The organism is Clostridium sp. (assembly GCF_021372645.1).
Taxonomy (GTDB): domain Bacteria; phylum Bacillota; class Clostridia; order Clostridiales; family Clostridiaceae; genus Clostridium.
This window is the reverse complement of record NZ_JAJFUC010000061.1, coordinates 1-43,901: the sequence shown is the minus strand read 5'-3', so window position 1 is coordinate 43,901 and position 43,901 is coordinate 1. Positions and strand designations below refer to the sequence as shown.

General features: G+C 26.9%; 35 protein-coding genes and 1 other annotated feature. Of the genes, 2 read left to right on the top strand and 33 right to left on the bottom strand.

Annotated elements, in window-relative coordinates; translation table 11 throughout:
* Positions 1 to 310 precede the first annotated feature (310 nt).
* The 9 genes from LLF98_RS10355 to LLF98_RS10315 form a co-directional block, all read right to left on the bottom strand.
* A complete protein-coding gene (locus LLF98_RS10355; RefSeq protein ID WP_291703228.1) occupies positions 311 to 472 on the bottom strand; it encodes an Hsp20 family protein in 162 nt (53 codons plus the stop codon).
* A gap of 87 nt (positions 473 to 559) precedes the next feature.
* Positions 560 to 1,747: a class I SAM-dependent rRNA methyltransferase gene (locus LLF98_RS10350; protein ID WP_291703223.1), complete on the bottom strand. Its 1,188-nt coding sequence runs from the start codon at positions 1,745 to 1,747 to the stop codon at positions 560 to 562.
* Between the two features lie 130 nt (positions 1,748 to 1,877).
* Entirely contained in the window at positions 1,878 to 3,068 is a 1,191-nt protein-coding gene (locus LLF98_RS10345) for a DegT/DnrJ/EryC1/StrS family aminotransferase (RefSeq protein ID WP_291703222.1), read from the bottom strand.
* A 65-nt stretch (positions 3,069 to 3,133) separates the two neighbouring features.
* Entirely contained in the window at positions 3,134 to 4,294 is a 1,161-nt protein-coding gene (locus tag LLF98_RS10340) for a methyltransferase domain-containing protein (protein ID WP_291703220.1), read from the bottom strand.
* A gap of 187 nt (positions 4,295 to 4,481) precedes the next feature.
* Positions 4,482 to 5,267 carry a hypothetical protein gene (locus LLF98_RS10335; protein WP_291703219.1) on the bottom strand — a complete coding sequence of 262 codons (786 nt, stop codon included), beginning with the start codon at positions 5,265 to 5,267 and terminating at the stop codon, positions 4,482 to 4,484.
* A 4-nt stretch (positions 5,268 to 5,271) separates the two neighbouring features.
* Complete coding sequence (locus LLF98_RS10330; protein ID WP_291703217.1) at positions 5,272 to 6,237, bottom strand: hypothetical protein; 966 nt, start codon at positions 6,235 to 6,237, stop codon at positions 5,272 to 5,274.
* Positions 6,194 to 7,414, bottom strand: coding sequence for a DUF262 domain-containing protein (locus LLF98_RS10325; protein ID WP_291703215.1), 1,221 nt, complete (start codon positions 7,412 to 7,414; stop codon positions 6,194 to 6,196). The genes LLF98_RS10330 and LLF98_RS10325 overlap by 44 nt, the downstream gene beginning before the upstream one ends.
* A 175-nt stretch (positions 7,415 to 7,589) precedes the next feature.
* A complete protein-coding gene (locus LLF98_RS10320) occupies positions 7,590 to 8,765 on the bottom strand; it encodes a DegT/DnrJ/EryC1/StrS aminotransferase family protein (RefSeq protein WP_291703213.1) in 1,176 nt (391 codons plus the stop codon).
* 334 nt (positions 8,766 to 9,099) lie between these two features.
* Complete coding sequence (locus tag LLF98_RS10315) at positions 9,100 to 10,806, bottom strand: ribonuclease J (protein WP_291703211.1); 1,707 nt, start codon at positions 10,804 to 10,806, stop codon at positions 9,100 to 9,102.
* Positions 10,807 to 11,184: 378 nt separating this feature from the next.
* Between LLF98_RS10315 and LLF98_RS10310 the strand changes: the two genes are divergently transcribed.
* Positions 11,185 to 13,587, top strand: coding sequence for an MASE3 domain-containing protein (locus LLF98_RS10310; RefSeq protein ID WP_291703209.1), 2,403 nt, complete (start codon positions 11,185 to 11,187; stop codon positions 13,585 to 13,587).
* Positions 13,588 to 13,879: 292 nt separating this feature from the next.
* Here LLF98_RS10310 and LLF98_RS10305 read toward each other — a convergent pair whose 3' ends face one another.
* The 3 genes from LLF98_RS10305 to LLF98_RS10295 form a co-directional block, all read right to left on the bottom strand.
* A complete protein-coding gene (locus LLF98_RS10305; protein WP_291703208.1) occupies positions 13,880 to 14,650 on the bottom strand; it encodes a DUF4931 domain-containing protein in 771 nt (256 codons plus the stop codon).
* A gap of 28 nt (positions 14,651 to 14,678) precedes the next feature.
* Positions 14,679 to 16,652, bottom strand: coding sequence for a type I pullulanase (pulA, locus tag LLF98_RS10300; RefSeq protein ID WP_291703206.1), 1,974 nt, complete (start codon positions 16,650 to 16,652; stop codon positions 14,679 to 14,681).
* Positions 16,653 to 16,725: 73 nt separating this feature from the next.
* Positions 16,726 to 18,066, bottom strand: coding sequence for an alpha-amylase family glycosyl hydrolase (locus LLF98_RS10295; RefSeq protein WP_291703204.1), 1,341 nt, complete (start codon positions 18,064 to 18,066; stop codon positions 16,726 to 16,728).
* Positions 18,067 to 18,594: 528 nt separating this feature from the next.
* Between LLF98_RS10295 and LLF98_RS10290 the strand changes: the two genes are divergently transcribed.
* Positions 18,595 to 19,101, top strand: coding sequence for a hypothetical protein (locus tag LLF98_RS10290; RefSeq protein WP_291703202.1), 507 nt, complete (start codon positions 18,595 to 18,597; stop codon positions 19,099 to 19,101).
* Positions 19,102 to 19,284: 183 nt separating this feature from the next.
* Here LLF98_RS10290 and LLF98_RS10285 read toward each other — a convergent pair whose 3' ends face one another.
* The 21 genes from LLF98_RS10285 to LLF98_RS10185 form a co-directional block, all read right to left on the bottom strand.
* Positions 19,285 to 20,313 carry an alpha/beta hydrolase gene (locus tag LLF98_RS10285; protein ID WP_291703200.1) on the bottom strand — a complete coding sequence of 343 codons (1,029 nt, stop codon included), beginning with the start codon at positions 20,311 to 20,313 and terminating at the stop codon, positions 19,285 to 19,287.
* A gap of 743 nt (positions 20,314 to 21,056) precedes the next feature.
* Positions 21,057 to 21,215, bottom strand: coding sequence for a hypothetical protein (locus tag LLF98_RS10280; RefSeq protein ID WP_291703198.1), 159 nt, complete (start codon positions 21,213 to 21,215; stop codon positions 21,057 to 21,059).
* A 116-nt stretch (positions 21,216 to 21,331) separates the two neighbouring features.
* Entirely contained in the window at positions 21,332 to 21,685 is a 354-nt protein-coding gene (locus tag LLF98_RS10275; protein ID WP_291703196.1) for an arsenate reductase family protein, read from the bottom strand.
* Between the two features lie 219 nt (positions 21,686 to 21,904).
* Positions 21,905 to 22,618 (bottom strand): purine-nucleoside phosphorylase, encoded by a 714-nt coding sequence (gene deoD, locus LLF98_RS10270; protein WP_291703195.1) that lies wholly within the window; start codon positions 22,616 to 22,618, stop codon positions 21,905 to 21,907.
* Between the two features lie 74 nt (positions 22,619 to 22,692).
* The gene (deoC, locus tag LLF98_RS10265) at positions 22,693 to 23,343 is read right to left on the bottom strand and encodes a deoxyribose-phosphate aldolase (protein ID WP_291703194.1); all 651 of its coding nucleotides are present in this window, start codon (positions 23,341 to 23,343) and stop codon (positions 22,693 to 22,695) included.
* A gap of 281 nt (positions 23,344 to 23,624) precedes the next feature.
* On the bottom strand, positions 23,625 to 24,791 hold the full coding sequence (locus tag LLF98_RS10260) for an aminotransferase class I/II-fold pyridoxal phosphate-dependent enzyme (protein WP_291703193.1): 1,167 nt from the start codon (positions 24,789 to 24,791) through the stop codon (positions 23,625 to 23,627).
* A complete protein-coding gene (locus tag LLF98_RS10255) occupies positions 24,788 to 25,267 on the bottom strand; it encodes an Lrp/AsnC family transcriptional regulator (protein ID WP_291703191.1) in 480 nt (159 codons plus the stop codon). The genes LLF98_RS10260 and LLF98_RS10255 overlap by 4 nt, the downstream gene beginning before the upstream one ends.
* A gap of 47 nt (positions 25,268 to 25,314) precedes the next feature.
* Positions 25,315 to 25,620, bottom strand: a binding site (T-box leader).
* Between the two features lie 322 nt (positions 25,621 to 25,942).
* The gene (locus LLF98_RS10250) at positions 25,943 to 26,098 is read right to left on the bottom strand and encodes a zinc-ribbon domain-containing protein (RefSeq protein ID WP_291703189.1); all 156 of its coding nucleotides are present in this window, start codon (positions 26,096 to 26,098) and stop codon (positions 25,943 to 25,945) included.
* Between the two features lie 153 nt (positions 26,099 to 26,251).
* A complete protein-coding gene (gene clpA / locus LLF98_RS10245; protein WP_291703187.1) occupies positions 26,252 to 28,531 on the bottom strand; it encodes an ATP-dependent Clp protease ATP-binding subunit ClpA in 2,280 nt (759 codons plus the stop codon).
* 3 nt (positions 28,532 to 28,534) lie between these two features.
* On the bottom strand, positions 28,535 to 28,834 hold the full coding sequence (locus tag LLF98_RS10240; RefSeq protein ID WP_291703185.1) for an ATP-dependent Clp protease adaptor ClpS: 300 nt from the start codon (positions 28,832 to 28,834) through the stop codon (positions 28,535 to 28,537).
* A 180-nt stretch (positions 28,835 to 29,014) separates the two neighbouring features.
* Positions 29,015 to 30,481: a decarboxylase gene (locus LLF98_RS10235; protein WP_291703226.1), complete on the bottom strand. Its 1,467-nt coding sequence runs from the start codon at positions 30,479 to 30,481 to the stop codon at positions 29,015 to 29,017.
* 145 nt (positions 30,482 to 30,626) lie between these two features.
* The gene (locus LLF98_RS10230) at positions 30,627 to 31,862 is read right to left on the bottom strand and encodes a pitrilysin family protein (protein ID WP_291703183.1); all 1,236 of its coding nucleotides are present in this window, start codon (positions 31,860 to 31,862) and stop codon (positions 30,627 to 30,629) included.
* Positions 31,863 to 32,110: 248 nt separating this feature from the next.
* Positions 32,111 to 33,472 (bottom strand): thioether cross-link-forming SCIFF peptide maturase, encoded by a 1,362-nt coding sequence (gene scfB, locus LLF98_RS10225; protein ID WP_291703181.1) that lies wholly within the window; start codon positions 33,470 to 33,472, stop codon positions 32,111 to 32,113.
* A gap of 67 nt (positions 33,473 to 33,539) precedes the next feature.
* Positions 33,540 to 33,677 carry a six-cysteine ranthipeptide SCIFF gene (gene scfA / locus LLF98_RS10220; RefSeq protein WP_009172015.1) on the bottom strand — a complete coding sequence of 46 codons (138 nt, stop codon included), beginning with the start codon at positions 33,675 to 33,677 and terminating at the stop codon, positions 33,540 to 33,542.
* 113 nt (positions 33,678 to 33,790) lie between these two features.
* Positions 33,791 to 35,902 (bottom strand): cellulose biosynthesis cyclic di-GMP-binding regulatory protein BcsB, encoded by a 2,112-nt coding sequence (locus tag LLF98_RS10215; protein WP_291703171.1) that lies wholly within the window; start codon positions 35,900 to 35,902, stop codon positions 33,791 to 33,793.
* 13 nt (positions 35,903 to 35,915) lie between these two features.
* A complete protein-coding gene (locus tag LLF98_RS10210) occupies positions 35,916 to 37,166 on the bottom strand; it encodes a glycosyltransferase (RefSeq protein WP_291703169.1) in 1,251 nt (416 codons plus the stop codon).
* Positions 37,167 to 37,171: 5 nt separating this feature from the next.
* Positions 37,172 to 38,194 carry a DUF2334 domain-containing protein gene (locus tag LLF98_RS10205; RefSeq protein ID WP_291703167.1) on the bottom strand — a complete coding sequence of 341 codons (1,023 nt, stop codon included), beginning with the start codon at positions 38,192 to 38,194 and terminating at the stop codon, positions 37,172 to 37,174.
* On the bottom strand, positions 38,178 to 39,032 hold the full coding sequence (locus tag LLF98_RS10200) for a diguanylate cyclase (protein ID WP_291703165.1): 855 nt from the start codon (positions 39,030 to 39,032) through the stop codon (positions 38,178 to 38,180). The genes LLF98_RS10205 and LLF98_RS10200 overlap by 17 nt, the downstream gene beginning before the upstream one ends.
* Entirely contained in the window at positions 39,019 to 40,536 is a 1,518-nt protein-coding gene (locus LLF98_RS10195) for a hypothetical protein (RefSeq protein WP_291703163.1), read from the bottom strand. Before LLF98_RS10195 ends, LLF98_RS10200 begins: the two co-directional genes overlap by 14 nt.
* 307 nt (positions 40,537 to 40,843) lie before the next feature.
* Positions 40,844 to 42,781, bottom strand: coding sequence for a molecular chaperone HtpG (gene htpG, locus LLF98_RS10190; RefSeq protein ID WP_291703161.1), 1,938 nt, complete (start codon positions 42,779 to 42,781; stop codon positions 40,844 to 40,846).
* 160 nt (positions 42,782 to 42,941) lie between these two features.
* Complete coding sequence (locus tag LLF98_RS10185) at positions 42,942 to 43,754, bottom strand: purine-nucleoside phosphorylase (RefSeq protein ID WP_291703159.1); 813 nt, start codon at positions 43,752 to 43,754, stop codon at positions 42,942 to 42,944.
* Positions 43,755 to 43,901: the final 147 nt, after the last annotated feature.

Here is a 43,901-nt window from a genome sequence, read left to right as displayed (position 1 = left end):
AATTAAATTTATTGATGCATTCTTCCCAACTGGCATTATCTAATTTTCTAGACATATTAGTCCTCCCATTAATAATTATTTAATTTAACTTTATCAATGAGAGGACAGGCTATCTAGATACTTAATTTTTTACGCTTACATTCATATTAACATAAATATTATATAAAAAATAGATTTTTTAAGCATATAAATGAGATAGCTAAGAATTTATTTTCTGCAACATTCTTAACTATCTCAAAAATATATTATTCAATTATATATATTACTTAAACTTCATCTTAAAAAACTAATTAAATCATTTAAATCTTATTTATTCAATTGGAATTTTACTACTTTGACTAATAGTTTGGACTAATTTAGGTAAAGTAATTTGCAATTCTCCATTTTTAAATTTTGCTGAAATCTTTTCTCTATCAACATTTTCTACATGGAAGACTCTTGAAATTTGTCCATAAGATCTTTCTCTTCTAATATAATTATCCTTTTCTTCATTTCTAATTGCAGAAATAATTAATGTATTGTCCTTATATATTCAAGATTGATGTCTTCCTTTTTCACACTAATAAACTCTTACAAACACAACCTTCAAATAATTTCCTTCTGGAAACTTTTCTGTAACTGCAAAATCTCCTGGAAGACTATGCTCTTCTAAAATTTCATATTTCTTATTAGATTCTTTAAATGCTTCATCTATAAACTTCTTAAACTTATCCATATTAAAGGTAGCACAATTCGTAGAAGCTACAATTACGCCTTCATCCTCTGTTATCTCTATAGCTGATTTCATCAAATCTTTATAGTCTTTTGCTGCACTAAATCTATTATCTTTAGATGTTGCAAAGCTTGGTGGATCAAGAATAACCACATCAAATTTTAATTCTTCTTTTTTTGCGCGTTTGAAATAAAGAAAAACATCTTCAACAATTATATCATGCTTCGTAGAATCAATATTATTTATAGTAAAATTTTCAGTTGTTTTTTCTAAACTTCTACTTGCTAAGTCAACACTTGTAGTAATAGCTCCACCTTTTGCTGCTGCCATAGAAAAAGCTCCTGTATAAGAGAAAGTATTTAACACCCTTTTTCCTCTAGAATATTTATCTCTAATAGATTTTCTTACTTCCTTTTGATCTAAAAATACTCCAACCATTGCCCCATCATTTAAATAAATTGCAAAATTAACTCCATTTTCTTTTACCACAAGAGGTTCTGGAGCTTTTCTTCCACATAAATAACTGTCTTCATCCACAACCATACCATTCTCTTCAAATCTCTTTTTTTCATATATTCCATCAAAAGACACTAAGGCTTTTATAGCTTTAAGTATGTTATCTTTGAACTCATACATTCCTTTACTATACCAAGTAATAAGATAATATTCATCAAAATAATCAATAGTAAGACCGCCTATTCCATCACCTTCACCATTAAATACTCTAAATGCAGTAGTATCTTTTGAATGATAAAGCTTTATTCTTTTAGAAAATGCATTTCTAATTTTATCATAAAAGAATTTATAATCTAAATTGCTATTCTTGCTGTTACTTAAAATCCAGCCACAGCCTTTATTTTGTTTTCCATAATATCCTTTTCCTAAAAAAGCTTTTTTATCATCTATAAGAGTTATAATTTGACCTTCTTCTTTTAAAACTTTTGCATTTTCCAATACTTCTTCAAGAATTAATGGATATCCCTTTTTATATTTATTAACAAACTCTTTTTTTACTGTAAGTATTATCTCTTTCATATAAGTACCTTCCTAAACAAATTATTGTATTAAATTCTAAATAATTATATCATACATCTAAGATTGTAAATTAAAAATTTGTAGAGATGATTTAAATACTTATAGATACCAGTAGTGAAAACTGAACTTATTAGCAATTTACAGCTCTTATTATTTCAACAATATACTCTTTTTGTTCTATACTTAACTCTGGGAAGATCGGTATTGCAAATGTCCTATGTGATAAATACTCAGCTACAGGCATATCCCCTTCTTTATATCCAAGACCTTTATATACCTTCTGCAGGTGCATTGGAACTGGATAATAAACTCCTGTGCTTATATTTTTTTCTTTTAGCTTATTAAGCATTTCCTCTCTATTTTCAGATTGTACTACATACATATTATATACGGATTTACTTTCAGCTATTGTTATAGGCAATGTCAAAGCTGTATCTTTTAATTTTTTATCATACATTTTAGCATTTTCTCTTCTTTTTTCATTCCAATTATCTATATTCGTTAGCTTAATTCTTAAAATTGCAGCTTGAATTGTATCTAACCTTGTATTAAATCCAATCAAATAATTATAATATTTTAATGGATTATATATTGTATCATCATGTCCTTCTGAAGTTTTAACTTCTTCATTTATTTTATTTAATAAATTATAAGCTCTTTGACCATTTTCTCCACTGCCATGAGTTCTTAGTGCTCTTGCAATAGTTGCTATATTATCATCAGATGTTGTTATAATTCCACCATCCCCTGCACAGCCAAGATTTTTAGTTGGGAAAAATGAGAAACATCCTACATCTCCTATTGCGCCAACTTTCTTTTCTCTATATTCAGCACCAACAGCTTGTGCTGCATCTTCTATAACCTTTAAGTTATACTTTTTAGCAATTGCCATTATTTCATCCATCTTTGCTGATTGACCAAATATATGAACTGGCATAATTGCTTTTGTTTTTTTAGTAATCTTTTCTTCTATCTTTAATGGATCTATATTGTAAGTATCCTTTTCTACATCCACAAAAACAGGAATCGCACCTACAAATGAAATACTTTCTGCTGTAGCAAAAAACGTAAATGGTGTAGTTATAACTTCATCACCTTCTCCAATACCACAAGCCATAAGTGCTACAACTAAAGCATCTGTACCATTACCAACAGATATAGCGTGTTTAACTCCTATATATTCTGCAAATTCCTTTTCAAATTCTGTTACATCCTTCCCCATAATATAGCTTGCAGATGAAAGTACTTCACATACAGCCTTTACTGCTTTTTCCTCAACTATTTTGTATTGAGCTTTTAAATCAACTAATGGAATATTCATTTTTTCTATCTCCTTAATTTTACCTCGTGGTTGTTTTACCATTAGGTTATTTTCTTTCATATGCATTATTTCATTGCTTTAAACATACAAGTTTTTGTAGTTATTGATATATCCCCATTCTTTTTAATATAATCTTCTAAGTACTTTGTGAATTCTTTTTTCTTTTCTCCAACAAGTATTGAACTACCTTGAATCGTTGAAGCTTTATAAGAAACCACAGGTTTTGCATCATCTACTATGATTTTTCCTTCTAATATTTCTACATCAACTTTATTAAAATATTTTTTAAGAACTGCATCTCCATTTTCTAATTCAAACCTAGATGAATATCCGTTATTATCAATTCCAAGACTTGAATCAAATTTTTCTACAAGTTTATTTAATTCTGCCATAGTTTCACATGAATTCGCACTTACATAAAGCATGCCTCCACAAGTTAAAACTCTCTTTATTTCAGATAAAGCTTTTTCTATATCTGATGCAAAATAAATCATATGTTCTGCAATAACAATGTCAAAACTTTCATCTTCATATGGAATGTTTTCCACGTTGATTTCTTCATACTTAAAGTCATAATCTATGTCTTTTAATTTATCCTTTGCAATCTTTAACATACTTTTTGAAAAATCTGATAAAGTAATATCTAAATTTTTATAAATGCTTTCTTTATTCTTAAACCAAAGCTTTCCTGTGCCACATCCAATTTCTAATATTCTTGCATTCTTCGGAAAATTTATTTGATTAAAACACCATTTATCAAAGTCTACTTTATTTATGTTATAGCTATGGAGATTACTCCTAATGTTAAGGTTCTTATCACTTTTATATTGCTCTCTAACCCTGCTTTCCATATTAGTTATCTTTATAATATCGATTAAATTGTTAGCATCTAAAAATCCATTTTTCTTTGCTGTATTTTTAGCTTTATTAAAAACATCTATAACTGCATCAATATGTTTTTTCTTTTCTTCTAAAGCCTTCTTTTGAATGCTTATCATACTCTCCAGATTTTCTCCGCTTTCATATAAAATATGATTTATTTCATTTAATGGTAAGCCTATGAATTTTAAGGTTGTAATTTGTTGAAGCTTTAAAAAATCCTCTTCACAATAAATTCTATATCCTGCATCTGTTTTGTGTGATGGCTTAAGAAGTCCTATTTTATCATAATGAAGCAATGTTTTTACAGTTACTCCTGATTTTTTAGCAAATTCACCTATCTTCAAAATTATCACTCCCATTAAATCAATTGTAATCCCTTCCCTTAGGGCAGGGTCAACACTTATTTTTAAAAATTCTCTTGAAATAATAAAATAAACTTTATGTAATTAAATATTTTAATTACATAAAGTTTATTTTCACACCTATATATATAGATATTACTATCTTTATTCTTAAATGAATCTTATTTAATTAATTCTTATTTTTTATTATAGCTTGTTCATAAATTATTACACATAGCTTTATAGCTTTATCTAACTCAACTTTTTCTAATTTCTCTATTAGTAAATCAGCAATTAAATTTTCATACCTTTCTACTTTAGGAAGTTTTTCAAAATTTATTACATCTTCACAAAGTTTTATAATAGATTTAGTTCTATATGTAGTATCATTTAAATTAAATCTTTTTATATGCTTTTTTATAAATTCTTTTTCATTATCGTTATATTTATAATCATTGCTTGGTATAAATTCTTGATTAAGTACATCATACTGAATTCTTAATTCAATATTAGTATTAGAGTTTTTAACGCCAAAAGGCTGCAATATTATTTCAGAACCAACTCTACTTATATATTGTTTTCTTAATGTATTGTATTCATCACAAATATTTATACATGATTTTTCACAGCTTACCATTTTATTAAATTTACTAATTGTTCTTTTACTCAGTTTTCTATCTTTTTCACCAACTCGTTTAAAAGATAGATTACACTTAGAACACGTTATTGAAATATTACTAATACATTCTTTCAATAAATCAGAATTAGCCTTTTCAATTGAATGTTCTAAATGACCAGAATTTTTTTCATCAATTAAAATTCTACTATAACAATACATACAATAACCTTTTGAAGTATCTATAAGTAATTTTTTCAAATTTATACTTCCACGTTTATCCTCATATGCATAATGAACTTTACTATCATACTTTGGATTAAAATTAGGAATATCCAATAAAAGTATATTTTCACGCATAAAATCACCAACTTTTTATTTGCGTTAATAATAACTTTTGTGCATTAGATAATCTATTTTCATTAATTAACTTCAACTTATGTTCTTCTATATCTGTCCATGCATTGCTAATTTTAAGATTAAGTAAGTTTCTTAATGTAAACTCAATATGATCAGCTTTATCATCATCTTTTATATCATATATTTCTGCAAATATTTCACGTACATCCGTTACACTTCTATAGTCATTACCATCTAAGCATTGATAATTATTACTCTTCAATGCTATTATATTAAATTCCTCTGAACTTGCTATTATGTCTGGAGAGTGTGTTGTAACTATAAAATTCATCTGTTTAAAATTTTTCTTTAAAAATGGTAACATCTTTTCCTCATTCTTTGATGATAAAAATTCATTAACTTCATCAATAACTACAAATGGATTTTTTATATCTTTTTCTAAAGAATCTTCAAAATAACATATTTCTAAAAGAATTCTTATTATTGCTTGAAATCCGCTTGATAATTTTTCAAATTCATTTCCAATTTTCAATAATGGTTTTTTACCTATAATAAGATTATCCTTAATTTCAATATTAAAATCTATATTAAGTAATTCCTTAAACAACGATTTTACTCTTTTATCATAATTAAAATAAACTTGTTCAATAGATCCATTACCATCCCCGAATACATCAAAACTATCCTCTAAGTTAAAATTCTTTACATCATCTACTCTTCGTTCAACAACTTTTTTATAACTTCCTAATTCTAATCCTTTTAAAGAACTTACTTTAGTAAAATCAAAACTTCTATTTACAGAATCTATAAAATAATATCCTTCTTTTTTATACTCAAATAGAGATTTTAATACTTCTGATTTACCACTACTATTGTCTCCTATTATTATTGTATTTTTATATTTAAGTTTATTATTAAGAATCTTATTACTTATTTCCTTCAACATATTTTGATAATTCTCTGTAGACATAGTTAAACCTCTCTTTTACATTTACTTTACTTGCTGAATAACTTAAAGCTCCATCTTTAAACTCGTCACTCTTTAGTATTAAATTACAAATATCATCCTGTATTTTATATTCGCCATCTATATAAGTACTTGCTAGATATAAACTCTCTATTAATAAGTTAGGCATTCTTCCACTAAATTCAATTCTATTTATAAATTTTTCTATATTATTTTTGTACTTTAAAATAGTTGCCTCATTAAATTTGATGGCTTTATCTGAAAAATCATTAAGTAATTTAGGATACGATCCAAAATAATTATTTATTTTTATTTTTTCATCTTCTAATTTAAAGAAATATTCTACTGCTGAAAATCTTAGTAAAAGCTCAACATCTCTGCTATGCTTATGCTTAGGACCATAAATATTCCTCCACTTCATATTAGTATTATTTATAGTGTGTAACATCTCATAAAATTCACATTGGTATATACCATCTCTTAATTCTTGATTAGTAAGTTTAGTTCCACCACTATTTAAATTTTCAAATACTTTATATAATATTCTATTTTTATGTTCTTCATCATCTACTTTTATTTCTACTACTGAAATTGTAGTAAAATCTACTGTCCTTTTTATTTCAATAGGAAGCGTTTTATAACTTATATCAATTGCTTTCTCTTTTTCAGAATTATCATCAATATATTTATATTCATAAGTAACATTTTTTAACTTCCATAGTTTTTCAATCAAACTCAAGAAATCTGTTCCATCTTCTGTTAGACTTTCATCACATGTTATCTCCTGTAATTCAATTGATGTATTTGAGCTATTCTTTATATACTTGCCCTTATAATATAAAAATAAACTTATCATTCTTTGCTGTCCATCAAGTATCTCCATTTGTTTTTTTTCATTTCTTGATACATATATAGGAGGAATTGGTAACCCTCTTATTAAAGATACTGCTAAATTTTCAACTTGCTCTTGTAACCAAATAAATTTTCTTTGATACTTTGGTATTACATACAACCCTTGATCTAATCCTTCCATTAAAGTTATAAATGCCAAATCACTTTTATATTGAGTTATACTATTACTAGTTATTGAACTGTAGTCAGGTTTTTCTGCTTCCTTCTTATCTTCTTCTTCTATTTTATTAAAAATAACTTCTGCATCTATAATACTTATTTCTTGCATCTCCGTTCACCACCTATATAAATTATAATCTATATAACTTATATTTTATAGACTTTAATTATATTTATTAACATTAAAGTCTGAATTCATACATTATAAAGTTATATATTACAAAAGCAGTAGGTAAAAATTTTTCTTAACCTACTGCTTTTATTATAAACTGAACAAGCTATTATTATAATAACTCTTTAATTACTTTTAAAGTTTCCTTCGCTATATACTCCGCATCCTCAAGAGACAATGTAGTATATACTGGAAGTGTAATTTCATTTTCATATTGAGCATAAGCATTTGGATAATCCTTAATGTCATATCCAAGATTTTTGTAAAGTGTTAGCATTGGGAGAGGTTTATAATGAACATTTGTTGCTATTCCCATTTCAGCTAACTTTTGAATAACTGCATTTCTCTTTTCTTCATTAAAGCCTTTAACTCTATAAAGATATAAATGATATGATGTTTCAGTTCCATTATCATCTTTAGTAACTGGAATTATTGAAAAATCTTCTTTAGATAAAATCTCTGTGTATGTCTTGAAAATTTGTCTTCTCTTTTCAAGCATTCCTTCATATCTCTTAAGTTGAACTACACCAATTGCAGCTCCTATATCTGTTAAATTACATTTAAGTCCATCATTTATAATATCATATTCCCAAGCTCCAGCCTTAAGTTTACTTAAAGCATCCTTTGATTGACCATGCATAGCAGTAAATCTCATATATTGAAGTAGATTTTCATGTTCTTTAAAATTATTATCATTAAAAGTAACTGCTCCACCTTCACCAGTAGTTAAATTCTTAACTGCATGGAATGAGAATGAATGGAAGTCACATTGAGATCCAACTGGCTCTCCTTTGTATTTAGCACCAAAAGAATGTGCTGAATCACAAAGAATCATAATATCTTCTCTATTTTTATCTTTTAAAACTTTCTTTAATGCATCATAGTCAAATGGTAGACCCGCAATATCTACTGGCATAATTACTTTTGTCTTATCTGTAATCTTTTCAGCAACCTTATCTATATCCATTTCAAAAGTATCTTTTTTTACATCTACATATATAGGCTTAACCCCTCTATGTACAGCAACACTTGAAGTTGCAGTATAAGTATAAGGAGTAGATATAATCTCATCTCCTTCTTTTATATCAAATACCTTAAGTACTAACTCCATTGCAGCAGTTGCACTATTTAATGCTAAAGCTTTATTAACTTTTAAGTACTCTTCTATTCCTTCTTCAAACTTTGCAAGTTGTGGTCCTGAAGTAATCCATCCTGATCTTAGCACATTAGCTACTGCTTCTATTTCTTCTTCTGTTATATCAGGTGGTGAAAATGGTATTTTTTTCATATAACTCAATCCTCTCTTAGCCAAATAAAAAATTTTTAATTTAGGTATATAAAATATATTAACATCCTAACTTGTTATTTTTTTGAATGTGCCTAAATCCCTTTAGTAAAAAAATCTTATATGCTTATTATAAACTCATCCCTTAGGTTAGAGTCAAGATAAATTTCAGCATACTTAAAATTAAAATTACTTAAACGAACTAAACCACCTTTTCTAGCGAATTTTTTACAAAACTATTTTATACTAGAAATAGGTAATTTGTTATTCTAATACCTATTTGCAATTATTTATATATTAAATTAGACGTATGAGAGAATTGAATATGCCTTACTTATTATACTTCAACAATTACCGGTAAAATCATAGGTTTTCTCTTCATCTTTGTATAAACAAAATTATCTACTTCTCTTCTTATACTATTTTTTATTTCTGCCCATTGAGTTATATTATTATCTAAGCATTTTTCTACAACATTAGTAACTACACTTCTAACTTCATCAATTAGTTCTTCAGAATTTCTAACATATACAAAACCTCTTGAAACTATATCTGGTCCTGATGTTATAATTTTATTTCTTCTATCTATAGCTATAACTACTGTTATAATTCCATTTTCAGCCAAATTCTTTCTATCTCTAAGTACCATATTACCTACATCGCCCACACCCATACCATCTATAAGTACTCTTCCAAATGGCACTTTTCCTGTTACTGTACCTTTATTTCTAAGTAATTCAAGAACATCTCCAGTTCTTAAAATAAATGTATTAGATTTATCTACTCCCATACTTTGTGCTATTTTAGCATGTTTACTTAAATGCTTATACTCACCATGAACAGGTATAAAAAATTTAGGCTTTAATAAAGTTTGAATCAATCTAAGTTCTTGTTCACAAGCATGCCCTGAAACATGTATATCTTCTATTGCTTTATAAATTACATTAGCACCCTTCTCGATTAAATCATTTATTACATTTGATACAGCTTTTTCATTACCTGGTATAGGAGTTGCTGAGATAATAACTGTATCTCCTTCTTCTATTTGTATCTGCCTATGTGTTGATGCAGCTATCCTTGTAAGTGCTGCCATTGATTCTCCTTGGCTTCCGGTCGTAACAATAGTTATCTTATCATTGGAATAGTTTTTAATTTCATCTAAGCTTATTATCATATCTCCTGGAATAAATAAATATCCAAGGTCTATAGCAACTTCTGATATTTTCTCCATACTTCGACCACTAAAAGCTATCTTTCTATTATTTTTAATTGAAGAATTGCTAATCTGCTGTAGCCTATGAACATTTGATGCAAATGTAGATACTATAACCCTACCAGTTGCCTTACTAAAAAGATTGTCTAGTGTTTCACCTACTGTTTTTTCTGACATTGTATAACCTTTATGAAGACAATTAGTGCTTTCAGCCATTAAAAGCAATACACCTTTCTTACCCAATTGAGCATATCTTTGTAAATCCATAACTTTTTCATCAACTGGTGTAAAATCAACTTTAAAATCGCCTGTATGAACAATAACGCCTACAGGTGTATGTAATGCAATTGAACAACTATCTGGTATACTATGATTATTTGTAATAAATTCAATACTAATTTCATTTAATTTTATTAATTCACCTGGTTCAACTATGTTTAATGTACAGTCACTAAGTATATTATGTTCTTTTAATTTAATTTCAATTAATCCAATTGTAAGTTTTGTGCCATATACAGGAGCATTAATTTGCTTTAATACATATGGTAATGCACCTATATGATCTTCATGTCCATGGGTAATAAAAAATCCCTTTACCTTATCTTTATTTTTTATTAAGTATGTTACATCAGGAATTACAATATCAATCCCATAAAGATCTTCATCCGGAAACGCTAATCCACAATCTATAACTATTATCTCATCTTTATATTCAAAGGCAGTAATATTCTTTCCTATCTCTTCAAGCCCACCTAATGGAATCACCTTTATTGGAATTGCTCTTGGTTTAATTTTTTTATTTGTTTTAATTTTAATTTCGTTATTATCCAATTTATCACCCCTTAATATTTATACCCACAATAGGTACATTGTCTGATATTTATATATATTTATAGTTATTTGCAAATAACTATAAATATATAAGTGTTTATTTTGAATTTATTTAAATAAAAAAGAAGAGATTAAAGAGTTTTTAGATTTTCAATTAAAGGAGTTAATTATTTTATATGTTTTAACTATAGTTTTAAAATGATAATTTAAAACGTTGTCATAAAAACGATATTTTTAAAATAAATTGTAAGTAAATGAAATACGATTATCATAATGTTTTATATGTAAATGGTTTACACATAATGCAAAATGTTGTAAAATTAGACATGCAATTATTAAATAATAACACATATGAAAAATTTTACTGGGGGATTTGATATGTCTGAATACCAAAAGAAGATTCTGCAAACTATTATCATATTATTTATTGCAGTAGCATTATACTTAACTAACCTTTATGATTACTTGTTGTTTCATAGTTTTGCTGAACTATTTAGTACAACAATAGGATTTACTCTATTTGTAATAGCATGGAATTCCAGGAATTTTTCAAAACAAAATTTTGATTACTTAATATTTATAGGTATTGCATATATGTTTGTCTCATTTTTAGACTTATTACATACATTATCATACCATGGTATGAACATTTTTAAAGGTTATGATTTTTATGCCAATCAATTATGGATAGGAGCACGTTACCTTGAAAGTATTTCTCTATTAGTACCATTTATATTCATGCATTTTAAGAAACACTTAAGTCCGTATTTTACTTTTACAATTTATACTATAATTACTTTAACTATTATAGCTTCAATTTTTTATTTTAAAGTATTTCCAATATGTTTTATTGATGGAAAAGGACAAACACAATTCAAGATAATTAGCGAGTATGTGATATGCTTAATATTAATATTAGATGCTATATTATTAAGAAAGAACAAAAATAAGTTTGATGGTAAAGTTTACAAAGATTTATTATTATCTATTATTTTTACTATAGCCTCTGAATTTGAGTTTACTTTATATATAAGTAATTATGACTTTTCAAATTTATTAGGTCATTATTTTAAGATACTATCATTTTACTTTATTTATCAAGCAGTTGTAGTAACTTGCATTACAGAACCTTACCAAACCATATTCAAGGAACTAACAGATAAAGAAAAAATTATCAAGAATCAGAATGAAGAACTAGAAGCTATTATGGAAAATATGTCTGATGAATTAATTATTTTTGATAAAAATGGACAATATACCATGATTAACAAAGCATCTAGGAAACATCCTTTCTTTAATGGTACAAAATTAATAAATTTAAAGAATACCTTGAAAGAAGCTGAAAATTTTGATATAGAGGGCAATTTAATACCACTTAAAAATTTACCATCAAAAAGAGTAGCAAGGGGGGAAAAGTTTTCAGCATACAGAATTGATTCTAAAAATAATAATAGTATAATTCGCAGAGAAGTAAGTGGTACACCAATATATGATAACGAAGGTAATTTTATAGCTGGTGTATTAGTAAGTCGTGATATATGTGACAGATTAAAAAATGAAGAGAATTCATTATTAAAATCTCAATACGATTTGCTAAATAGAACAATAGAAAATCTTGATCTTGGCTATAACATAATTTCATATCCTGATTTTAAAATTACATATATGAACAATAAAGGGTATGATGATTTAAAGAAACATAATCAGAATGCAACATCGCTATCCTCTAGTATAGGAAAAATTTTTTTTGAAGCCTTTAAGTATAATATGGATGAAAAAACTGAAGTAATAAGTAATATCAAAGATTTAATAGAGAAAAATGATAGTCATTATTTCTTAAACAGAAAACATGTTGTAGCAGGAGAAGAAAAGTTTTTTAAAGTTATATTTCAACCTTTGTTTGATATAAACAAGCAGATTACCGAAATAGTTGTTATTGCAATAGATATCACTGAAGAAATAAAAGCCAAAAATAAAATAGAAAAAGCACTTAAGATTCAGGATGAAATATTTGCAAATGTATCACATGAGCTTAAAACTCCTTTGAATGTAATTTTCAGTACCAACCAATTAATGGAGTTATACTCTAAGGATCACTTACTTGAAGTTAATAAAGAAAAGATTTCTAAAAGCATAAATATCATTAAACAAAATTGCTACAGATTTACAAAACTTATCAATAATATAGTAGATATATCAAAACTGGATTCAGGATTTTTTAAATTAAATCTATCAAATGAAAATATAGTTGAGATTATAGAAGATATTGTCCAATCTGTATCAGAATATATTAAAGGAAAGGGGCTAAATATTGTTTTTGATACAAATACAGAGGAAAAAATTATTGCCTTTGATCCTGAAAAGATTGAAAGAATTATACTAAATCTTATCTCGAATTCAATTAAGTTTACAAATCTAGGTGGTATGATATTCATAAATTTAATTGATAAAGGTGATACTGTTGAAATATTAGTAAAAGACACTGGTATAGGAATGGACAAAAAACACCTAAATAATATTTTTAAAAGATTTCATCAGATAGATAAGTCTCTTTCACGTAATGCTGAAGGAAGTGGAATTGGATTATCTTTGGTAAAATCCTTAGTTAAGCTTCATGGAGGGAAAATAAGTGTTGATAGTGAAGTTGGTAATGGTAGTACATTTAAAATAGAGCTGCCTGCAAAGATTGTAGAAGATGTAGAAGTTATTGATAAAATTAAACCTATGAATAATAAAATTGAAATGATTAACATTGAGTTTTCTGATATATATTCAATATAAATTATCGTGTTATTTTCTTTAATTGTGTATTAACAGATAGTCTACATTTAAGATAAAATTAGGCTACCTATTTTTATTGTGTATATATAAACAATTTAGTCTAACAAAGCTAAATAAAAAAATATCACTATAATATAAAATTATAGTTACCTAACTTCTAATCTGTACTTATACTATTAATTTATAACCAAAACTAGAAATAAGGGGGCATGTTTTGGCGGAGTGTTATATCAAACTCTTCAGTAACGGTCACAAATGCATGCCACTTTATTTCGTTAGGTTAACGGATATACTATTCAAAATACATTGATTTTAATTTATCTGCTATTTCTCTTTCACAGCTCGATATTTGCTTTATACCATATCCAAGAAGCAATGGTGAACTAGTAAATCTTGGCATAACTTTGCATACAATCTTTTCCTTTAAATGATAAAAGAATATATTAAAGCTATCACATTTTACAAAATAATTGTTTAAGAGATAATGAACTATAATTTTAAGATTATACGAAAGTTCATTTAGTGCATATAAATTATCATTTATAATTATATTAAACTCAGTAAATCCATTAAATGGTTTAGTAGACAAAGTTACTAAACACTTATCACTTTTATGAATCTCTATTCCCTCAAAATATTCATCTTTTATTTTCAATTTATAATCAATATCATGTAGTCCTACAATTTGCATGTGAGGATGTTTTAAACTTCCTCCAGAATTTGGTCCATGATTTTTATAAAATATAACTGATTCAAACTCTCCACTTTCTTCTATATTTAGCCAATGTTTAACACCAAATCTTATTAAATCTTCCATATACTCTGCAGAATATTGTCCCATATCCTTGTCACAACTATATGTTTCTATGAGAACTAATTGATAGGTGTCTTTTATTGTTGGATACTTATTTTTAAGTAATACAAATGGACCTTTTTCATCAATTATATCAGTAAGTTTGTCTCTATTACAAAAAGGACATTCTTTTATATTTATTTTTTTAAATTCATTGGGCTTATCTTTATTAATATCATTTAAAAACACTAAATACTTTTCTTTTTGCATTTATATCACCAAAAACCTTCCTACAAAATTATTTTTTAATTAAAACAGATGCACACTTTGATGGAACTGTTATATTATTACCTGCTATAGCATAAATTTCGTCTACTCCAGCTCTTTCTTTATTCACAAGAACACTCCATCCACATTCCTTTAAATCTATAAATGCTTCTTCATCATTCGGATTGAATATTACCACTATAGTATTACATAAATTTTTCCCACTGTTATCTTCTATTCTATATGCAACAACATTTTCTTTATAAAAACTTTCTCCATATTCTAAGAATTTTATGTTCTTTTTAATTTCCTCACTTGAATTCATTCTAAAAGCTTTGTATTTTTTTCTTAATTTAATTAACCCTCTGTAATAATTAACAATATCTCTATACTCGTGAACTCTATTCCAATCTAAACTATTCACTCTATCTGGCGCATTATAACTATCATGATTAAAACTTCCATCATCATTTTTTTTAGTTCTTAAAAATTCTTCTCCTGCTTGAAAAAATGGTATCCCTTGAGAAGTTAAAACTATGGCTGCTGCTAATTTATTCATATTTTTGCGCTTTTCTTGTGATGAATCTTTATTTGACATATATAACTTATCCCATAATGTATAATTATCATGTGCCGAAATGTAATTTATGCATTGGTACGGTTCATTTGCCCATGCCCAGTGTGAATATAATATTTTATCATAATTAATACCTTCTTTTCCAATAGCTCCAACTATGCAAAATTTAATACTTTCTTCAAGACCTGTTCTACCATTTACATATCCTCTTTCATTAATGTTAAATACATGCCCTTTAACTGAATCTCTAGTATCATCGCTAAATGCTGCAATTTGCATTTTTTCAAATTTAACTATGTTTTCTTTTACTGCCGAATCTTCGCTTCTAAGTGGTGTCCATCCACCAGTCCATCCTTCACCATATATAAGTATCGAAGGATCAATTTTATCTAACTCTACTCTAATTTGCTTTATAGTTTCAATATCATGAAGTCCCATTAAATCAAATCTAAATCCATCTATATGATATTCCTTAGCCCAATAAATTACTGAATCAACAATAAGTTTTCTTACCATATATCTTTCTGAAGCTAATTCATTACCACATCCTGAACCATTTGAAAAATTACCATTTGAATCTTGGCGATAATAATATCCTGGTACTGCTAAATTAAGATTTGAATCATAACTTCTATATGTGTGATTATAAACCATATCCATAACAACTCGTATGCCTGCTCTATGAATACTTTTAACCATTTCCTTAAATTCACTAATTCTTTTTTCTCCACTAAAAGGATTTGTAGAGTAAGACCCTTCTGGTGCAAAATAATTTTTCGGATCATATCCCCAATTATATTGTGGCATATCAGGCTTGCTTTCGTCAACAGTCTCATAATCAAAAGAAGGAAGTAAATGAACATGAGTTACTCCTAAATGCTTCAAATAATCAATACCCGTTTTTGTATATTGTCCAGGAATAGTAGTTCCATGTTCGCAGAATGCAACAAATTTTCCCTTTCTTTCAAATTTAATTCCTGAATTTTTATTTATGGAAAAATCTCTTACATGAACTTCATATATTATCGATCCTGCTGCACTACTTAATTCTGGTCTTTCATCTTTATTAAAATCTATAGGATCTGTTTCGCTAAGATCAATTACCATGCCTCTATATCCGTTAACACATAGAGCTTTAGCATAGGGATCTGTTACTTCTCTCTCATTTCCACTATTAGTGACTAAATAATTATAAAATTTACCCTTTAAATCTTTCTTAACTTCTATATTCCAAGTTCCTTGCACCCCTCTGTTCATATCTAATATTTCTTCTGGAGCATCAGTATAGTTCTTCCCATCTTTTCCGAACAAAGCTAACCTTACATTATTTGCATTAGGTGCCCAAAGCACAAACTTTGTGCTATCTTTAGAATACTCCATTCCTAGCTTACCAATATAATTATTATAATCATTATCTAATAAATTCATTGTATTATTACCCCTTTGTTAATTTTATTAAATCCTTGCCCTATGGATTTTTAAACTCTCAGAACATTATTTTCTATTTCAATTCTTTTATTATTTTTGATGAAAATGCCGGTACTCGCATATTTACTTTTCCACCATTAATTACAATTTCATTTTCATCTAGTAAATCAATTCCTTCTTTAAAATGTAACTCAAAATCTAAGCAACTTTCTTTATCTGATAAATTCAAAATTATATATATTTTGTCATCCTTACAAGTTCTAGTAAAGATAAATTGTTCATTTTTAACAATAACTTGCTCATAGTTACCATATTTTAAAGCTTCACTTTCAAATCGCATTTTTCCTAATTTTTTAATTAGTTTAAATAATTTATCATTTGCTTCATCGATTTCTTCAAGTTCTAATTCTGGTCTTAAAGGCAAATCTGTCCCTTTTCCCTTAACACCTTTAATTCCATATTCACTTCCATAATAAATGCTTGGTACACCTGGCATTGTATATAATAGTGTATAAACATTATATATATATTCTGGATTTTTTAAAATACTAGCTACTCTATTTACATCATGATTATCTGCAAAATTATACAAACACAAATCCTTATAAATTCCACCATTTCCAAATAATCTGTTTAATGAATATGCAATTTCAAAATAATTCTTATCATTGTGACTTGAATAATTCCCCTTATAACATTCATAATTTGTTACAGAATCTAAACTTTCAGCATTCGCCCATCTAGTATAATCCCCATGAATAACTTCACCCATAAGCCAAAAATCATCTTTTTTAGTTTCTGTAAATTTCTTTAGCACCGTAAAAAATTCAAAGTCTATACTGTCTGCGGCATCTAATCTTAATCCATCTATATTGAACTCATCTATCCAAGCTTCTACTGCATGTAATAAATGATCTAAAACTTCTTTATTTTTCAAATTAAGTTTTACCAAATCATAGCAACCATTCCAGCCTTGATAATTAAATTCATCCCCCATCGGACTTCTGCTATCAAAATTTAAGTTTTGAAACCAATTGCAATATCTAGAATTTCTTCCGTTCTCTTGAACATCCTTAAATGCCCAAAATTCTCTTCCTACATGATTAAATACTCCATCTAATATTACTTTTATATTATTTTCATGAAGCTTTTCACACAATTCTTGAAAATCCTTATTGGTTCCAAGTCTTTTATCAATTTTATAATAATCTTTTGTATCATATCCATGATAACTTGACTCAAAGACTGGTCCAAAATAAATTGCATTTATACTCATTTCTTTTAAATGAGGTATCCATTTTTCAATTTTAATTAATCTATTCTCTTCTTCATACACTGTACTCGGCTCTAAAACTCCACAAAATCCAAGTGTATAAAATTGATAAAATATGCTCTCTCTAATCCATGAATTCATAACGTTCTCCCCTTCTGTTACATATATTATATCACTTTAATTGTATATTCTACCATTTTGATTGTAGTTATATTTTATAAATTTCATAAAATTAACTTTTAGAATTATTTATCTTATTATTAATTTATGCACTATTAACTTTATTAATTATAATTTAAATAAGAATATATATACTTTAATGTGACTTTACAACATTTATATAAATATTTAATTTTTAAAGTAATATTTTGAAATATTTATTATGAATTTACTCTAAAATTGAAATAATTTCATTATCTATATCGTATTTTAAATTATTTTATAGAATCTTACACATATGTACACTGTAATTATCCAAGAATTTTCTATACTTAGGAATACCTATTAAAATTTCTATTTTTAATTTAACATTAAATTCTTTATACAGACAAATTATTCCAAATTTCACATCCCTAAATAATTATTGATAAACTTAAGTAAAAAAATAATATTTTTTTCATTTTTTTCACATACTAATTGTTGAAATTAAACATTTACGGAGGTATGAAAATGAATAGAAAAGTTATAAAATGTATGATAACTTCTTTAGTATTTATTGGTTGCTTATCAACCATTTGCAAAACAACAATAGCTGGTACAATGTCTTATTCTCTTAATGATTTAGAATCTTCAACTTTTTATGCTCATAATGATAATGTTGAGAAAAGTAATGATGCTAAAAAAGATAAACATAAAGGTTTTGATTTATTTAATAAAGAAAATTTTAAATATCTTTCTTCTGATCAAAAAAAGGAATTACTAGAATTAAAAAAATGTAAAGATAAAGGTGAAAAACTTTCAGAGGATCAACAGAAAACTCTACATTCCATTAGGGATTGTATTGTTAAAGGAAAACTTGGAGATGAAAACTACAAAGATTTTAAATCTCTAATGGAAAAGAAAAGGTCTAATGAAAAATTAACAACTGAAGAAGAGACAAAATTAAAAGAATATAAAGATATAATTGATGGTTCTAAACTTTCTACTAAAGAAATATTTAATGAATTCTTTAGATAAAGTTATATACTTAAGTATATAACTTTATTAAAAAATACTTCTAAAATTAATTATTTCAAATTATTTAGATATATACTTTAAATTAATGCACAATTCATACCCTTTAGGGTATCCTGTGGACAAAAAATAACAGACCAATATGCTTATCTATTTGGTCTGTTACTTTATTTCATATGCCCAAGATTACTCTTTTACGTTATTCTCATAAAATGATATTACCTTATCAATAACAGCAAATACTATTTCATCTCTCTCAAAATAAGATTCATGCTTTGATTCCTTTACATGAATTAGTTCACAATTTTTAGCGTAAGTTGCAAACTTATTTTGTCCTCTTGGAATTACATACGTATCATATTCTGCTTGAAATAATAATATCGGTATTTTTACTTTTGAAGCATTTTCTTTTTTTATAAGTTTTTTAGTTGCTTTCAGACTTTCTAAATACCACAGAGCAGATGAACCACCACTATGATATGCCTTATTCCTTTTAATCTTATCCTGTAGATATTCATATCTTTCTTTACAACTAGTCGAACTGCTAGGGAATTTTTTTTCTCCTGTATAAGGTATTTGACCTGGAAGATACTTTTTTTCATTTCCACAAAGTTTCATTCCTATAGATACAATATTTGCTAAAATCTTTGGTGATTTGCCTGTATTCATTTCATGCATTGGTGAACTCAGTACAGCAGCTTTAAAATAATTAGTATATTCCTCCAAAAAAATAGTACCTATCCCTCCACCCATAGAATGTGCAAATAATAATAAGCTTCTATTATTACTATTGGGAATAACAATTTCATCTATAAATTTCTTAAAATCTTCAACATAATAGTCGAATTTTTCAACATTAATTTGTGAAGTATCTATTCCAAGCCTTTGAGATCGCCCATGTCCTCTGTGTTCAATTATAAAAACAGAATATCCTTCTTGCATAAAATAATAAATTAACTCGTAATACTTTTCAGTGCACTCTCTAAGACCATGGCAAATAACTATATTTGCTTTTGGATTTTTGACAATAAATTCTTCATAATAAAGTTTTAAATTTTTCTTCCCCATTATATATCCATGTTCTAATTTTTTCTTTAAATACGGTTCAACTTTCTTTAACATATCTTCTTTGTAATTTTTTTGATGAATATATTTTTTTGCGTCCTCAAAATCAAAATCTGAAAATATTTTTGTAGCTGTATTGACCATATTCATTACTAAACCCTCCCATGTTTACGTTTTTATTGTTAATAATTTACATATTATGTATATCATTCTAAATTAATTGTAAAATATTTTCTTTAAATCTATTATAAATTTAAGTTAAAATATTATTAACTCACAAAAGGGCATTTAATGCTGCGATATTTACTTCATGTCTATAGTTAATCTTTGTAATTTAAAATATCCGCTAAAAGAATTATTGTTATAAATTACATATAATAATTAAAATATAATTAGAATTTTGACTTTATCTAATTATGATTACATGAAAAATATGATTATTTAACTATATTATTCTATATTTTCTGTCTTTTGTCAAAATAAGTTTTTACTCTTTGTATTCCTAATATAATAATTGATTTATTGATAAATAATTTAACTTTAACTATTCTAAATTTATATATTTTTAGTAGTTTTTAACGATGTTTCCCTCATAAATATTACATCTTATCCTACATATTTAGATGTTTGTTAAAAACTTTAATGATTTAATTAGTACTCTAATAAAAAAAATAATAAACCAGTATGCTTGCCTATTTTGCGCCATACTATGTCATCAAGTTCTTCTAATAGGCTTGCTATGAGCAAAACTTGCTTCCTTGTCTGACGCAAAATATACATCGCATCTTTGGTCTATTATTTTCTTTCATGTACCTTAAATAAAGGATGAATTTTTTATAATTTCATCCTTTATTTCTAACCTTAATAAATAATTAATGTTTTTAGTTCTATTCTTACTGTATTGATGATGCTTTTGCATTTCCTGTTTTAGCTTTTCCTTGTATCTCTATTGGAATTTGCTTAGAATCATTTTTTTTATAATTTGTTTTATGATTACTTTCTGTTCCATGTGGATCACTTAGATCGGGTCTTCTCATTCCTGCTTTTGCCATAAATACTCATATCCTTTCTAAAGCATATTTAAAAATAAAATAATCTTAACTTTAGTATTCTGAAAAAATTTATATAGTATACATCAATTTTAATAGAAACTTTTGGTACATTTAACCTATATAAGATTATTCTCTATCCAATTATTCCACACCTCTAGACTATATCCAACAGTTGCTTCCTTACCATTTCTTACGATTGGAGTATTCATAACTTTTTGATTTTTTAATAATAGTTCAGCTTTTATTTCATTACTTCTAATATTATTAAAATTTAATTTTGTATAATCCTTTGATTTATTATTTATTAAATCTTTAATACTTACTGAGTGAAGTACACTGTTAAGTTCACCTTTACTCATAGGTTTCTCATTTAAATCAATAAATTGAAATTGTATTTTTCTTTCCTTAAAAAAGCGCTCTGCTTTCTTAGTATCAAAACATTTTTTAGTCCCAAATATTTGTATATTCATAAATTAATCTTCCTCACCTAATTTTTTTTAAATCTAAAACATAAGTATTTTGCATTTTCTTTAAATCTGATAATTTAAATATCCTTGAAATGAAAGCTCTTTTATATCTTTTATGTTCTGAAATTATGAATTAATACATAAAATTCTCAATTATAGTCAAGAAAATTTTACAAAAAGACTTGGAAATCAATCCAAGTCCTTTTGAATTATTTTAAATTATTATTTATTTAAGCTAACTATTGTATCAAGTGCAACTTCTATCATATTAGTAAATGTTGTTTGTCTTTCTTCTGCACTTGTAACTTCTCCAGTTACAAAATGATCACTTACTGTAAGTAATGCTAATGCATTAACTGCAAACTTTGCTGCAATTGTATATAATGCTGCTGCTTCCATTTCTACTCCTAAGCATCCAAACTTAGCCCACTTCTTCCAATCTTCGTTGTCATCACCATAAAATATATCTGAACTATATATGCTTCCTACCTTAGGATCAAAACCTTTTTGAACTGCTATATCGTATGCAGGCTTTAATAATTCAAAACTTGCTGTTGGTGCAAATGTTCTTCCTTGGAATCTTACTAAGTTAATATTTGAGTCTGTTGAAGCTGACATTGCTATTATAAGATCTCTAACCTTAACCTTTTCACTATACCCACCACAAGTTCCAACTCTTATAAGATTTTTAACTCCATAACTTTGAATTAATTCATTAGTATATATTGATATTGATGGTATACCCATTCCTGTTCCTTGAACTGAAATCTTTTTACCTTTATATGTTCCTGTAAATCCATACATTCCTCTAACTTCATTGTAACAAACTGCATCTTCTAAAAATGTTTCCGCAATAAACTTAGCTCTTAAAGGATCTCCTGGTAATAATACATTTTCTGCAATAGCACCTTGTGGTGCATTAATATGAATACTCATTTTATTCCTCCGTATCTTTGAATTTTAATATTTACTTATCAGCTTATTAAATATTGTATATTGTCATTTTTTGATTACTTGCTTTCACTAACAATAACAATACTCGCACTAGCACCTATTCTGCTTGCTCCTGCATTTATCATATCCATTGCAGTCTTATAATCTCTAACTCCACCTGATGCTTTTACTCCCAAACTTTCCCCTACAGTTTTTCTCATAAGAGCAATATCCTCTTTTGTTGCTCCACTACTTGAAAAACCTGTTGATGTTTTAACAAAGTCAGCTTTAGCTTCTTTAGATATTTCACATGCTTTAACTTTTTCGTCATTGGTTAACAAACATGTTTCAATAATAACTTTAACTATTGCTTTTCCTTTGGCTGCATTTACTACTGCTTCTATATCTTCCTTAAGAAGGTCATAATTTTTATCTTTTAATGCGCCTACATTTATAACCATATCAATTTCATTAGCGCCATTTTCAATAGCTTGAGTTGTTTCAAATGCTTTAACTTCCTTAGTCATTGCTCCTAGTGGGAATCCAACTACTACACAAGTTTTAACATCACTTCCTGCAAGTTCAGTACTAACCAACTTTGCGTAATATCCATTTACACAGACTGATGCAAAATTATATTCCTTGGCTTCTCTGCAAAGTTTTTTTACCTCTTCAACTGTTGTTTCTGGCTTTAATATTGTGTGATCTATATATTTTGCTAAGTTCATTTTATATCTCTCCTTTATTTAAATAATTAATATTTAAAATCATGAAATTTCATAATCTAAACTCTAAAAAACATATTTATATTAATGTTATTTATACTTATATATAATATGTTAACTTTTATATTATACGCATAATTTAGGATTATACCACGTTGTATATCTTAGTAATTTAACTATATTTTTTTCTGAACCTCGAATTATCATTTTCGGTGCAATAGATAAAAATAGAGCATTCCTAATTTCCAGTTATTTTAGGTTGCTCTATTTATTATAATACTACTTTATTTTAAAGTATTAACAAATTTTTCTATTCTTTTTAATGCTTTAATAATATCATCCATAGAAGAAGCATAACAAACTCTTATAAATCCTTCTCCACAATCACCAAAGGCATTACCTGGAATAACTAAAACTTTTTCACTTACTAATAACTGTTCACAGAACTCATCTGAAGTTATTCCCGTAGATTTAATACTTGGGAATATATAAAATGCTCCAAGTGGTTCAAAGCAGTCTAATCCGATTTTTCTGAATCCATCTACTAAAACTCGTCTTCTTCTATTATATTCTCTAGACATTTCTTTTACGCTGCTATCTCCACTTTTTAACGCTTCAATAGCTGCATATTGAGCTGTTGTTGGTGAACTCATTATTGCATATTGATGAATTTTCTTCATAGCATCTATTAAAATTGGATGGCCGCAAATATATCCCAGTCTCCATCCAGTCATTGCATATGACTTAGAAAAACCATTTATAACCAATGTCTTTTCCTTCATTTCTGGAAAAGATGCTATTGAAACATGTTTATCTCCATAGCAAAGTTCTGAATATATTTCATCTGAAATTACAATGATATTTTTATCTTTTAAAACTTCTACTATTCCAGCAAGTTCATCTCTTGTCATTACTGCACCTGTTGGATTATTCGGAAATGGTATTATAACTACCTTTGTTTTAGGAGTAATAGCTGCCTCTAAAGCTTCTGGCATAAGTTTGAATTTATCTTCGACTTTAAGATTTAGCACCTTGGCTTTTGCTCCTGTAAAAGCTGTACAGCCTTTATATGCAACAAAGCTTGGTTCTGGAACTATAACTTCATCTCCAGGTCCAACTAAAGCTCTAAGTGCTATATCAATCCCTTCACTTCCTCCAACCGTAACTAGTATTTCATTTTCCGGATTATAAGCAAGATCAAATCGCCTATGAAGATATTTTGCTATCTCAGTACGTAGTTCAATAAATCCTGCATTTGAAGAGTAATGAGTATGTCCTTGTTCCAGAGAATAAATACCAGCTTCTCTTACATTCCAAGGAGTAACAAAATCTGGTTCTCCAACTCCAAGAGAAATTACGTCATCCATTTCATTTATAAGATCAAAATATTTTCGTATACCTGATGGAGGCATATCTTTAACATAATCTAAGATCATATCTTCTAATATCATATAAATATTGCCTCCCTATCTTCTAATTTCTTTTCTTTAAATATTGTTCCATGATCTTTATATTTTTTTAGTACAAAATGAGTACCAGTACTTAATACATATTGTTGCGTCGCAAGTTTTTCAGATACAAAAAGTGCTACTTGCTTCATTGTCTTTCCTTCAACAATAACTGTTAAATCAAATCCCCCAGACATTAAATAACATGCCTTTACTTCTGAAAATTTATATATTCTCTCTGCAACCTTATCAAAACCTTCACCTCTTTGAGGTGTTATCTTAACTTCAATTAAGGCTGTAACTGTTTCACTACCTGTGTTTTCCCAATTTATGAGAGTTGTATAACCAGCTATTATGCTCTGTTCTTCATAATCTCTAATTGCCTCTCTAACTTCTTCAACAGTCTTACCTGCCATAACAGCAATTTGTTCATCAGTATATCTACTATTTTTTTCTAATATTTCAAGTATTTCCTCCATCGAAAATAACCCCCTTAAATTTTAACATAAAAAAGCCCCCATCCCAAACAAGGGACGAAGGAATTACTTCGCGGTACCACCCTAATAAACAATATAATTATTGTTCACTCAGTTAGAGTACATTATAATACTCCACCCCTATAACATGAGGATCACGTTATAACCTAATTAAAAATCATCCCTTAAATAAAAATAGCTAATCATTTAGAAATTTACATTTAAGACTTATAATTTTTATTTTTCAGTTATAAAATTCAAAGGCTGCTTCTATAAAGTTTACTTACTAGATTTCCACCAAGCTCTAGCTCTCTAAAAAGTTTACTTAATATACTATTCCTTATCAATATCTTTAACATATGATTTTCAATTGAATTTAATTCATTTCAATGTACATTACAAATATTAAATTCTCAAAATAAAAAGATTATAAAAATAATTTTTCATTTATTTTTTATTCAAACCTTTCTTTATATTATACTCTCAAATGCATAAAAAATTCAATAGCATTTTCATATTTTTTTGAATGTGCCTTATATATTGCAATTAACAATGCATAATTTACAACGTTCAGCTAATAATAAAGTTTCCTTGAAATTAATAAAATATATATATTTAAGAAGAGCCATAAGGTTTGATCTCATGGCTCTTTGATAAATCAACAAAATCCGTTATTGATTATCTTCTGTTGTTTTGTTGCTTTCTAGCTCTTCTACAATCAGCACATCTTGTTGGCTCATTTTCAAATCCTTTTTCCTTGTAGAATTCTTGCTCTCCTACAGTGAAAATAAATTCATCGCCACAATCTCTGCATATTAATTTCTTATCTTCCATTCTAATGTTCCATTGCCAAAGTTATAAAATAACTTCGCAATAGTTCACCTCCTCTTCTAGTTTAGAGATTTCTCCCTATCAGTTATATATTATCTCCTAATTTAATAATTTTATTCACTAATATACACATGATTCATAATGCATTGTTAATTGTTAATCATTAATTGTCAATTTGAATTTTTCATCTATGAGATCAACAGTACAACTTCCACCATCATTCAGTTTTCCAAATAAAATCTCATCAACTAGTAACGGCTTAATTTCCGAAGCTACAATTCTAGCAATTTCCCTAGCTCCAAATTCTTCTGACATGCCTGTTTTAGAAATATAATTAACACATTCCTCACTAAATTCAATTTCAATATTCTTAGCAGCTAGTTTAATTTTAAAATCATTTAATTGTTTTTTAACAATGTTTATTGCCATAGAATCATTCATACTATTAAATACTATTATCTTATCTAATCTATTTCTAAATTCAGGTGTAAAGAATTTCTTTACTTCTTCCATTATAGCTTCACCTTTAACTTCTCTTTCTCCAAAGCCTATAAGTTTTTTACCTATATTTCTTGCTCCTGCATTAGAAGTCATAATTATAATTGTATTTCTAAAATCAGCTTTTCTACCTTTATTGTCAGTGAGTGTTGCATAATCCATGACTTGGAGTAGTACATTTAAAATATCTTCATTTGCCTTTTCTATTTCGTCTAGTAATAATACACAGTGTGGAGTCTTTCTCACAGCATCTGTAAGTAATCCGCCCTCTTCATACCCTACATATCCTGGAGGGGATCCTATAAGCTTTGAAGCTGCATGCTTTTCAGCATATTCACTCATATCAAATCTAATTAACTCTATACCAAGCTTTTTAGAAAGACATCTTGCAATTTCAGTTTTCCCAACTCCAGTAGGCCCAACAAAAAGCATAGATGCTACTGTTTTATCTTCCTCATTTAGTCCAGATCTAGACATCTTTATGCATCTCACAACTTCTTCAATTGCTTTATCTTGAGAAAAAATATTTTCCTTTAAACTAGATTCAAGATGTTGCAGCGAATTTATTTCACTACTTTCTACAGTTTGCTTTGGAATACTACAAACCTTTGAAATTATTTCTTCAATAACCGTCCTATCAATTATGATCTTTTCTTCCACATCTTCATTATGCATACGAGCATAAGCTCCTGCTTCGTCAATAATATCTACAGCTTTATCTGGTAAATATTTATCATTAATATACTTATCACTTAAAGTTACAGCATTACTTATGGCTTCATATGTATAACTTACATTATGATATTCTTCATAATTATCCTTAAGTCCATTAAGTATTTCTATTGATTCCTTAATAGAAGGTTCTTTAACATCTATTGTTTGAAACCTTCTACTTAATGCTTTATCTTTTTCAAAGAATTTTTTATATTCATCAAAAGTAGTTGCTCCAATAAATCTAATTTTACCTTCGGTTAAATAAGGCTTTAATAAATTAGATGCATCTAAAGCCCCACCATTCAATGATCCGGCACCAACTATGTTGTGAATTTCATCTATATAAACTATTGGCTTATTTTGTTTTCCAATTAAATCTAAAATTCTTTTTATTCTTTCCTCAAAATCTCCTCTGTATTTAGTTCCTGCAATTACTGATCCTATATCTAAAGAAAACATACAACTTCCTTTTAATTTTTCTGGAATTTTATTCTCACTTATAAGTCTTGCAAGACCTAAAATAATAGCAGTCTTACCAACTCCAGATTCGCCTACATGAATAGGGTTATTTTTTATCCTTCTACAAAGTATTTGAATACTTCTATCTAAAATATCTTTTCTTCCTATTAATGGATCGCTATTTTCTTCCTTAGCTTTTTCAATAAGATTTATTGTAAACTTATTAAGAAATGCATCTTCTTTTTTCTTCTTAGCTTTTTCTTGATTTTCTTCATCTATGAATCCTTCTGTATCTTCGCCAAAACTTTCTTTTGTTTCATCTTCATAAGAATTCTGATTAACTTCTTCTAGACTATGGCATAATAAATATAGCAATTCTCTTCTTGTAGCACCTTCTTGTTCTAAATAATAGCGTGCATAACTCTCTTCTAAATTAAAAATTGCAGAAAGTATATGATCTATACCAATAGCATCTTTTCCACTATTTAGGACTTGTTCATTAGCATTTAAAATAACCTTTTGAAATTCAATGCTTTCTTGTGGTTCACCTTCACCAATTTTATTTATATATGTTTTTATATAAGTATTTAAGTTATATCTTAAATTTTCTAAACTGCCACCACATTCTCTAATTGCATATTCCACCTTTTCATTAAATGTTGCTACATATAGTAAATGTTCAGGTGTAATATATTCACTATTTTTGTCTTTTGCTTCTTGATATGCTTTAAGTAATATCGAATTAACTTCATTAGTAATTTTCATACTCTACGCCTCCTCTACAGTAAGCTTGAATGGAAATCCTTGTTCCTTAGCCATAGACATTGCCGTATAAACTTTTGTAATTGCAATATCGTGGCTATATATTCCAGCTACTCCCTTACCTCTTTCATGTACATCTAACATTATTTTTTCAGCTTCTATAAGCTTCTTATTAAACACATTCACTAATGCATTAATAACAAATTCCATTGTAGTATAATCATCATTATACATAACAACTTTATATAGCTTAGGCTTTTTTATCTTAACTAGATCTTTTTGTTTGGTCACAATATTTGTTTCCATAATATAATCGTCCATCCCTACTTATATTTTATTATCATATATATATTATTCTAAATAGATATATTTTAACACAATATTTTAATTGATACCAATATAAGATAATTCTTATATTGAATAAAATCTGCTTAACTAATTTTATTCAGTAACCTTAACTTAATGAATAAAATATATCTTAATCTTTTATTCTTTTATCTTGATTACGTGAACCTTATTATTTTTAATTCCTAAAATACTTTTTTTATTAATGACATAATCTTGTATTATATCTATAGCATTTCGAGAAATAATTTCTCCTTGGCAGACTAATGGAATTCCAGGTGGATATGGTATTATTGCTTCTTTTGCAATATAACCTTCGCATCTTTCAATTTCACACCACTCACCATTTAATTTAAAAATTTCATACGGTTCTAATTTTTTTTCTGGAATATCAAAAAAATATTTTGCTTCTATTTGTCCAATTATACTATTCATTTCTAAATTCGAAATAGCTTCATATATAATCTTAAAATCTTCTTCACTATTAAAAGGAGACAATATTAACACCACTCCTCTTGAAAAACTCATTTCAGCTTGTATCTTTTGATTTCTTAAATACTCGAGAAGTTTATGTCCACTATATCCTTGAGGAAGAATCAATATATACCTGCTTAAATCAATATCATATTCTTGTTTGGATTCAATTTTAACTTGATTTGTTATTATATGCTTATATTGTTTATTTAAATCATCCTTACATAATATATGTACGTTTTTAAGTTGATTTATTTTTACTTTCCATTTCTCTGCTATATCTATTAATCTTTCATAATCTTTTTTACCGTAATTATCTAAATAATATCTAGCATAATCTAATGATGCCATAATTAAATAAGAAGGTGATGTTGTCATAAAAGTTTTTAGATAGAATTCTAACCAACTATTTTCTTCATTTACTAAAAGATATGCACCTTGAGTCAATGCGGGCAAAGTTTTATGTGCACTCAAAATCACATAATCTCCTAAGCTTGCAATAGATTTAGGCAATCTTTTATTTATACCAAAATGAGCTCCATGAGCTCCATCTATGATAACTTTTAACCCTCTTGATTTCAAATCTATTATGATATCTTCAATTTCATATGTAATTCCAAAATAATTAGGATAAGTTAATATAATTCCTTTTGGATTTGAACTTTCGCCGAGTGTCTTATAAATGTTTTCTTTATTTGGAGGAAGAAATACACCATTTTGATAATCAATAATAGGCTCAATATATTTTACTTTTAATTTTCTTAAAATTAATCCATTATAAATTGACTTATGACAATTTCTTTCAACTAAAACTTCATCGCCCTCATCAAATGCAGAGAACATAGCTGCCAAATTTCCTAGCGAACTTCCATTCACAAGAAAATATGCTTTTTTAGCTTTATAAGTTTCAGCCAATAATTCTTGAGCTTCTTTTATAATCCCCTCAGGACAATGCAAATTATCTAATGGTTCAACCTCAGTTATATCTAAAAATCCTAGTCTATTAACAAACTTTTCTCCAATCTCATCACCTAAAAATCCAATTCCACCTTTATTTCCCGGCATAGAAAGAAGTAAATTCTTCTCATCATGATATTTAAGTAATTCTTGTAATAATGGTAACCTCAGGAATATTCCCCCTATCTAATTTAGCAGTAATATAAAACATTGCAGTATTTTCATTATCAACTACCTTAACCGTTGTCACCCTCCATTTATATTGTTATAATATTAAAATTATTCACTTTGCTACTTATTAATTATCTTAACATAATATAGATTAATAAATTATTTGTATTGATAGATTTTTCAATACTTTATTACCTACTTGAAATATAATTTCATTAGTTAAATAACCTAAGTCATTAGTTTCATCAACATATATTTTATAATCTCCAAACATTGTATCATAGGTAGCCAACTCTTTTGCTAAAACTATACTCTGCTCTTCTCTAAATAATCTCTTTAATTTAAAATTCTTGATTAATTGTTCTATTTGCTTGTTATCTATACGTTGCTCTAATAAATTTACCTTTTCTATGCATTCCTTAACTAAAGCTATTGACTTATTTACATTTTCTTTTGCTGTACTAAAGGTAATTTTATATAATTTTATATAATTTTCATGTGCAATTTCAGTAATCACATCATAAATAAGCCCATTTTTAGTTCTTAAAGTATCATAAAGAATTGAATTAACTCCTTCTCCAAAATATTGATTGAAAATTCTAAGAGCCTTCATTTCTTTCTTACTCAAGTTATCTATTGGACATACTATTTCAATTTTGCATGTCTTTATTCCATCTCTTTTATCATTAAATACCTCTATTTTAGGAATTTCATATTCAATCTTTTTGCAATTCAATTCATTTCTATGATTTTTTTTATCATATGATACATTCCATTTCCAAAAATATTCATAGACAATATCTTTTACCTTATCAAATCTTACTGACGAAATTACAACAATCGAAGTATTTTCTGGGAAATAATATTTATAATAAAATTCTCTTATGTCACTTAAAGTAATACTGTCTAAACTTTCCTTTGTTCCTATAATAGGATACTTTATTCTTCTATTATTAAAGCTGTTTAAAAATAGTTTATCTTCACAATATTGTTCTAATTCTTCATCCCATTCTTTAAGTTCCTCTTTTATTACATCAATTTCTTCTTTAAAGCCTTCATTACTAAAACTTGGATTAAGAACTATATCACTTAATAACTCTACACCTTTTTTCAAATCTTCACCAAGTAACGTACCATAATAAATTACATATGAATAATTAGTCATAGCATTATTGAATCCGAAAATATTGCTTAAATCTTCATTTACTTCTTTCTCTGTTCTTTTTTTCGTTCCTTTATAAACCATATGCTCAGTTGCATGAGCTATTCCGTACCTTTCAGTTTCAACTCCAGCACCAGCATCTATTGATATACAAATTGATGTAAGTTCAGATTCAGTATGCTTGTATATTAACTTTAAATTATTTTCTAAAATATATTCTCTCAATTACTATTCTCCTTGCACACTATAATTCATATAATAAGTCATTCTTAGCAAAAAACACCAAACTTTTTTTAGTCATCAATACATTTGAAAACTAAAGAATCACAAATAACATTTGCTTTACCATTCCTTTTTACTTATAATTTTATATTCTTATATTATAATCATACAAACGAACACTATAAATAAATGTAAAAATAGCTAATAACAACTAAAAATTATTTCTCTTGTTATTAGCTACTTATGTTTATTTAATTATCTTCACATTTCAATGCAATTGCACATTCAATTCTCTTCTTTTGCATTTTACACCCAATTTCATAAGGAATATTCATATCTCCATTGAAATTAAAATTATTTGCTTGGCATCCACCACTACAGTAGAATTTTGCCCAACAATCTTTACACTTAGGTTTATTGTATATATGAGATTTCTTGAATTTCTTAGCAAGTTCTGTATCGTAAGTATCATCATTAATACTTCCTAGTTTGAATTCTTCTTTTCCAACAAATTGATGACATGGATATACATCTCCTTGTGGAGTTATTGCTACATATTCAAAACCAGCTCCACAACCTGAAATTCTCTTATAAACGCATGGTCCACCTTGAAGATCTATATTAAAATGATAGAATTTAAATTCTTCATTTCCTTCTCTTTTTCTTCTTTTCATTTCTTCATACAATTTATCATAATTATCAAAAATCGTATCAATATCTTCTTCTCTAAGAGAAAGAGGATGTCCGTTTTCTAAAACAACAGGTTCTATTGATAATTCCCTAAAGCCTTCATTTACCATAGCCATTACATCTTCATAAAAATCTATGTTTCCTCTTGTGAAAGTTCCTCTAACATAATAAGTTTTTCCCTTAGTTCTTCTTTTAATCATCTCTTTTATGTTAGGTACAATATCATCATAAGAACCGCTCTTATCTGGCTTAATTCTAACATTATCATTAACTTCTTTTCTTCCATCTAATGATAAAATAATGTTTCCCATTTCCTTATCCATATAATCCATCATCTCTGGAGTTAAAAGAGTAGCATTAGTGGTCATAGTAAACCTAATTTTCTTTCCCCACTTTTCTTCATTATCTCTAGCATACTTAATTATTTCTTTTATAGTATCCATGATTAATGTTGGCTCTCCACCAAACAAATCAATTTCTATATTCTTTCTTGGACCACTTCTTTTAATAACATAGTCAATTGCCTTTTGAGCTGTTTCTAGGTTCATAACTCCGCCATGTCCATGATATTCACCTTCATCAGCAAAACAATATTTACATCTTAAATTGCACCCATGAATAACATTTAAACAAATAGCCTTTATGTAATCTCTATCATCCATAGAACTGTGAGCGATTTCTTCATATTGATCTTCTGAATAAAGAATACCTTCTTCTGCTAATTCTTGAATTTCATCATAAGCTTCTGAAAGTTCTTCTTTATCATATTTTCCTTTAAGTTCTTCTAATATTTCTTTCTTATTCTTTAATTTATCCTCACCTAATATATCATAGACTAGTTCATCCACTACATGAACTGCCCCAGTGTTTACATCTAAAACAAAATAGTTTTCACCTTGCTTAAATTTATGTATTAAAGACAATTTAAATTCCTCCTAAATATATACAAATATAAAGTAAGCAGTAACTATATAGTTACTGCTTGAAAAATTAGTTTTCGCACTCTAAGTTTGCAACTGTACAAGATGTCTTACAAGCTGATTGACATGAATTTGCACATTCCTTGCACCCTGGCTTACATAAGCTATTTTTGATATTTGGTTTATTAATAGTTTTTATATGTTTCATAAATGAAAACTCCTCCATTCAAAAAATATCTCTAGTAATTATAGCATTACACTATGGAATTTACAATGTTGAATTTAATCTATTTGAAGGTTTGTAGTATCAAAACTTTTATGCTATTTCCTGAGTTTGCTGTTTTTATTATTCTTGAAGAAATATAAGGCTGTAGCACTTGCTACAAATATTACAAATAGTCCCGCAATAATAAGCACTGCTTTAGCATTTCCATCTAAAGCTTCAAGTTTTTCATAAGCAGGCTTTTGAGTTTCTTTTTTCATTTTATATGTTTTAATGTCACCATATTTATCTATTATTGCACAATCTCCATTAAGCTTTGCAACCATAGTAGCTGAACTTAAATAACTTAATGAGTTCTTTAATATTTCACTATCTGGTGATGTTAATACAAGCATAGCCTTTTGATCATTGAATTTTGATATATCCAGTTGAAAATTAGAAATTGTAGAGCTAAAAGAATCTGTCAATACTAATTTTTCATTGGATAAAAACTTTGAATAATTTTCATCATACTTAAACCATAATTCATCATTTATAGTTGAAATTAATTTATTTGTCTTTGGCATTCCATAAATAATTATATTTTTCTTCTTATCACTATCACTTACCGCTGAACTTCTAACAACTTTAAAATCTCCATTATTATACGCAACATCTTTTCCTAAATATCCAACAACTTTTCCTAATGAGTTTATTTCATCAGAACTTAATGCATCAGGTACAATCATTGCAGTATCATTAAACATTTCATCTTTTACAAATGGTGCACTGTAAGTAGAAAAATAATAATCATTTATATCATTATTCCCTAAATATAAATATGAATCTCCTGTTACTAATGCCCATGGCATTTCTTCCTGTCTCTTTTCACAATAACTGTTTGTTAGCTCTAAGTCAAAAGCAATTTTTATATCTAAATAATTTGTATTACTAACATCATTAGGTAACTTTAATTCTACTTCATCTTGAGAACATTTTTCTTTTTCTAATTTTTTACTGCCTATTGGTGTATTATTAATATAAACTGTAACTAAAGATTTCTCAAAATCAAGATTTTCAGAATATCTCATGAAAAGTTTAATTTTATCACGTTGAGAAAAGATTCTATTCTTTGGAATACTATAACTTATAGTTGACTCTCTTCTAAAAGAGCCCTTTAATTGTATTTCACTAATTCCAATATCTTTAAATGCTACTTTTCCACTTACAATTTTAGGTACGGTTTCTTCTTTAAAATCACTCGTTACATTGAATGTATCACTATCTAATTGATATACCAACTCTTTATTTTGTAGTGTTTTAATTCCTTTTATTAAATTGTCATTATCATCACATAAAATCACCATGGTTTTATTATTTTTATTGGCTGAATAGGGTGAATTTAACACCTTTATAAGACAATCAGTATTTTTGCTGCTTTCCACACCAAATTCATTTTTTAAATTGTTATATCCACCAATAAAAATACCATTTGTGTTTTCATTTTTTGCAAAATCACTATATTTTACTATGGTTATTTTATTTTCATAAGTATCATTTAGCTTTTCTAAATATGAATTCAAAATAAATGCAGCACTCAACTCTGAATCACTGTAATCATCAGGAATTACAATTGATAAATCATTTAAATTTTGATTATTATCTTGATTTTTCAAGAATGGATATGGAAAATCAGATATTTTATTATTGGAAATAATATTATTAAATGTAGCTTTTATATTAGTGCTTTTTTTGATTACAAACCAATTGGCAAGATTAACATCATCTACACAAGAAAGTTCGGATGTTCTTAAATAAGTCTCTATTTTCAATTGATTAGAATGTACTTTTAAAAGCTCTTCTGGTATAGCAACCTTTATTTGTTGTTCTTCTGAATAACTTTTATAAAAAATTCCTTGAGAATAAAAAGGTGTTCCATTAACCGATAATTTTATATATGCTTTTTGATTTTCTTCAATCAATTGATTTATACAGAAATTAACTTGTGCTTCTACTTTAGTATTTTTCCACCATTCATCAACATTAAAATAAGTACTATAACTTGAAAATGCACCAGTAAATATTACATCATTACTAAGATTATAGCTCTTTGTATTTACATTTTGTTCTATATTGTCTCCTTTAGGAGCAGCATATATTCCTATGCCAATACTTAAAGAAAAAATTATTGCTAAAAATAAAATGTTAATAATATTTATAATTTTTTTCACTTTGCTCCCCCTATTAAAACCTTTCTGTTTTATACCATTTTACTTCTCGCTTAAAAACAACATCTCTTATATAATTATAAAATCCAGCTATGGAAACAATAGCCCACATTTTACTATAAGTAAAATAACTTAATAATATAACTAATACATTTTTAAAATTTAATTCTCCCTTTTCCATTGAAATTGCTACCATTACTGATAAAATAAAAACTAATAATGCCATAAACCATAAAATTACTTCGTATCCGCCAATATGTATTTGAACTATATTAGCCCCTCCAAGTATAAATATACAATCCGATAGTACACTTGCAGATAAAAAGAAAAAATAAACTAAGGTGTAATATAAAATATCAAATATTGTAACACCAGCTTTGGGATTAAATATATATTTTAAGTTTTTTATTACTACATATATATTACCTTTTACCCATCTATTTCTTTGCTTAAACCAGACCTTAACAGTTTGAGGTTCTTGTTCATAAGTTACAGCAAGAGGCATGAACTTTATTTTATATCCCATTCTATAAATTCTAAAGCTTACTTCTGTATCTTCTGTTATTGCCTTTGTATCCCATCCACCCATTTCATCCATTATTTCTCTTACTACAACGAAATTAGTGCCTGGAATAGTGCATAAACTAAATAAATTCCATCGTCCTGCTTGCGCCATCCATTGATAAGTCAAGGTTTCTATATTTATAAAATTAGTTAATAAACTTTTATCTTTATTTCTACATCGAAATTTTCCAATGACTGCTCCTAAGCTTTTATCCTTTATCAAAGTTTGTACTAAATATTTTAGTGCCTTTCTATCGGGAGTATTATCTGCATCATAAACAGCTAAAATTTCACCTTTACTTTTTTCAAGTCCAATATTTAAGGCATTGGATTTCCCCTTCCCTCCAATTATATTATCCGTATTTATTACTATTAAGTTTTTTTGTGCATATTTTTTTTGCATTTCTTGCAATATTTGTGCTGAATTATCACTAGAATTATCATTAACTATGATTACTTCATATTTATCTTTAGGATAATCTAATTCTAGTAAAGAAGTTACTGTCTTTCTTATAACCACAGCTTCATTATGAGCTGGAACTAATATGGATACAAAAGGATAATTTTTTAATTGTTCATCCATTTTCTCATTGTTTATTTTTGAATAATATATATATCCTGATATAACTAATATTACATTAATAAAAACTGTTATCCATATTACTATTAACGAATATATAACTAAATAATCTATAATACTCATATGATTTATTTAAAAAACCTTTTCCTTTCTATCTTTTTACTTAATACTAATATTATTAAAAATATTAGTGACGCCACTGCACTTACTATTTCTATAATTTTATTGGACAGTGTCAAATCCTTTTTAGATGGACTTTCTTTTTTACTATCTTCCTTAGCAAAAGCATTTTTATATTCTTCTTCACAAATAAATCTTTGTTGTGTCACATCTTTATTATTAAAAAAAATTCCTTTTGAATTGCTTTTTACTTCATTATTAAACTTCATATAAGAATTTAATTTATTATTTTCAGTAAAACTTATTTCTCTATTAAGAATTTCATCTACATTTTTCTTAAACTCATCAAATGTAAAATCACTTTTCACACATATTGCACTTTTATCATATATATTAGTGCTATTATTCTTAATGTAGTTATCTAAATTAATTTTTTGAATGATATTCTCATATGATTTAATAGTGTAATTACTCTTATCATTATTAATATTATCTTGGGAATTTAAAAACAAAGTATCTGTACATTCCCAAAGTTCTTTTAAATCCTCTCTGTAAAGTAAGGACTCTTTAACACTCATTCCTATTGGATAGACCCAATAATTAGTATAATTATCAAAAGATTTTTTAACTTTCTCAGTGATTACGTGCGCACTTATAGATTTTCCATTTGATCCTTTTTCATTTAATATAGGGAATTTTAACACTATTTTTCCTCCATTTGCTTGTGCATATCTTAAACATGCTGCAAATCTTCTCATTGCTTTTAAATCTTCATTTACAAATACTGGTGATGACTCTATAAAAAACTTAATTCCATTATCTTTTAAATAACTTATTTCATCTATTAGATTATTTAATTCATTAAAAGGCGTAACATCATCAAGATAAAAATAAATTTCACCTTTTACTTGTAAGTTTTCTTTATTGGTTTCTGCTTTACATTCAATATTTCTAGTAAAAAAGCTAGTAATTATAAAGCAAATTAAAATAACTATTATTTTATATATAAGGAATTTATTCTTGTATATCATATTCCAATTCCTTTTCTGCTAATTTAATAAATTCGAAAGGATTATTTACTGAATTATCAAAAGTATAAAAACCAATTTGAATATCTAATTTTATATTTTTATAAACAGATTCTTTTGAAAAGTCAAATTTATTCACATTTTCTTTAAATCTTTCTTTTATAATCTTAGCTCCATCTATATCAGTAATTGTTAAAAAACCAAATGTTTTATAGTCTATTATATATTTTATATCTTCTTCTCTTAATGATTTTTCAAAAACTTCACTGGATTGAATTAATAAAACCTTATATTGTTCTTTGCCTAAAATACTTCTAAGTTTGTCAGCAAATTTAATCCTCAGAATAAATAGTGTTACAGGCACCTTATGTCTTATACTCAATTTCATATATATTGGTAATTCAATTAAAAGAGCTCTTTCATTTCTTATATTTGTATCTTCATCAATCATAACTAATTTAGAATTTTCATTTATTAAACTTTCATTTTCTTTTTGTATCATAACAATATTTTTTGATACTAATGCCACTAAAAGCGCTGTAATAGGCAATAAAATAATCCAATAATACGTATTAAAATCTATCTTTACATTATTAACAAAATTACAATATAATTTATAACTCATATATACAAAATCAGCTGCCAATGTAACTACTAATGCTAATGTAATATTGGTATAATAACTTACAAGAGCAATTATCATAACAAGTTCAATCATTAGATAATTTTCAAAAGAATTATCTAATTCTAAAACTTTATTACTTAAGCATAAAGCGAAAAAATATGCTATAAGCAATGTCATTAATATATCGATTTTTTTTCTTGTATTAATTTGTTCCACTTTGGGTCCCCCTTAATTTATTAAAAGTGAATTTATTTTTTTGATTATGTCTAATTGTACGTTCCTGCAATTTTATACTTATAAGATATATTAAAATCAAATCAAAACTCATATTATACATAAATACATGTTTAGATAAATCTGCATCTCCTGCACCTATTACTGATATTACAATTTGAGATAATCCAATTAAAAATATATAAAAATATGCTTCTTCTTTAAGAATTATCTTATTATCTTTGCTTTTATATCCTTTTATATATCTACTTAGAGAAATATATATATATATTATTATTGTAATAAGTGAAAAAATTGAATTTCCAGTAAATACTTTTTGTTTTATAGTACTATATAATGCAAAAAAATAAGATTTTGCACCAAATTCTTTATTAGCACTCTTTTCGTAATTTCCCATAGCATTAGGTCGTATTGAATATGCATTATTAAAAGATATTTTTAATAATTTAAAAAACGCCCTTGGATGAGTAATATAATAAGATAAGATTTTCGTTGTAGTAAATTTTTTATAATAATTTTCTATAAGTTTGTTATCATATAAATTCACTAATGTTACATCATCATAGAATGTCGTTTCTTTTAATAATGAATACTGCTGATCTAAATTGAAATATTTTATAATTTCATCTGGATCATCCTCATATAATAAAATTCCTCTATTCATAGAATGATAACTATTGATATATTCAAAATCTCCAGTTATTGTTTTATAAAATAATATTGAACTTACAACAAATCCCACGAATAACAATAAACTTAACCCTTTAAATAACTTATCTTTTCTTTTAAACCCTATTCTTAATACTAAAATTGCAATTAAAATCCCGACTGGTGCAAGTTGCTGCTTTGCGCCAAAAAAGATAAAAGAAGAAATTCCAAACATTAAAATATTAAATATATTGAATTTGTTGACTTCTATCATATATAGTAAAATCCCCACACTTAATAAAAAGAAACTTATATTTATAGCTTCCCCATAAAAAGAATTGTAATAAGATAAATATGCAGTATCACAAAATATTAAACTCGTTATTAAAGTTATTATTATCTTATGTTTTTCCTTAATTATTTCATTGATTAATACTTTTACAATTAGATAAATGCCTATAGCTTCTGCAAGTAAAAACATCCACGACATAAATCTTATATCTAGAACATAATTTTTATTGAATATTTTATTTATACAAATTGCTCCTTTAATAAATATTCCTTGTGTAGATGTATATATTTTTTCATTCTCATTGTTATATTTATATATCCCATAATTTTTGTAAAAATACCCATTATATAAATCATTATCATTGGGATTTAATTCATATACCCCATTAGTACTTATTTCTCTATAAAAGTCTCCATTATCTGCCATTCCAATAACTGGTTCACAAAATAACGTAATAGAGCCTATTATAATAACTACTAAAAATGCTACTACAGGATAATCTATATTTCTTAATATTTCATCTTTTTTCTTTAAAATGTATTGCATTTTTGCTTTAATCACATCCATTTTATAAATTATTTTGAAAGCTACTTAAAATGCTTAAGCTTGCACAGACTACTTTTACATATAATGAGTAATTCATGTATTATGGAAATCACTTCCCTTTTATTTTAAACTTTACTCACTAAATTTATACTTTATTTTCATTATGTATCACAACTCTTACAAAATTTTGACAAGAAATAAAAAAAAGTAATCAATAGCATTAAAATTTTTTACCTTTTAAATGCTACTGACTACTTTATTAATATATAGTTTTTAATATTTTAATTTATGTTCTTATCGTATTTTACTATAGTAAAATAACTTTGCTTAAAAGTTCATTATTTCTCTTTATAAACTCATCCATTTCATTTGCATCTAATTCTTTATTAGCAATCTTAGCTAAATCTAAAATATGTTCACAAATGAATTTAACTTCATCTTTTTTAGCATCATCTTTAGAAACTTCTACAAGTTTTTTAATGATAGCATTTTTATTATTTACAACTAAAGTCTTTTCTTCATCAAACATACCTGGGAAGTTCATGCCTGATTTTGCATACATCTTACTCATTTCAGCCATTCTTCTTGATTCTTCTGAAACTAAAATTAGTGCTGAAGTATTTTCATTTTTTAATGCTTCAACTGATAATTTAGTAACTTTTTCTCCTAAAGCATTTTTAAATACATCTTCTATTTCTTTATTCAATGCCTTTTGAGTTTCATCATTTTCATCAGTTTTACTTCCTAATGTATCTGAAATATCAGAGTCAATTCTATTAAATTTAACTCCTTTTTCATGCATTTCTAAGAATGAAATAAAGTGATCATCTATTGTGCAATCAAATATTACAGCATCTAAATCATATTCTTTAAACATCTTAATATATTGCGATTGTTGTTTCTCATCATTAGAATAAAATACTTTATTTTCATGTTTTTCTTTATTAGCTTCAAGATAATCTTTTAATGTTATAAATTCACCTTTTAAATTCTTAAAGATTATTATTTCCTTAATCTTTTCATAGAATTTTTCATCTCTTAAGCAGCCATACTTAATGAATATTTGTATGTCTGGCCAAAATTTATTAAATTCTTCTCTACTATTTTTAAATAAATCTACTAATTTATCTGCAACTTTCTTAATTATATGATTAGAAATTTTTGAAACTTCCTTATCATTTTGAAGGAAACTTCTTGATACATTTAAAGGTAAATCTGGACAATCTATAGTTCCTTTTAATAATAATAAGAATTCTGGAATTACTTCTTTAATATTATCTGCAACGAAAACTTGATTATTATAAAGTTTTACTTGACCTTCTCTAAGTTCTACTTCATGAGTTAATTTAGGAAAATATAATATTCCTTTTAAGTTAAATGGATAATCCACATTTAAATGAATCCAAAATAATGGTTCATTAAAATCCATAAATACGTTTCTATAAAAATCTTTATACTCTTCATCTGTACAATCTTTTGGAGCTTTAACCCATAAAGGCTTTGTATCATTTAAAGGCTTTGGAGCTTCTGGCTCTACTAATTCTTGATATTCAGTTCCATCTTCTTTTTTCTTTGTTTCATATTTAGGTTCTTCTTTTGGCTTATTTTCATTTTCTAAATATATTTCTGTAGGTAAGAATGAACAATATTTCTTTATTATTTCTCTAACCTTATATTCTTCTAAAAATTCTGTACTCTCATCATTAATATATAATGTTACAGTTGTACCTCTTGTAGTTCTTTCTTCTGAAATACCCATTTCATATTCAGTACCACCTTCATCACAAATCCATTTTACTGGCTCTGCTCCATCTTTATGTGATAATGTATCTATTTGAACCTTATCAGAAACCATGAATGTTGAGTAAAAACCAAGTCCAAAGTGACCTATTATATCCTTACCTTCATCGCCCTTATCTTTATATTTTTCCACAAAATCTGTTGCCCCTGAAAAAGCAACTTGAGTAATGTACTTTTTAACCTCTTCTTCATTCATTCCAATACCATTATCTATGAATTTAAGAGTTTTCTTTTCTTTATTTACAGATACTATAACCTTATATTGTTCATCTTCATTTGCAGTAGCTTCTCCAAATGAAGCTAATCTTTGGAATTTACTAATTGCATCGCATGCATTACTTATAACTTCTCTTATAAATATGTCTTTATCAGAGTATAGCCACTTCTTAATAATAGGAAATATGTTCTCTGTATCAATTGAAATATTACCATTTTCTTTTATCATTTTATAACCACTCCTCTTATTTTTTTCTAGAAATATTTTAGACCAAATAGTATTAATTGTCAAATTGTTCTTATAATCTCACTTAGGCATATGAAAGAAAATAATAGACAAAAGATGCCAATCTGTTATTTTTTTGAACATCCCTTAGTAAACATGAAAACTAAAGTTCTTCTATAATTCGTACTACCCACTTGCATAAATTAACCGAAGCTTTTTTAGCTGTTTCTACAACTCGTTCATGAGAATGCTTCACTTTTTGTATTCCTGTAGCCATATTATTAATACATGCTATTCCTAGTACATCCATTCCCAAGTAATTAGCTACTATTGTTTCTGGTACTGTTGACATACCAACTGCATCAGCTCCATGCCTTCCTATCATTACAATTTCAGCAGCTGTTTCATAATATGGTCCCATAAAGCCTGCATAAACCCATTCACCATATTTAATCCCTAATTCATCTGCAATTTTTTTAGCTTTATTAATGAGCTCTATCTTATACGGCTCTGACATATCTGGAAATCTTGTTCCTAATCTTTCATCATTTACACCGATTAAAGGATTATCTCCAAATAAATTTATAAAATCATTAATAAGCATTAATTTTCCTGGTTCAAAACTTTTATTAATTCCACCGCAAGCATTGGTTACAATAATTTTTTCAATCCCTAACTGTTTCATTACATATATGGGATATGTAACCGCCTTCATTGTATATCCTTCATAATAATGGAATCTTCCTTGCATTATTAAAACTTCTACCCCATTAATTTTACCAAAGACTAATTTACCTTCATGACCTTTAACTGTTGAGATTGGAAAATTAGGAATATCTTCATAAGGTATATCTTCTACCTGCTCTACTGAATCAACTAAATCTCCTAATCCTGATCCGAGTATTACTGCAATTTTAGGATTTCTATTTACCTTGCCTTGTATATACTTCACTGATTCCATTATTTTATCATACATTTTATTTCCGTTACCAAAATTCTATAAAACTTTACAAAAAGAATATAAAAGTCTATAATTTTGTTTCTTTCCTACTTCATAGTGTCCAGTTTTGCCAAGGCTACTCCTGTTTGCTATAACACTCAATAGGCTTTGCTACTTAAAAAG

Bases quoted from the DNA above. Each gene is read 5' to 3' on its own strand.
- LLF98_RS10290 (WP_291703202.1), top strand. From the start codon at position 18,595: ATGAATAGAAAAGTTATAAAATGTATGATAACTTCTTTAGTATTTATT.
- htpG (WP_291703161.1), bottom strand. From the start codon at position 42,781: ATGATAAAAGAAAATGGTAATATTTCAATTGATACAGAGAACATATTT.
- LLF98_RS10285 (WP_291703200.1), bottom strand. From the start codon at position 20,313: ATGAATATGGTCAATACAGCTACAAAAATATTTTCAGATTTTGATTTT.
- LLF98_RS10185 (WP_291703159.1), bottom strand. From the start codon at position 43,754: ATGTATGATAAAATAATGGAATCAGTGAAGTATATACAAGGCAAGGTA.
- LLF98_RS10310 (WP_291703209.1), top strand. From the start codon at position 11,185: ATGTCTGAATACCAAAAGAAGATTCTGCAAACTATTATCATATTATTT.
- LLF98_RS10335 (WP_291703219.1), bottom strand. From the start codon at position 5,267: ATGCGTGAAAATATACTTTTATTGGATATTCCTAATTTTAATCCAAAG.
- pulA (WP_291703206.1), bottom strand. From the start codon at position 16,652: ATGAATTTATTAGATAATGATTATAATAATTATATTGGTAAGCTAGGA.
- LLF98_RS10350 (WP_291703223.1), bottom strand. From the start codon at position 1,747: ATGAAAGAGATAATACTTACAGTAAAAAAAGAGTTTGTTAATAAATAT.
- LLF98_RS10255 (WP_291703191.1), bottom strand. From the start codon at position 25,267: ATGGAGGAAATACTTGAAATATTAGAAAAAAATAGTAGATATACTGAT.
- LLF98_RS10325 (WP_291703215.1), bottom strand. From the start codon at position 7,414: ATGCAAGAAATAAGTATTATAGATGCAGAAGTTATTTTTAATAAAATA.
- LLF98_RS10210 (WP_291703169.1), bottom strand. From the start codon at position 37,166: ATGAGTATTATAGATTATTTAGTTATATATTCGTTAATAGTAATATGG.
- deoC (WP_291703194.1), bottom strand. From the start codon at position 23,343: ATGAACTTAGCAAAATATATAGATCACACAATATTAAAGCCAGAAACA.
- clpA (WP_291703187.1), bottom strand. From the start codon at position 28,531: ATGAAAATTACTAATGAAGTTAATTCGATATTACTTAAAGCATATCAA.
- LLF98_RS10345 (WP_291703222.1), bottom strand. From the start codon at position 3,068: ATGAATATTCCATTAGTTGATTTAAAAGCTCAATACAAAATAGTTGAG.
- scfA (WP_009172015.1), bottom strand. From the start codon at position 33,677: ATGAAACATATAAAAACTATTAATAAACCAAATATCAAAAATAGCTTA.
- LLF98_RS10280 (WP_291703198.1), bottom strand. From the start codon at position 21,215: ATGGCAAAAGCAGGAATGAGAAGACCCGATCTAAGTGATCCACATGGA.
- LLF98_RS10240 (WP_291703185.1), bottom strand. From the start codon at position 28,834: ATGGAAACAAATATTGTGACCAAACAAAAAGATCTAGTTAAGATAAAA.
- deoD (WP_291703195.1), bottom strand. From the start codon at position 22,618: ATGAGTATTCATATTAATGCACCACAAGGTGCTATTGCAGAAAATGTA.
- LLF98_RS10305 (WP_291703208.1), bottom strand. From the start codon at position 14,650: ATGCAAAAAGAAAAGTATTTAGTGTTTTTAAATGATATTAATAAAGAT.
- LLF98_RS10205 (WP_291703167.1), bottom strand. From the start codon at position 38,194: ATGATATACAAGAATAAATTCCTTATATATAAAATAATAGTTATTTTA.
- LLF98_RS10195 (WP_291703163.1), bottom strand. From the start codon at position 40,536: ATGCAATACATTTTAAAGAAAAAAGATGAAATATTAAGAAATATAGAT.
- LLF98_RS10260 (WP_291703193.1), bottom strand. From the start codon at position 24,791: ATGATATTAGAAGATATGATCTTAGATTATGTTAAAGATATGCCTCCA.
- LLF98_RS10320 (WP_291703213.1), bottom strand. From the start codon at position 8,765: ATGAAAAAAATACCATTTTCACCACCTGATATAACAGAAGAAGAAATA.
- LLF98_RS10330 (WP_291703217.1), bottom strand. From the start codon at position 6,237: ATGTCTACAGAGAATTATCAAAATATGTTGAAGGAAATAAGTAATAAG.
- LLF98_RS10295 (WP_291703204.1), bottom strand. From the start codon at position 18,066: ATGAATTCATGGATTAGAGAGAGCATATTTTATCAATTTTATACACTT.
- LLF98_RS10275 (WP_291703196.1), bottom strand. From the start codon at position 21,685: ATGAATATACAAATATTTGGGACTAAAAAATGTTTTGATACTAAGAAA.
- LLF98_RS10250 (WP_291703189.1), bottom strand. From the start codon at position 26,098: ATGGAAGATAAGAAATTAATATGCAGAGATTGTGGCGATGAATTTATT.